56 protein-coding genes, 5 tRNA genes and 1 pseudogene (1 of these 62 only partly in view) are annotated in these 56,685 nt (G+C 69.9%); 46 read left to right on the plus strand and 16 right to left on the minus strand.

The window, feature by feature from the left end; genetic code table 11:
• The 26 genes from VMD91_04825 to VMD91_04950 form a co-directional block, all read left to right on the plus strand.
• A partial coding sequence (locus tag VMD91_04825; GenBank protein ID HTW83381.1) for a CTP synthase occupies positions 1-1,447 on the plus strand: 1,447 nt, incomplete at its 5' end.
• On the plus strand, positions 1,378-2,193 hold the full coding sequence (locus VMD91_04830; GenBank protein ID HTW83382.1) for a glycosyltransferase family 2 protein: 816 nt from the start codon (positions 1,378-1,380) through the stop codon (positions 2,191-2,193). The genes VMD91_04825 and VMD91_04830, both read left to right, overlap by 70 nt.
• Entirely contained in the window at positions 2,190-3,194 is a 1,005-nt protein-coding gene (locus VMD91_04835; GenBank protein HTW83383.1) for a glycosyltransferase, read from the plus strand. Before VMD91_04830 ends, VMD91_04835 begins: the two co-directional genes overlap by 4 nt.
• Positions 3,191-4,168: a glycosyltransferase gene (locus VMD91_04840; GenBank protein HTW83384.1), complete on the plus strand. Its 978-nt coding sequence runs from the start codon at positions 3,191-3,193 to the stop codon at positions 4,166-4,168. Before VMD91_04835 ends, VMD91_04840 begins: the two co-directional genes overlap by 4 nt.
• A 2-nt stretch (positions 4,169-4,170) precedes the next feature.
• The gene (locus VMD91_04845; GenBank protein HTW83385.1) at positions 4,171-5,700 is read left to right on the plus strand and encodes a hypothetical protein; all 1,530 of its coding nucleotides are present in this window, start codon (positions 4,171-4,173) and stop codon (positions 5,698-5,700) included.
• A gap of 38 nt (positions 5,701-5,738) precedes the next feature.
• Complete coding sequence (locus tag VMD91_04850) at positions 5,739-7,295, plus strand: copper amine oxidase N-terminal domain-containing protein (GenBank protein ID HTW83386.1); 1,557 nt, start codon at positions 5,739-5,741, stop codon at positions 7,293-7,295.
• 11 nt (positions 7,296-7,306) lie between these two features.
• Entirely contained in the window at positions 7,307-7,657 is a 351-nt protein-coding gene (locus tag VMD91_04855; protein ID HTW83387.1) for a histidine triad nucleotide-binding protein, read from the plus strand.
• Between the two features lie 103 nt (positions 7,658-7,760).
• Positions 7,761-7,931 (plus strand): 30S ribosomal protein S21, encoded by a 171-nt coding sequence (gene rpsU, locus VMD91_04860; protein HTW83388.1) that lies wholly within the window; start codon positions 7,761-7,763, stop codon positions 7,929-7,931.
• Positions 7,932-8,026: 95 nt separating this feature from the next.
• On the plus strand, positions 8,027-8,884 hold the full coding sequence (locus VMD91_04865) for a phytanoyl-CoA dioxygenase family protein (GenBank protein ID HTW83389.1): 858 nt from the start codon (positions 8,027-8,029) through the stop codon (positions 8,882-8,884).
• Between the two features lie 132 nt (positions 8,885-9,016).
• Entirely contained in the window at positions 9,017-11,743 is a 2,727-nt protein-coding gene (locus tag VMD91_04870) for a TonB-dependent receptor (protein ID HTW83390.1), read from the plus strand.
• A gap of 66 nt (positions 11,744-11,809) precedes the next feature.
• Positions 11,810-12,256, plus strand: a complete 447-nt coding sequence (locus tag VMD91_04875; protein HTW83391.1) for a GatB/YqeY domain-containing protein — start codon at positions 11,810-11,812, stop codon at positions 12,254-12,256.
• A gap of 30 nt (positions 12,257-12,286) precedes the next feature.
• Positions 12,287-13,576 (plus strand): NfeD family protein, encoded by a 1,290-nt coding sequence (locus VMD91_04880; GenBank protein ID HTW83392.1) that lies wholly within the window; start codon positions 12,287-12,289, stop codon positions 13,574-13,576.
• A gap of 12 nt (positions 13,577-13,588) precedes the next feature.
• Positions 13,589-14,602, plus strand: a complete 1,014-nt coding sequence (floA, locus tag VMD91_04885; protein ID HTW83393.1) for a flotillin-like protein FloA — start codon at positions 13,589-13,591, stop codon at positions 14,600-14,602.
• Positions 14,599-14,967, plus strand: coding sequence for a hypothetical protein (locus VMD91_04890; protein ID HTW83394.1), 369 nt, complete (start codon positions 14,599-14,601; stop codon positions 14,965-14,967). Before floA ends, VMD91_04890 begins: the two co-directional genes overlap by 4 nt.
• Before the next feature lie 35 nt (positions 14,968-15,002).
• Positions 15,003-15,974, plus strand: a complete 972-nt coding sequence (locus VMD91_04895; protein ID HTW83395.1) for a PhoH family protein — start codon at positions 15,003-15,005, stop codon at positions 15,972-15,974.
• Positions 15,971-16,474: an rRNA maturation RNase YbeY gene (gene ybeY / locus VMD91_04900; GenBank protein ID HTW83396.1), complete on the plus strand. Its 504-nt coding sequence runs from the start codon at positions 15,971-15,973 to the stop codon at positions 16,472-16,474. Before VMD91_04895 ends, ybeY begins: the two co-directional genes overlap by 4 nt.
• Positions 16,471-18,027: a hypothetical protein gene (locus tag VMD91_04905; protein HTW83397.1), complete on the plus strand. Its 1,557-nt coding sequence runs from the start codon at positions 16,471-16,473 to the stop codon at positions 18,025-18,027. Before ybeY ends, VMD91_04905 begins: the two co-directional genes overlap by 4 nt.
• Positions 18,028-18,040: 13 nt before the next feature.
• The gene (locus tag VMD91_04910) at positions 18,041-18,385 is read left to right on the plus strand and encodes a diacylglycerol kinase family protein (protein ID HTW83398.1); all 345 of its coding nucleotides are present in this window, start codon (positions 18,041-18,043) and stop codon (positions 18,383-18,385) included.
• Positions 18,386-18,471: 86 nt separating this feature from the next.
• Positions 18,472-19,770 (plus strand): hemolysin family protein, encoded by a 1,299-nt coding sequence (locus VMD91_04915; GenBank protein HTW83399.1) that lies wholly within the window; start codon positions 18,472-18,474, stop codon positions 19,768-19,770.
• Complete coding sequence (locus tag VMD91_04920) at positions 19,763-20,167, plus strand: cytidine deaminase (GenBank protein ID HTW83400.1); 405 nt, start codon at positions 19,763-19,765, stop codon at positions 20,165-20,167. The genes VMD91_04915 and VMD91_04920 overlap by 8 nt, the downstream gene beginning before the upstream one ends.
• A gap of 29 nt (positions 20,168-20,196) precedes the next feature.
• Complete coding sequence (gene recO / locus VMD91_04925; GenBank protein HTW83401.1) at positions 20,197-20,898, plus strand: DNA repair protein RecO; 702 nt, start codon at positions 20,197-20,199, stop codon at positions 20,896-20,898.
• Positions 20,895-21,308, plus strand: coding sequence for a Holliday junction resolvase RuvX (ruvX, locus tag VMD91_04930; protein HTW83402.1), 414 nt, complete (start codon positions 20,895-20,897; stop codon positions 21,306-21,308). Before recO ends, ruvX begins: the two co-directional genes overlap by 4 nt.
• A complete protein-coding gene (gene mltG / locus VMD91_04935; protein ID HTW83403.1) occupies positions 21,284-22,312 on the plus strand; it encodes an endolytic transglycosylase MltG in 1,029 nt (342 codons plus the stop codon). Before ruvX ends, mltG begins: the two co-directional genes overlap by 25 nt.
• A 76-nt stretch (positions 22,313-22,388) precedes the next feature.
• Positions 22,389-22,619, plus strand: coding sequence for a hypothetical protein (locus tag VMD91_04940; GenBank protein HTW83404.1), 231 nt, complete (start codon positions 22,389-22,391; stop codon positions 22,617-22,619).
• 67 nt (positions 22,620-22,686) lie between these two features.
• A tRNA-Ser gene (locus tag VMD91_04945) sits at positions 22,687-22,775 on the plus strand.
• Positions 22,776-22,842: 67 nt separating this feature from the next.
• Positions 22,843-22,916: transfer RNA gene (locus VMD91_04950), tRNA-Arg, on the plus strand.
• Between the two features lie 51 nt (positions 22,917-22,967).
• Here VMD91_04950 and VMD91_04955 read toward each other — a convergent pair.
• Positions 22,968-24,491, minus strand: coding sequence for an aspartyl protease family protein (locus tag VMD91_04955; GenBank protein ID HTW83405.1), 1,524 nt, complete (start codon positions 24,489-24,491; stop codon positions 22,968-22,970).
• Positions 24,492-24,682: 191 nt separating this feature from the next.
• On the opposite strand from VMD91_04955, the gene VMD91_04960 reads away from it, so the two are divergent.
• From VMD91_04960 to VMD91_04980, 5 genes are all read left to right on the plus strand, one after another.
• Positions 24,683-24,754 (plus strand) — tRNA-Met (locus tag VMD91_04960).
• 180 nt (positions 24,755-24,934) lie between these two features.
• Positions 24,935-25,183, plus strand: a complete 249-nt coding sequence (locus VMD91_04965) for a hypothetical protein (protein ID HTW83406.1) — start codon at positions 24,935-24,937, stop codon at positions 25,181-25,183.
• Positions 25,184-25,281: 98 nt separating this feature from the next.
• A tRNA-Arg gene (locus VMD91_04970) sits at positions 25,282-25,355 on the plus strand.
• A gap of 1 nt (position 25,356) precedes the next feature.
• Entirely contained in the window at positions 25,357-25,818 is a 462-nt protein-coding gene (tadA, locus tag VMD91_04975) for a tRNA adenosine(34) deaminase TadA (protein ID HTW83407.1), read from the plus strand.
• A 4-nt stretch (positions 25,819-25,822) separates the two neighbouring features.
• Positions 25,823-25,913: transfer RNA gene (locus tag VMD91_04980), tRNA-Ser, on the plus strand.
• A 238-nt stretch (positions 25,914-26,151) separates the two neighbouring features.
• Here VMD91_04980 and VMD91_04985 read toward each other — a convergent pair.
• A complete protein-coding gene (locus VMD91_04985; protein HTW83408.1) occupies positions 26,152-26,895 on the minus strand; it encodes a hypothetical protein in 744 nt (247 codons plus the stop codon).
• 15 nt (positions 26,896-26,910) lie between these two features.
• On the opposite strand from VMD91_04985, the gene VMD91_04990 reads away from it, so the two are divergent.
• The 5 genes and pseudogenes from VMD91_04990 (at position 26,911) to VMD91_05010 (ending at position 29,654) form a co-directional block, all read left to right on the plus strand.
• Positions 26,911-27,366 (plus strand): heme-binding protein, encoded by a 456-nt coding sequence (locus VMD91_04990; GenBank protein ID HTW83409.1) that lies wholly within the window; start codon positions 26,911-26,913, stop codon positions 27,364-27,366.
• A 46-nt stretch (positions 27,367-27,412) separates the two neighbouring features.
• Positions 27,413-27,790: pseudogene (locus VMD91_04995) on the plus strand (MaoC family dehydratase).
• Positions 27,787-28,356 carry a hypothetical protein gene (locus VMD91_05000; GenBank protein HTW83410.1) on the plus strand — a complete coding sequence of 190 codons (570 nt, stop codon included), beginning with the start codon at positions 27,787-27,789 and terminating at the stop codon, positions 28,354-28,356. The pseudogene VMD91_04995 and the gene VMD91_05000 overlap by 4 nt, the downstream one beginning before the upstream one ends.
• A 26-nt stretch (positions 28,357-28,382) precedes the next feature.
• The gene (locus VMD91_05005; protein ID HTW83411.1) at positions 28,383-29,060 is read left to right on the plus strand and encodes a class I SAM-dependent methyltransferase; all 678 of its coding nucleotides are present in this window, start codon (positions 28,383-28,385) and stop codon (positions 29,058-29,060) included.
• A gap of 12 nt (positions 29,061-29,072) precedes the next feature.
• Complete coding sequence (locus VMD91_05010; protein HTW83412.1) at positions 29,073-29,654, plus strand: DUF488 domain-containing protein; 582 nt, start codon at positions 29,073-29,075, stop codon at positions 29,652-29,654.
• Here the strand turns inward: VMD91_05010 and VMD91_05015 are convergent.
• Positions 29,600-30,592, minus strand: coding sequence for a LysR substrate-binding domain-containing protein (locus tag VMD91_05015; GenBank protein HTW83413.1), 993 nt, complete (start codon positions 30,590-30,592; stop codon positions 29,600-29,602). The two genes, VMD91_05010 and VMD91_05015, sit on opposite strands and share 55 nt — an antisense overlap.
• Before the next feature lie 106 nt (positions 30,593-30,698).
• On the opposite strand from VMD91_05015, the gene VMD91_05020 reads away from it, so the two are divergent.
• Positions 30,699-32,540 (plus strand): hypothetical protein, encoded by a 1,842-nt coding sequence (locus VMD91_05020; protein ID HTW83414.1) that lies wholly within the window; start codon positions 30,699-30,701, stop codon positions 32,538-32,540.
• 9 nt (positions 32,541-32,549) lie between these two features.
• Here the strand turns inward: VMD91_05020 and VMD91_05025 are convergent, their stop codons facing one another.
• The gene (locus tag VMD91_05025; GenBank protein ID HTW83415.1) at positions 32,550-33,230 is read right to left on the minus strand and encodes an SOS response-associated peptidase; all 681 of its coding nucleotides are present in this window, start codon (positions 33,228-33,230) and stop codon (positions 32,550-32,552) included.
• Between the two features lie 53 nt (positions 33,231-33,283).
• Between VMD91_05025 and VMD91_05030 the strand changes: the two genes are divergently transcribed.
• From VMD91_05030 to VMD91_05040, 3 genes are read left to right on the plus strand one after another with little or no spacing between them, the layout of a single operon-like run.
• Complete coding sequence (locus tag VMD91_05030) at positions 33,284-33,973, plus strand: response regulator transcription factor (protein HTW83416.1); 690 nt, start codon at positions 33,284-33,286, stop codon at positions 33,971-33,973.
• Positions 33,966-35,183, plus strand: a complete 1,218-nt coding sequence (locus tag VMD91_05035; protein ID HTW83417.1) for a HAMP domain-containing sensor histidine kinase — start codon at positions 33,966-33,968, stop codon at positions 35,181-35,183. The genes VMD91_05030 and VMD91_05035 overlap by 8 nt, the downstream gene beginning before the upstream one ends.
• Complete coding sequence (locus tag VMD91_05040) at positions 35,107-35,934, plus strand: class I SAM-dependent methyltransferase (GenBank protein HTW83418.1); 828 nt, start codon at positions 35,107-35,109, stop codon at positions 35,932-35,934. Before VMD91_05035 ends, VMD91_05040 begins: the two co-directional genes overlap by 77 nt.
• A 14-nt stretch (positions 35,935-35,948) precedes the next feature.
• Here VMD91_05040 and VMD91_05045 read toward each other — a convergent pair whose 3' ends face one another.
• From VMD91_05045 to VMD91_05085, 9 genes are all read right to left on the minus strand, one after another.
• On the minus strand, positions 35,949-37,301 hold the full coding sequence (locus VMD91_05045) for a secretin N-terminal domain-containing protein (protein HTW83419.1): 1,353 nt from the start codon (positions 37,299-37,301) through the stop codon (positions 35,949-35,951).
• Positions 37,298-37,819, minus strand: coding sequence for a hypothetical protein (locus VMD91_05050; protein HTW83420.1), 522 nt, complete (start codon positions 37,817-37,819; stop codon positions 37,298-37,300). Before VMD91_05050 ends, VMD91_05045 begins: the two co-directional genes overlap by 4 nt.
• Positions 37,797-38,291 carry a hypothetical protein gene (locus VMD91_05055; GenBank protein HTW83421.1) on the minus strand — a complete coding sequence of 165 codons (495 nt, stop codon included), beginning with the start codon at positions 38,289-38,291 and terminating at the stop codon, positions 37,797-37,799. Before VMD91_05055 ends, VMD91_05050 begins: the two co-directional genes overlap by 23 nt.
• Before the next feature lie 73 nt (positions 38,292-38,364).
• Complete coding sequence (locus tag VMD91_05060; protein HTW83422.1) at positions 38,365-38,907, minus strand: hypothetical protein; 543 nt, start codon at positions 38,905-38,907, stop codon at positions 38,365-38,367.
• Positions 38,904-39,830, minus strand: coding sequence for a pilus assembly protein PilM (pilM, locus tag VMD91_05065; protein HTW83423.1), 927 nt, complete (start codon positions 39,828-39,830; stop codon positions 38,904-38,906). The genes VMD91_05060 and pilM overlap by 4 nt, the downstream gene beginning before the upstream one ends.
• Entirely contained in the window at positions 39,827-40,261 is a 435-nt protein-coding gene (locus VMD91_05070; GenBank protein ID HTW83424.1) for an A24 family peptidase, read from the minus strand. Before VMD91_05070 ends, pilM begins: the two co-directional genes overlap by 4 nt.
• A complete protein-coding gene (locus VMD91_05075; GenBank protein ID HTW83425.1) occupies positions 40,258-40,794 on the minus strand; it encodes a hypothetical protein in 537 nt (178 codons plus the stop codon). Before VMD91_05075 ends, VMD91_05070 begins: the two co-directional genes overlap by 4 nt.
• Positions 40,791-41,441, minus strand: a complete 651-nt coding sequence (locus VMD91_05080; protein HTW83426.1) for a cytochrome c biogenesis protein CcdA — start codon at positions 41,439-41,441, stop codon at positions 40,791-40,793. Before VMD91_05080 ends, VMD91_05075 begins: the two co-directional genes overlap by 4 nt.
• Positions 41,438-41,947 carry a prepilin-type N-terminal cleavage/methylation domain-containing protein gene (locus tag VMD91_05085; protein HTW83427.1) on the minus strand — a complete coding sequence of 170 codons (510 nt, stop codon included), beginning with the start codon at positions 41,945-41,947 and terminating at the stop codon, positions 41,438-41,440. Before VMD91_05085 ends, VMD91_05080 begins: the two co-directional genes overlap by 4 nt.
• A 98-nt stretch (positions 41,948-42,045) precedes the next feature.
• On the opposite strand from VMD91_05085, the gene VMD91_05090 reads away from it, so the two are divergent.
• The 3 genes from VMD91_05090 (at position 42,046) to VMD91_05100 (ending at position 44,500) form a co-directional block, all read left to right on the plus strand.
• Positions 42,046-42,600, plus strand: a complete 555-nt coding sequence (locus VMD91_05090) for a glutathione peroxidase (GenBank protein HTW83428.1) — start codon at positions 42,046-42,048, stop codon at positions 42,598-42,600.
• Positions 42,601-42,678: 78 nt separating this feature from the next.
• Entirely contained in the window at positions 42,679-44,223 is a 1,545-nt protein-coding gene (locus VMD91_05095) for a hypothetical protein (GenBank protein ID HTW83429.1), read from the plus strand.
• Positions 44,224-44,287: 64 nt separating this feature from the next.
• Positions 44,288-44,500 (plus strand): hypothetical protein, encoded by a 213-nt coding sequence (locus tag VMD91_05100; protein ID HTW83430.1) that lies wholly within the window; start codon positions 44,288-44,290, stop codon positions 44,498-44,500.
• Here VMD91_05100 and VMD91_05105 read toward each other — a convergent pair.
• On the minus strand, positions 44,497-46,116 hold the full coding sequence (locus VMD91_05105; protein HTW83431.1) for a hypothetical protein: 1,620 nt from the start codon (positions 46,114-46,116) through the stop codon (positions 44,497-44,499). The genes VMD91_05100 and VMD91_05105 overlap by 4 nt on opposite strands.
• Positions 46,117-46,237: 121 nt before the next feature.
• Here VMD91_05105 and trpS point away from each other — a divergent pair, with 121 nt between their 5' ends.
• Positions 46,238-47,257, plus strand: coding sequence for a tryptophan--tRNA ligase (trpS, locus tag VMD91_05110; GenBank protein HTW83432.1), 1,020 nt, complete (start codon positions 46,238-46,240; stop codon positions 47,255-47,257).
• Positions 47,258-47,259: 2 nt separating this feature from the next.
• A complete protein-coding gene (locus tag VMD91_05115) occupies positions 47,260-49,626 on the plus strand; it encodes a prolyl oligopeptidase family serine peptidase (GenBank protein ID HTW83433.1) in 2,367 nt (788 codons plus the stop codon).
• Between the two features lie 7 nt (positions 49,627-49,633).
• Here VMD91_05115 and VMD91_05120 read toward each other — a convergent pair whose 3' ends face one another.
• Positions 49,634-50,131, minus strand: coding sequence for a GNAT family N-acetyltransferase (locus tag VMD91_05120; GenBank protein ID HTW83434.1), 498 nt, complete (start codon positions 50,129-50,131; stop codon positions 49,634-49,636).
• 177 nt (positions 50,132-50,308) lie between these two features.
• Here VMD91_05120 and VMD91_05125 point away from each other — a divergent pair, with 177 nt between their 5' ends.
• Complete coding sequence (locus tag VMD91_05125; protein HTW83435.1) at positions 50,309-52,138, plus strand: PDZ domain-containing protein; 1,830 nt, start codon at positions 50,309-50,311, stop codon at positions 52,136-52,138.
• 177 nt (positions 52,139-52,315) lie between these two features.
• Here the strand turns inward: VMD91_05125 and VMD91_05130 are convergent, their stop codons facing one another.
• On the minus strand, positions 52,316-56,685 hold the 3' portion of the coding sequence (locus tag VMD91_05130) for an LAGLIDADG family homing endonuclease (protein HTW83436.1). The gene runs 277 nt beyond the window's last position; the window shows 4,370 of its 4,647 coding nt (coding positions 278-4,647); its start codon lies off the right edge, out of view; its stop codon occupies positions 52,316-52,318.

Consider the following 56,685-nt stretch of genomic DNA (forward strand, 5'->3'; position numbering starts at 1 on the left):
TCTCGACCTCGGTCATTACGAGCGCTTCATCGACGAGGCGCTCACGCGCGACAACAACGTCACGACCGGGCAGATCTACAAGTCGGTGATCGAAAAAGAGCGGCGCGGCGACTATCTCGGCGCGACCGTGCAGGTGATCCCGCACATCACCAACGAGATCAAGGCGCACGTCACCCGCGTCGCCGAGCGCAGCGGCGCGGAAGTCTGCATCGTCGAGGTCGGCGGTACCGTCGGCGACATCGAGTCGCTGCCGTTCCTCGAAGCGATCCGTCAGGTCAAGCAGATGGTGGGCGAGGAGAACGTCATGTTCGTCCACCTCACGCTGCTGCCGCACCTGGGCGCCGCCGACGAGCTCAAGACCAAGCCGACGCAGCACTCGGTGCGCGAGCTGCGCGCGATCGGGATCACGCCCGACGCGATCGTGTTGCGGACGGGCTCGTCGGCGCCGGTCGGGATGGACCTCAAGGAAAAGATCGCGCTGTTCTGCGACGTGCAGCCCGAGAGCGTGGTCCAGAACGGCGACGCCTCGACGATCTATCAGGTCCCGCTCAACCTCGAGGCCGAAGGCCTGGCTGACATCGCGATCCGCAAGCTACGCCTGCAGACCAAGCCCCCGGAGCTCGAGTCGTGGAGCGCGATCGTCGAGCGCATCCAGAACCCGGCCAGCCGCGTGCGCGTCGCGCTGGTCGGCAAATACGTCGAGCTCAAGGACGCCTACATCTCGATCTCCGAGGCGATCGCGCACGCCGGCATCTATCACGACGCGGTGGTCGACGTCGTGCGGGTCGATTCCGAGCGGATCGAGTCCGAAGGTCTGGGCGCGCTCGACGACGTCGACGGCGTGCTGGTCGCGCCGGGCTTCGGTGCGCGCGGCGTCAAGGGCAAGCTGCTGGCGATCCAGCGCGTGCGCGAGCAGAAGATCCCGTTCTTGGGGATCTGCTTCGGGATGCAGCTGGCATGCGTCGAGTTCGCGCGCAACGTCTGCGGTTTGTCGGAAGCGATGACGACCGAGGTCGAGGAGACGACGCCCGATCCGGTCATCGACTTCATCCCCGAGCAGCGCAACCTCGATCTCAAGGGCGGCACGATGCGGCTGGGCGCCTACGCCTGCGAGCTCGAGCCGGGTTCGCTGGCGGCGCAGGCCTACGACGCGACGCAGATCAGCGAGCGCCACCGCCACCGGTACGAGTTCAACAACAAGTACAAGGCGCTCTTCGAGGAGCACGGGATGACGTTCAGCGGACACCATCCGCTCGGGCGGACCTCGCTGGTCGAGCTGGTCGAGCTGCCGCCGAACGTGCACCCGTGGTTCGTGGGCACCCAAGCGCATCCCGAGTACAAGAGCCGGCCCAACCGCCCCTCGCCGCTGTACCGCGAGTGGATCGGCGCCGCGCTCGTCCACGCGAGGGAGCGCGCGAGCGCGAACGGCGCGCTCGTGCGCCGCTGAACCCCGCCGACCTGACCGTCGTTCTGCTCACGCAGGACGAGGCGGCGCGGCTGCCGGGAACCCTGGACGCGTTGCCCGCGGGCGTGCGCGTCTTCGTGCTCGACGCGGGCTCGTCGGACCAGACGGTGCAGTTGGCCGGCGCGTGCGGCGCGTACGTCGAGCGGCGGCCGTGGTCGGGCTTCGTCGAGGCGCGCCGGTACGCGCTGGGCCGCGTCATGACGCCCTGGACGCTGATGCTCGACGCCGATGAGCGGCTCGACGCGACGCTGCGCGACGCGATCCTGGCCGCCGACGGTACGCACGTGGCCGGCTATCGGCTGCAACGGGTGACGCTGCTGTGCGGCGCGCCGATCCGCGCCGCGGGCTGGTCGAACGAACGGCTGGTGCGCCTGTTTCGCACCGACCGCGCGCGGCTGGTGCCGCACGAGAGCGGCGGCGACGTGCACGAGCGCTGGGTCGTCGACGGTTCGATCGGGGACCTGCCCGGCACGATCGTGCACGACTCGTACCCGACGCTCGACTCGTATCGCGCGAAGTTCGACCGCTACACCAGCCTCGAAGCCGGCGCGCTGACGCCCTCGCGCGGGGCGTACCTGCGCGCGCTGGTGACGTTCCCGCTGCGGTTCCTGTGGCTGCTCCTGCGCGAGGGGGGCTGGCGCGACGGCTGGCGGGGGGCATTCGTCGCTTGGCAGAGCGCGCGCTATCGCGTCGTCGTGCGCGCCAAGGCGCTGCGTCGCGCGGCGTGACCGCGCGCGCGGACGTCGCACTCGATACCCGGGAGACCTCGCATCTCTCGGTCGGCGTGCTCGCCTACGTGCGTGCGCTGCGCGGGCTGCTGCCGCGCGTCGCGCCCGACCTGCGCACCGCGTTCGTGGGGCGCGGCGACAACTTCGACCTGGCCGAGCAAGTCGGGCTCCCGCTCGCGCTGGCACGGCTGCGGCCGCGGCTGGCCCACTTTCCCGCGCCGTTCGTTCCGCGTTGGATTCCGGTGCCGTACCTGGTCACCGTCCACGACGTGATCGACCTCGAGTTCCCGCAGTACGGCAAGAAGAAAGTCGGCCCGTACTGGCGGCACCTGGTCGCGCCGGTGCTGCGCGGCGCGCGCGCCGTCATCGTCGACGACGAGCGGACCGTCGGCCCGCTGGTGCGCTACACCGGCGTCGACGCGGCGCGCGTGCGCGTCATCCCGCTCGGCGTCGACGAGCCCGAGCCGCTGCCGGGACCGGCGCTGCGCGCGCGGCGGTACGTGTTCTACGCCGGCAATCAGCGCCCGCACAAGGACTTGCCGACGCTGGTGCGCGCGTGGAGCGCGCTGCCGCCCGCGTTCGCGGTCGACCTCGTCGTCACCGGTCCCGAGAACGCGGCCCTGCGGGCGCTCGCGCACGGACCCGGCGAGCTGGTGTTCGCCGGCGAGCTCGACGCCGGCGCATTGTGGGCACACCATCGCGGCGCGGCCGCCTACGTGCACCCGGCGCTGCGTGAGGGCTTCGGGTTGCCGCTGCTCGAGGCGTTGCGGGTCGGTACGCCGGTGATCGCCGCCGACGCCGCGGTCCCGCGGGTGCTGGCCGGTGAGGTCGCGACGTTCCCGGCCGGCGACGTCGACGCGTTGACGGCCCTGCTGCGGCGCACCCTCGCCTCGTCGGCGGCACGGGCGCAGGCGTCCGCGGCGCGCGCGCGCACCGCGCACCTGACCTGGACGCGCACGGTCGAAGCGACGGCCGCCCTGTATCGCGAGCTGCTGCGATGATCCGCGTCGCGGTCGCGACGCGCGCGACGCCACGCACGTCGGCCGGGATGCGCGCGTACGCGCGCGCGCTCCTCGAACGCATCCCCGCCGTCGCGCCCGACGTCACGCTGGTCCCGGTCGGCGCACCGCCGGCCGCGCTGCCGTTCGCCTTGCGCGCCGCGCACGCGCGGCTGGCGCACCTGCCGTATTTGGAAGCGGCGCCGTTCCTCCCGCGGCCGTACGTCGCGATGGTCCACGATCTCTTGCACCTGCGCTTTCCGGCGCTCTTCTCGGCGGCGACCGCGCTGTATTGGCGCACCGTCGCCATTCCGATGTATCGCGGCGCCGCACGCCTGTTGGTGAGCGACCCGCGCGTCGCCGACGACTGCGTCCGGCTGCTGGGCGTCGCGCGCGAGCGCATTCGCGTCGTCCCGCTCGGCTACGACCCGGCCATCCTCGCCGCGCCCCCGTGGCCGGCGGCCCGGCCGTATCTCTTCTACGCCGGCAACCACCGGCCGCACAAGGATCTGGCGACGCTCTACGCCGCCTGGGCGGCGCTGCCCGACGACGTCGCGCTCGATCTCGTGCTGACCGGGCCGGACGAGCCCACCGTGCGCGCACGCTTCCATCGCGCGCGGGGAGGGATCGCGTTCGTCGGCGATCTCGACGAGGGGACGCTGGCACAGCGCTACCGCGGCGCGCTGGCCTACGTGCAGCCCTCGCTCGGCGAAGGCTTCGGGATCCCGATGCTCGAGGCGGCGGTGCTCGGCACGCCGGTCGTCGCGTCGACGGCCGCCGTCCCCGCCCCGGTCGCGCCCTACGCGCAGCGGTTCGCCGCGGGCGACGTCGCCGCGCTGACGGCCCGACTGACCGCGCTCGCGCGCGATCCCGAGGCTGCGCGCGCGCGTGCCGCCGCCGGCGCACAGGTCTTGCGAGCGTTCACCTGGGATCGATTCGCATGCGAGACGGCAGCCGTGTATCGGGAGTTCGCGTGACGGTGACGACGATCCGAGCGTTCGCGTTGGCCGCGCTGGTGGCGCTCGGCCTGGCCGCGAGTCCCCCGCTCTCGCCGACGGACCGCGCCGCGGCCTACTTCACCGCCGCCGCGAAGGACCCGGACCCGACGCGCTTCGAGACGTTCATCGCCCAGATGCCCAAGGGCGGCGACCTGCACCACCATCTGACCGGCGCCGTGTATGCCGAAAGCTACATCCGCTACGCGGTCCACGACGGCGACTGCTTCGATGCCGGCTACGCGATCGTCGCGCCGCCGTGCGATCCGGCCACGGGCCTCTCGCCCGCCTCGCGCGCGCTGACCGACTACGACTTTCGCATCCGCGTCATCGACGCGCTCTCGGTGCGCAACTACGTGCCCAGTCCGAGCGACCCGAGCATCCTAGGCCATTTCTTCGATACGTTCTACAAATTCGACCGCGTGACGAACGGCCACTGGGGTGAGATGCTGGCCGAGGTGGTGCATCGCGCCGCGATCCAGCACGTCATCTACCTCGAGACGATGCTCACGCCCGATCAGGGCGAGGCCGACGCGCTGGGCCGCAGCGTCGCGTGGACCGACGACCTGCCGACCATGCGCGCGCGGCTCGACGCGGCCGGGATGGCGCACGTCGTCGCCGACGCGCGGCGCCACCTCGACGACGCCGAACGAACGATGCGCGCGGTGCTGCGCTGCGGCACCGCGCATCCCGATCCGGGCTGCGGCGTGACCCTGCGCTACCAGAACCAGGTCCTGCGGGCGATGCCGCGGCGCGACGTGTTCGCGCAGATGCTGGCGGGGTTCGAGCTCGCCGCCGTCGACCCGCGCGTCGTCGCGCTCAACCCGGTGCAGTCGCAGGACGACGCGCGCGCGATGAGCGACTTCGAACCACAGCTGCGGATGTTCGCGTACCTGCACGCGCTCTATCCGCAGGTGCACCTCTCGATGCACGCCGGCGAGCTCGTCCCGGGGCTGGTGCCGCCGGAGTCGATGCTCGATCCCTCGCACATCCGCGACTCGATCGAGATCGGTCATGCCGAGCGGATCGGTCACGGGCTGGACGTGCTGCACGAACGCAATCCGCGCCGGCTGCTCGCCGAGATGGCGCGCCGGCACATCCTGGTCGAGGATCCGCTCTACAGCCACGAGCTGGTCAAGCCCGGCCGGCCGGGCTCGGACGTGATCCTCATCTACCTGCACGCGCACGTTCCGGTCGCGCTCGCGACCGACGACGAAGGCGTGATCCGCTCCGATCTCACCCAGAGCTTCGAGCGGGCCGTCAAGGGCTACGGACTCGACTACCGCACGCTCAAGACGCTCGTGCGCGACAGCCTCGAACACGCCTTCGTCCCCGGCACGGATCTGTGGGCGGCGCCGGAGCGGTTCACCGCGATGAACCCCGCGTGCGCGGGCACGCCGCTGCTCGACGTCCCGCCGGCGCCCCGTTGCCGCGCGCTGCTGGCTTCGAGCGAGAAAGCGCGGCTCGAGTGGCGCGAAGAAGTCGCCTTCGCGCGCTTCGAGCGGCGGTTCTGACCCAGGGACGGCGCCGCGGGTCGCGCGAACACCGGGCCATGCGCGTTTGCACGGTTCCGGTCGCCGGCCTGCTCGCCGCCGTCTTGGCAAGCGGGCCGGTTGCCGCCTTCGCCGCGCCCGCGCCGCCGCCGAAGAACGAAGAAGTCCCCGTTCGCGTGATCGCGATCGCGGTCAACGGTGAGGATCTCTCGACCGATCCCGCCCCGCGCATCGTCAACGGCCGGCTGCTCGTTCCGGTGGTGCGCATCTACGGCGCGCTCGGCATCACCGTCTCGCGCGACGGACGCACGCTGATCGCCTCGGCACCGGGAAAGCGCATCACGCTGCGCAGCGGATCGCGCGTCGCGAGCATCGACGCGCAGACGATCACGATGGATTCGCCGGCACTCGAGATCGACGGCACGACCTACGTCCCGCTGCGGTTCGTCGCCGACTCGCTGGGCGCGCAGGTGTCCTACGATCCCAAAGCCGAGCGGGTCGAGGTCGTCTCGTCGATCGTCGGCCGCACGCCGGGACTCGAGCAGCACGTCGCGGGCGGTTCGACGCAGGTGGTCGGTACCGTCAGCGCCGTCGACTTGAACTCCGCGCCGGAGTCGATCACGCTCACGCGCGGCCCGAGCGAACGCACGATCGCGGTCACCTCCGACGCGCAGATCGCGATCCAGGACGTCTCGGCGCGCACCGCGATGCCGGGCACGCTGGCCGACGTGCACGTCGGCGACGCCGCCAGCGTCATCGTGCGCAAGGACGGCCGCGTCGCGCAAGTCGTGGTGCGGTACGCCTCGCGGCAGGGCGTGATCGCCGCCGTCTCGCCCAGCGCGTTCGTGCTGCAGAGCGGGTACGTCGTCACCCCCGATACCTCGACGGTGATCACCCTCAACGGGCAGCCGGCGACGCTGGCGGCGCTCAAGGTCGGCGACAGCGTGACGGTCCGGTTGAACCCCGACACGCAGGAGAAGCGCGAGATCTTGGTCGCGCGCGCGATCCCCTCGACGCCGGGGCCGGCCGGAGCCGCGCAGATCGCCTCGTTCGACGTCGACGCCCCCGGGCCGCTGCGCGCCGGCGAGAGCTTCGGCGTGACGATGCACGGCACGCCCGGCGGCAGGGCGACGTTCGACGTCGGCTCGTACTTGACCGGGATCGCGCTCCCCGAGACCTCGCCCGGGCTCTACACGACGACGTACACGCTGCCGCCCGGTGCGAACTTCGGTCGTACCTCGGTGTACGGCCATCTGACGGTCGACGGGGTGGCGGCGCCGCGCGCCGAGGCGGCGACGCTGGTGTCGGTGACGGGGACGCCGCCGCAGATCATCGACATCGCGCCGACGTTCGGCCAAACGGTCAACAACGACCATCCATCGATCTACGCGACGTACCGTTCGCCGACGGACGTCGGCATCAACCCGTCGAGCGCGCGCATCGAGATCAACGGCCTCGACGTGACGCCCTCGTCGACCCGTACCGACCAGTTCATCATCTACAGCCCGAGCGTCGCACTCAACGGGACCGTCAACGTGAAGGTCTCCGTCGCCGACAATGCCGGCAACGTCAGCAGCCGCACCTGGACCTTCACCGTCCACACCAACACCAAGTAGCACCGAGGACCATGCCGACCGCCGAGAACTGCCTGTTCTGCAAGATCGTGCGCAAAGAGATCCCGGCGCGCGAGGAGTACCGCGACGAGCACGTCGTCGCGTTCCACGACGTGAACCCGCAAGCGCCGGTTCACGTCCTAGTGGTCCCGACCGACCACGCCGAGCACCTGAGCGCCTTCACCGGAGCGGCGGCTGACGGCACGGCCGCTCGTTTGCTCTACACCGCCTCCGAGATCGGCCGGCGGCTCGGCCCCGGCGGTTACCGGGTCGTGATCAACGAGGGGCCGGACGCGGGACAGTCGGTCTTTCACCTGCACGCGCACGTCCTGGCGGGGCGCCCACTGGGGTGGCCGCCCGGCTGAAGCGGTGGACGCCGGACCGCCCGCCGTGGTATTCTTCGTCGTCGGGCCCGCTAGACGGGCCACGAACCGGCATGTGCCGGGCGGAAGGAGGTGTTCACGTAGTATGGAGATTCGAGTCGCACCGGGCGAGACGATCGAGAGCGCTCTGCGTCGCTTCAAGAAGGCGACCCAGAAGGCCGGCGTCCTTGCCGAGGCGCGGAAGCACGAGCACTACGAGAAGCCGAGCGTCCGCCGCAAGAAGAAGAGTGCCGCCGCGCGCAAGCGCCGCAGCTGAGTGGCTTCGGCCTTGGGCCGAAGCTCACGCGTTCGGGCTTCGCCCGATCCGCAGCGCCGGCGAGAGTTCGCGGGCACGATAGCGAAGAGCGGGTCATGCAGGCCCGCTCTTCTGTTTTGCGTGACCGGTTCGAAGCCGACGGCTTCCTGGTCATCCCGAACTTCAAGTCGCCCGGCGAGGTCGCGGCGCTGCGCGCGCGGGCCGAGGAGATCGTCGAAGGCTTCGACGCGGCCGGGACGCGCGCGATCTTCACCACGCGCGACGAGAGCAAGACCAAACAGGACGAGTACTTCCTGACCTCGGGGACGACCGTGCGCTGCTTCTTCGAAGAAGAAGCGTTCGGCGCGGACGGCGAGCTGCGCCAGCCCAAGTCGCTCTCGATCAACAAGATCGGGCACGCGATGCACGACCTCGATCCGGTCTTCGCGGCGTTCTCGCACGGGCCGCGGCTCGACGCGCTGGTGCGCGAGCTGGGCGTCACGCAGCCGCAGGTCTATCAGTCGATGTACATCTTCAAGCAGCCGCACATCGGCGGCGAAGTGCGCTGGCACCAAGACGCGACGTACTTCGCCAGCGAGCCGATCACGGTGACGACGCTGTGGTTCGCGCTGGAACGCGCCGATCGCGGCAACGGCTGCTTGTGGGTCCAGCGCGGCGGCCACCACACCCCGCTGCGCGAGCAGTTCGTCGTCGACGCGAACGGCAGCCGGATGCTGCAGCTCGACCAGACGCCGTGGCCCACGCAGGACGAGGCCGAGCCGGTCGAGGTCGAGGCGGGGACGCTGGTCGTCTTCCACGGCCTGTTGCCGCACTACAGCGCGCCCAACCGCTCGTCGGTCTCGCGCCACGCCTACACCCTGCACGTCGTCGACGGCGCAGCGCGGTATTCGTCACAGAATTGGATTCAGCGGAACGCGGCGTTTCCGGTGCGGGGACTCCTTTCGACGAATTGACCGCCGGTGGCACGGGACACGCGTTGACCCCGTAGCAGGCATTCGGTACGTTTCCGCACCATTATCGATTTCTTAACATAGGCGTCGAGGGTCCACCTCGGTGTCGGGCTCGCTATTTCCGGGAGAATCTTCGTGCTACACCGCTGCCTCGCTTTTGTCGCGGCGTGCGCCATTGCCGTCGGTCTGGTAACGCAGACGGCGCTCGCGCAGCCCACGACCGCGACGCTCACCGGGACCGTCCGCTCCTCGGGCGGGGACCCGATTCCGGGCGTCACGGTCCGCCTGAGCGGCCCGGCGACCGCGTCGACGGAAACCGACGCGACGGGTTCGTTCTCGCTAACGGTTCCGCCGGGACTCTACCGGATCGACGTCAGCAAGCCGGGCTATGTCCCCTCGTCGACCGACAGTCTGCCGCTCGCGCCGGGCCCGAACGCCGCGCTCACGGTGAGCCTGGGTCAGGTATCACTGCAATCGCTGCGCACCATCGGGTCGACCTCGACCATCAGTCGCGGCAGCGGGATCGCGCTCAACACGACGGCGGCGCAGCAAGAGTTCGTCTCGGCGCAGCAGTTCGAGAATCTGGGCAACCCGCAGATCAACGACGCGCTGCAGCAATCGCCCGACGTGACGATTCAGCACATGGGCAGCCAGCCCGACACGACGATCATCGTCGGCGGCGTGCAGCCCTACGAGACGCAGGTGCTGATCGACGGCCACCCGCTGGCGCTCGGTCAGTACGGCGTGTTCGGCAGCCAATATTTCCCGTCGTGGCTCCTCGGCGGCGTCGAAGTGCAGTCCGGTCCCGGCAACACCACCCCCTTCGCGAACCTCGCGGTGGGCGGCACGGCGAACTTGCTGACGACCGGCTTCACGCAGAAGACGACGGCCTCGCTCGAACAAGGCATCGACAACTACGGCGCGCTGTTCACGCACCTGCTCGCCAGCGGTTCGTTCGACAAGCTGCAATACGTCGTCGGCGTCGGCGTCGACGGATACAACGGGCCGTACTTCCACACCCAGCAGTGCGACGTGACGCCCGCCAACGGGGGCGCCGGCGACAACATGTCCGGCAACACCGGCACCATCCAGTTCTGCGGCGACGCCAGCGGCTCGTTCTACCAGAAGGGCGAGTTGCTCAAGCTCAAATACAACTTCTCGCCGGCGACCTCGTTCGAGGTGGGCTTCATCGGCGCATGGGCCGGCTATCATCCGCAGGGCACCGTCTGGGGAACCGACCTCGGTCCGACGACGATCCAGCCGTGCATCGGCGCGGTCTGCAGCAACCCCAACTTCTCGCAGTACTTCGGTCAGACGATCAACGCGCTGGCATGGTACCCGGGCTCGGACGTGTGGAACAACCAGACGCTGTTCGACGCCGAGCTGCGCACGCAGATCGGGAGCAACGACACGCTGCTGGTCCGCCCGTACATAGGGAACCTAGCGCCGGAGATCATCAACGGGCTCGGCGAGACGCAGTACCCGATCATGTACTCGACGCCCGGCGGCGGCGCGAGCGCCGGCTTCCTGACGGCCTGCGGCAACGCATACGGCAGCACGACGAACCCCGCCGGCGGGACGACGGTCGTCAACGGCCAGACGGCATGCTACGGCAGCGAATACTCGACGTACGAGATCGACAAGCTCTACGGCACGACGTTCTCGTACCTTCACCCGTTCGGCGACAGCCTGCTCAACTTGACCTACGACTTCCACGGCCAGAGCACGTACGCATACATCAACAACCCGGCCGGCGTCTCGGTCCCGTTCTCGTCGGACCGCTATTCGACGCTCTCGCTGACGGGCAACTTGAACTTCGTGCGCAACCTGGGCCTGGATGTCGGGCTCTACGACACGCGCTACACGGTCATCGGCGTCCAACCGTTCTCGACCACCGACGCGACGCTGGTCGGCCTCGACCGCACGATCACGCGTTTCGATCCCCACGTCGCGTTGACGTTCCGGCCCGCCGGCGACATCTCGTACCGCGGCTCGTGGGGAACCTCGACGACGTTCCCGTTCATCGGCCAGCTCAGCGGTCTAGCGACCTACGAGCAGCCGGCCGCGTCGCTGGGCCCGCCGTACGAAGTCGGCGGCACGCTCACCGAGAAGAACCCCAACCTCGAGCCGGAGGTCAGCACGGGCTACGACTTCGGCGTCGACAAACGGCTGCCGAACCGCTCGCTGCTCAGCCTGGACATTCAGCAATCGGTCGTGCACAACGTCTTCGAGCAGTCGACCACCAACATTCTCTACAACGGCGAGTGCTGCGAAGGCATCTTCTCGCCGATCAACGTCGCGCGCCTGGACTTGCAGCTGGTGACGCTGAAGTACACGCACGCGCCGACCGTCGGCTTGGGCTACAGCATTTCCGCGGCCGCGGAGCGCTCGGTCCTCAACGGCGTCCCTGCGTCGATCTACTCCGAAGGCGTGGCCAGCTTCCCGGTCAACGGCGTGCAGGTCTGCGGCAACGGCGTCGCGGCGCCCGGCATCGAGACGTGCGTCCCGTACCTCAAAGGCTACGCCGACATCAACTACCGATTCCTCGACAAGACGTACTTCCATATCGGCGTCGACTACGAAGGGAAGAACAACGCGTACTTCCAGCCGCCCTTCGCGCTGGTCGACTTCTCCGCGTCGCGGCCGATCACCAAGACCGCGACGATCCAGCTCAGCGTCGAGAACCTGCTCAACACCAACAACTACCTGACGTACCTGGCGATGCCGAACGTCGGTACGCCGCTCGTCGCCGGGTCGGTCAACGCCGCGGGTCAGGAGATCCAGACCAGCTTCGTTCCGACCGCGATCCCGGCGCTGCCGCGGATCATCCGGCTCTCGGTCAAGCTCCACACCGGGAACTGACCGCCCGTCACGGGCGCAAGCGAGGCGGGCCCAGGTGCGTACGCGCCTGGGCCCGTACCTTTCCCTGTGAGCATCAAAGACCGGATCACCGCCGACCTGAAGGAGGCGATGAAGGCGCGCGATCAGCTGCGCCTGGACACGCTGCGCAGCGTCCTCTCGGCGTTCAACTACCGCCGGATCGAAGCCGGCGCGGAGCTCTCCGCGGACGATCAGTTGGGCGTGGTGCAGAAGCTCGTCAAGCAGCGCAACGACTCGATCGACCAGTTCGCCAAAGGCGGCCGCACCGAGCTGGTCGAGAAGGAGACGCGCGAGCGCGACATCTTGGCGCAGTACCTGCCGGCGCAGAAGTCGGCCGACGAGATTCGGGCGGTCGTGCGCGCGGCGCTCGCCGATTTGCCGGCCGACGCTCGCAACCAGGGCGCGCTGATGAAGGTCGTCATGCCGCAGCTCAAGGGCGTCGCGGACGGCAACGAGGTGCGCCGGATCGCCGGCGAGGAGCTGGCCTCCGCGTAACTCGGCGCGGGCGCGGCGGTAGAAGCGAGCGTGCTACTGCGGCGGTTGTTCGCCCTGACCTGCCTGCTCGCCGGAGCGCTGGCCGCTTGGGTGCCGGCCGCCTTGGCCGCGCCGCGGGGTGAGGTCGTGGTCGTCCCCGTCGAGGGGACGATCGACGAGGGGATGGCGCATCTGGTGCAGCGCGCCGTCGCGCAGGCCCAGGACGAGGGCGCCAGCGCGATCGTGCTCGACGTGAACACCTTCGGCGGTCTGGTCGCCGCGGCGACCGAGATACGCGACGCGCTCCTGTCGAGCCGGGTGCCGGTCGACGCGTACGTCGAACGCGCCTGGTCGGCCGGCGCATTGATCACCTTGTCGGCTTCGCGCATCACGATGGCGCCGGGCTCGTCGATCGGCGCGGCGCAGCCGATCCCCAAGACGGTCAAGACCGTCTCGGCGCTGCGCGCCGAGTTCGAGTCGACCGCGGCGCGCTGGCACCGCGATCCCAAGCTCGCGGCGGCGATGGTCGACGCGCAGGTCGCCGAACCGATGTACAAGCAGCCCGATGCGATCTTGACGTTGACGGCCGACGAGGCGCGCGGCGCAGGCTACTCGGAGGCGACGCTGCCGACGCTCGCCAGCGCCCTGACGCGCTTCGGGCTCGCCGGCGCGCCGCGGGTCGACGCGCACTATTCGTTCGGTGAAGAGGTCGCGCGCATCGCCACCAACCCCGACGTCAGCGGCATCCTGCTCGCGATCGGTTTCCTGGGGCTGCTCGTCGAGCTGCAGACGCTGCACGGGATCGCCGGAGCGGTGGGCGTCGCCGCGTTGGCGCTGTTTTTCGGCACGCACGTCTACGCCGGGTTCTCGAACTCGCTGGTGCTGGGGTTGGCGCTGGTCGGCATCCTGCTGATCCTCTTCGAGCTGCACGTCTTGCCGGGCCACGGCTTGGCGGGGTCGGCGGGCGCGCTCGCGCTCGTCGCGGCGATCTTGCTCGCCTTCGGGTTGCCGTTCTTCTTCGGAGCGGTGCAGGCGCTGGCCGTCGCGGTCGTCTTGAGCGTGGTGGCCTTCGTCCTCTTGCAGCGCGTGCTGCCGGAGAACGCGTTCGTGAAGCGGCTGACGTTCGGCGCGCTGCAAGGCCCGGACTACGTCGCGAGCGAGGATCACCGTGCCTTGCTGGGCAAGACCGGCGTCGCCAACTCGTTCCTGCGCCCCGCCGGCGTCGCGACCTTCGACCAGACCCGCGTCGACGTCTTGACCGACGGCGACTTCGTCCCGGCCGGCACGCCCGTCCAAGTCACCCGCGTCGAGGGCGCACGGATTTTCGTCAAAGCCGTTTAGAACGGAGTCTCCATGGTCGCGGTCTTCTCGGTCGTCATCATCGTCGCGATCTTCGCCGGGATCGTGCTGTTCCTGTACTACTTCCCGCTGGCGCTGTGGATTCGCACGATCGCCGCCGGGGTGCCGCTCTCGATCGGGTCGCTGATTCGGATGCGGGTGATCGGCGTGCCGGCGGGGCTGATCGTCGCGAACTTGGTGCGGGCGCGCAAGGCGGGGCTGAACCTCACCGTCGACCAGCTGCAATCGCACGTGCTGGCCGGCGGCAACGTCGAGAAGGTGACGCTGGCGATGATCGCGGCGCAGCGCGCGCAGATTCCGCTGGAATGGCAGCGCGCGGCCGCAATAGACTTGGCCGGCCGCGACGTGCTCGAGGCGCTCCAGACGTCGGTCAACCCGAAGGTCATCGAGACGCCGATCTTCCAAGGCGTCGCGCAAAACGGCATCCAGCTCAACGTCAAAGCCCGCATCACGGTGCGCTCGAACCTCGACCGGTACGTCGGCGGCGCCGGCGAGCCGACGATCGTCGCGCGCGTCGGCGAGGGCGTCGTCAGCGCGGTCGGCGCCGCGGTCGATCACAAGGAAGTTCTCGAGTACCCCGACCGTATCTCGAAGGCGGTGCTCTCGAAGGGACTGGACGCCGGCACCGCGTTCGAGATCGTCTCGATCGACATCGCCGACGTCGACGTCGGGAAGAACATCGGCGCGGACCTGCAGACCTCGCAAGCCGAAGCCGATCGTCGCATCGCGCAGGCGAAGGCCTCGGAACGGCAATACGCCGCGATGGCCGCCGAGCAGGAGCAGAAGGCCGAGACGCAGCGCATGCGCGCGAAGGTCGTCGAGGCCGAAGCGCAGATCCCCGAAGCGATCGCCGAAGCGTTTCGTTCGGGCCACCTGGGCGTGATGGACTACTACAAGCTCAACAACGTCAAGGCCGACACCGAGATGCGCGGATCGATCGGGCAGAGCCTGGGCGGGGCCGACCCCAGCCAGCAGCCGCCGCCTGCCGGTCCGACGACCACGCTGTGAACCTGCACGACCTCGCGCAAATCGCGCCGTTCGCCATCCTGGTCTTCGCGATCGGCGGCTCGGTCTTCCGCGCGATCGGGCGGGCGGGCCGCCAGCGCGCCGGCGCGGCGCCGCCGAGTGCGCCGCGACCGGCCGCCGTCGCGCCGCCGGCCGTCGGGGCGCCGCCGCGCCCGACCACGGTGCCGCCGTCGCTGCGGGGTGCCGCGGCGCCGCCGGGGCCGCCCGTCCGGGCGGTCCTCGTCCCCGTGCAGGTCGGCCCCGCCGGCCCGTCCGGCGCCCTGGCGACCGCGCTGAGCCAACCCGACCGGATTCGGACCGCGGTGGTCCTGGCCGAGGTCCTGGGGCCGCCGTTGGCGCTGCGGTGACACCTTCCGGCCAGCCGGCGCGTTGAAAACGGGAGATGCCGTCGATCACCAGCGAGGCGACGTTCGACCTCGGCGGGCTGTCTGATCCGATCCGCTTCTGCGGGTTCCGCGACCAAAACCTCAACGCGCTCGAAGCGCTCGTCCCGGTCGTGCTGCGGCTCGACGGCGACCGCGTTCACCTCAGCGGTGACCGGGCGGCCGTCCGGCGCGCCGAAGGCGTGCTGGGCGCCATGTTGGCCGCCGCGCGCGCCGGCTCGCAGGTGACCCCCGACGACGTCGCGCTCGCGGTGCGCTCGAGCGCGGCGGCGGCCGGGAACGGCGACGGCGCGATTCCGCCGACGCTGGTCACGACTGCGCGCGGCCGGGAGATTCGCCCCAAGACGGCCGGCCAACGCGCGCTGGCCGCGGCCATCGGCGCCGACACGCTGACGTTCGCGATCGGCCCGGCCGGGACGGGCAAGACGTTCTTGGCGATCGTCATGGCGGTGCGCGCGCTGCGCAACCGTGAGGTTTCGCGCATCGTGCTCAGCCGGCCGGCGGTCGAAGCCGGCGAGAAGCTCGGGTTCTTGCCGGGCGATCTCAAGGAGAAGGTCGACCCGTACCTGCGGCCGCTCTACGATGCACTCTCCGAGCTGCTCGACGACGCGACGACGCAAAAGTATCTCGAGCGCGGCACGATCGAGGTCGCACCGATCGCGTACATGCGCGGGCGCACGCTCGCCGACGCGTTCGTCATCCTCGACGAAGCGCAGAACGCCACCGCCGAGCAGCTCAAGATGTTCCTCACGCGCCTGGGGCAGAACTCGAAGATGGTCGTCAACGGCGACGATACGCAGATCGACCTGCCGCGCGGCCAGCGCAGCGGGCTGCTCGACGTCGAGCGCATCTTCGCGGGCATGGAGGACGTCGGGATCGTCCGGCTCGACGAAACCGACGTCGTGCGGCACCCGCTGGTCGGACGCATCGTCGCGGCGTACGCGCAGCTCTCGCGCGAACGCGGCGAGTGATCTATCTCGACAACCAGACGCGCGGCAGCGGCCTGGACGCGCGTGCCGCCGCGCGCGTCCTCGAACGGCTGCTGGCCGAGATCGGCGAGGCCGATTCCAGCGTTTCGCTGACGTTCGTGCGAGACGCGGCGATGCGCGAGCTCAACCGCGAGCATCGCGGCAAGGACGCGTCGACCGACGTGCTGAGCTTCCCGCTGCACCCGCCGGAGGCGTTCGACCGCAGCGGGCGCACGCGCGCCCTGCGCGCGGACGACGAAGACGGCGCGGAGCGCATGCTGGGCGACGTCGTCGTCAGCGTCGACACCGCCGCCCGGCAAGCGGCCGACTACGACGCGCCGCTCGCGCGCGAAGTCGAGCGGCTGCTGATCCACGCCGTGCTGCACTTGGCCGGCCACGACCACATGGAACCCGGCGAGCGAGCGGTGATGGAGGCGGAGGAGCGGCGGCTCGCCGCGGCGATCGGGATGCCGTGGCCCTACCTCGAATCGACGCTTCGATGATCCGTTCGCTCGTCGCCGCGCTGGCGCTGGCGTTGCTCGGCGTCGCGCCGACGCCGCTGCCGACCGCCGCGCCGCCCGCCCCGGTGCCGCCCGCGGCGACGCCGGCGCCCGCTGCGCCAACGCCGGTCGGTGCGCCGACGATCGCGCCACAGCCGGCGACCGCGCAGGAGGCGCACGCACACTGGCCCGTCGAGGGCGCCTCGGTCGCGGTGCAAGCGCTGCTCGATCGCGGCGTGCTGATGCTGTACGCGTTCGACGTCGGCGAGGCGCGCGTCGCGTTCGGCAAGGCGATCGCGCTCGATCCGCACCTCGCGCTGGCGTACTGGGGCGAAGCCGAAGCCGACACGATCGACATCAACGCGCCGCAGAGCAGCGAGGGCGATCTGCGCGGTGCGGAGGCCGTGGCGGCCGGGCGCCGCCACCTCGCGCACGCCAGCCCGGTCGAGAAGATGCTGATCGACGCGATCGCGCTGCGCTACGGGCACGGCAGCAAGGAGCAGCGCTTCGCGCGCTATGCCGACGCGCTCGACGCGTGGACGCGCACGCACCGCGACGACGCGAACGTGCTGACGGTCGCGGCGTACGCGCGCTGGAACGCCGAGGACACGCTCTCCGTGCACGGCGCACCGACCGAGAAGGCGCGGGCCATGCTGGCTGATCTCGACGACGCGCTCGAGCTCGAGCCGACCAATCTGGGCGCCCACCACCTGCGCATCCACCTGCTCGAAGAGACGCACCGTGCGCGCGAGGCGATTCCCGACGCGATCGCGCTCGGTTCGTACGCGTATCCGCCCGGCACCTCGCACCTGATCCACATGCCCGGCCACATCTGGGACCGGGTCGGCAACTACGCGCAGCTGGTCGACGACAACGAGCGCGCCGTGGCCAACGATCAGGCCTGGTTCTCGCAAGGTGACGGGCCGGGCCAAGCGTACATGCGCAACTATCACGACCACGACGTCGACTTCGTCCTGTACGGGTTGACGACGGTCGGCCGCGACGCCGACGCGCTGGCGTTCGCGCGGCACGAGGACGCCGCGATGCAGACCAGGCTCGCGATTCGGCTGCACGACGACGCCACGGCGGAACGCGAGGCACCGGCCGAAGCGCTGCTGCCGCGCGGCATCGCGGCCGCGCGTCTGGGCGAGCGGGCCCAGGCGCAGCGCTTTCGCGCTCGGCTCGCGGACGACGCGGTCGCGCAAGAGCTGATCGACGCGGCCCTGGCGCAGCACGCCGGCGACCTCGCCGCGCGGGTCGCGGCCTACGCGAAGGCCTACGTGGCGACCAAGAACGACGACCCCGGCGATCCGAAGACCTATTGGGCGACCCCGGTCGGCGAAGGCTACGGGGCCGCGCTGTTGGCCGACCACCAGCCTGCCCAGGCCGAGGCGGTGTTCGCGGCCGAGCTGATGCGCTTCCCGGACGATCCGCACTTGGAGTGGGGCTTGGCGGAGGCGCGCACGGCGCAGGGGAAGGACGACCCCGGAGCGCGCGCCGCCTATCGCGCGCACTGGAAGGGGAGCCGCGATCTCACGCTCGCCGACCTCGGATGACCGCGACCACGGCCTGGCGGCCGCCTTCGGCTACGCGCTCGAGGGGCTGGCGGCGGCGTGGCGCGGCCAGCGCAACGTCCGCATCCACGCCGGGATCGTCGCGGTGGTCGTCGTCGGCGGGGTCGTCATCCGGCTGCCGTTGCTGGGTTGGGCGGTCGTCGCGCTGGCGGTCGGCCTGGTGCTGGGCGCCGAGCTGCTCAACACCGCTCTCGAGGCCGTCGTCGACTTGGTCTCGCCCCAGGACCACCCGTTGGCCAAGCTGGCCAAGGACTGTGCTGCCGCGGCCGTCCTGGTCGCCGCCCTGGCGGCGGCGGCCGCCGGTCTGCTGATCGGGGCATGGAGCATCCTGCGACCGTGACCGGTGGAGGCGGTGTGTTATAATGGGCCCCGCTTGAATACCGACCCTTCCCCTGCGGGCAGTAGCGGCCGCGGCCCCTCGCGCCGATGACGCCGCAATGGCCCGCGATCGTGGGCCTCGTCCTCTTGGTCGCAGCGGCGGCCTTTTTCGCAGCCTCCGAGGCGGCCATCGTCTCGACCAACCGCATCCGCGCCCGCGCGCTCGCCGAGAAGGGCGTCGGCGGCGCGCGCCGGCTGGAGCACCTGGTCGAGAACCGTAACCGAACGCTGACCTCGGTGCTGATCGGCAGTACCTTCGTGCTGCTGGCGGCCGATTCGCTGGCGACCGCGCTGTTCATCGCGGCGCGGATCCCGCACGCGGCGATCTGGTCGACGGTGACCATGACCATCCTGATCTTGATCCTGGGCGAGATCCTCCCCAAGACGGTGGCGGTGGGCGCCGGTGACCGCACCGCGCTGCGCCTGGCGCCCGCGCTGGGTCTGGTCACGCGCGTCCTCTCGCCGCTGACCGCGACGCTGCTGTGGATCACCGACGGGTTGGTACGGCTGTTCGGCGGCAAGCCGCACGTCGGCCCGTACGTCACCGAAGAGGACATCAAGACGCTCGTCAACGTCGGCGTCGAGCAGAACGTGCTCGAGGAAGGCGAACGGGAGCTGATCCATTCGGTCATCGAGTTCGGCGACACGATCGTGCGCGAGGTGATGACGCCGCGCACCGACATGGTGACCGTCGCGGTCACCAGCTCGCCGCGCCGCGCGCTCGATCTGGTCATCGCCGAAGGGTACTCGAAGCTGCCGGTCTACGAGGAGACGATCGACAACGTCGTCGGCGTCGTTCACGACCGCGAGCTGTTGATCGCGCTGGCCAACGGTACGATCGCGACCAACAGCGTGCGCGCGCTCATGCGTCCGGTCGTCCACGTGCCGGAGAACAAGCGCATCTCCGAGCTGCTGCGCGAGATGCAGCGCGGCAAGTTCTCGCTGGCCATCGTGCTCGACGAGTACGGCGGCACCGCGGGGCTGGTCACGATGGAGGACTTGCTCGAGGAGATCGTCGGCGAGATCCGCGACGAGCACGACGAAGGCGAAGAAGAGCCGATCCGCGAGATCGGCCCCGGCGAGACCGCGGTCGAGGCCGGCACGAACATCGAGGACGTCAACGCCGCGCTCGGGATCGCGCTCCCGCACGAAGAGTTCGAGACGATCGGCGGCTACACGGTCGGCCTGTTCGGCCGCCTCCCGCGTGAGGGCGAGGAGATCGACGCGGTCGACGGGGTGCGGCTGCGGGTCGACCGTACCCGCGGACGGCGCATCATCAGCGTGCGCGTCCTGACCGACCAGGCCGACGGCACGCCGGAGGCCGAACACGCCACCGTCCGTGAGTGATCCCGCCACCTTGCTGGCCGCGGCGCAGAGCGCGCGCGCCGGCAGCTATTCGCCGTACTCGCAGTTCGCCGTCGGCGCCGCGCTGCTCGACGAGGACGGTCGCGTATGGACCGGCGCCAACGTCGAGAACGCCTCGTACGGCCTCTCGATGTGCGCGGAGCGCACGGCGATCTTCCACGCCGTCGCGTCCGGCGTGAAGCGCTTCGTCGCGTGCGCGGTCGCCGGTCCGCCGGGCGTGACGACGACGCCGTGCGGCGCGTGCCGTCAGGTCCTCAACGAATTCGGCCCGCGCATGCCGGTCTACTACGAGGACGCGGGCCGGCTCGTCACGACCTCGGTCGACGCGCTGCTGCCCGGCGCGTTCGGTCCGGCCCAACTGGACGAGGCGCGGCGCTGACCGCCCGCAGCTCCGTCACCGACGCGATCGTGCTGCGCGCGCGTCCGATCGGTGAGGCGGATCGCGTCTACACGCTGCTGACGCGCGAGCGCGGCAAGGTCGACGCCGTCGCCAAGGGCGCGCGCCGGCCGCGCAGCTCCGTCGGCGGGCGGCTCGAGCTCCTGGCCGAGGTGCGCATCTCGCTGCACAAGGGACGCTCGCTCGACGTCGTGGTCGAAGTGCGCGAGCTGCGCAGCCACTGGGAGGGACTGGTGCGCCCGGACACCTTCGCCGCGGCCTCGCTGGTCGCCGAGACGGTCGATCTGTTCTGCGAGCCCGATCTCGCGCTGCCGGAGATTTACACGCTGGTCGGCGGCGTCACCGCGGCGATGGCCGTCAGCGACGCGCCGGCGGTGCTGCTGCCGCGTTTCCAGCTGCGGCTGCTGCACGCGCTGGGATTGGCGCCGGCCGACGACGCGTGCGTGCGCTGCGGCAACGCGCTCGACGCCGGGGCCTGGCTCGATCTCGACGCCGGCGGTCTGGGCTGCCCGGATTGCTACGGCGCGCGCGGCGACGCGCACGCGCTCGACGCCGGCGACGTCGCCAACTTCCGCGCGCTGGGCGCCGAGCGCGGTGCCGGCGCGGCGCTGTTGGCGACGCCGAAGGTCGCGCGTGCGGCCGACGACCTGATCTCGTGGCACCTCGGGCGCCGGCCGAAGGCGCGCGCGCTCGTGCACGAGCTCTCGTCATGACCGAAACGGTGATCGGGCTCGACGTCGGCAGCAAACGCATCGGCGTCGCCGTCGGCGAAGGCAGCTTCGCCTTTCCGCACGCGACGCTCGAACGCACCAATGTGCGCGACGACGTCGCCAAGATCGTCGCGATCGCCCGCGAGCGCGGCGCGCGCACCATCGTGGTCGGCGATCCGCTGACGATGGCCGGTGAACGCGCGCTGGCCAGCGAGAAGATCGACGCGTTCGTCGCGCACCTGGCCCGGGCGTGGGACGGCGCGATCGAACGGATCGACGAGCGGCTGACGACGGCCGCCGCGCAGAAGGCGCTGATCGGCGCCGACGTGTCGCGCGCGAAGCGCAAGCAGGTCGTCGACCAACTCGCCGCCGTCGGCATCTTGGAGACATGGCTAGCCCGCAGACGTCGGTGAACCGCGCCCGCGCCGCCCTCATCGGCGTCGCGCTCGCGGTGCTGGTCAGCGCGGGGACGATCGTGTTGGCGGCCTCGCTGTGGTTCCAGCACGCCGTCTACGGGGATCGTGCGCTGCCGGCCGTCCAGACCGACGTCGTCGTGCCGCGCGGGTCGACGTTCGGCCAGGTCGTCACGCTGCTCGACACGCATCGCGTCCTCGCACACCCGCTCGCGTTCCGGCTGCTGGCGCGCTTGCGGTCGGTCGAGGCCGACGTCCAGGCCGGCGAGTACCGCTTTCCGGCGCACCAGTCCAGCGACGAAGTGCTCGAACGGCTGGTGCGCGGCGAGCAGTATGCGGTCTGGGTCACGATTCCCGAGGGCTTCACCGCGCGCGAGATCGCCACGACGCTCGCCGCGCGCGGGTTGAAGCCGGCCGACGACTTCGAGCGCGTGTTCTTGCACGAGCCGCTGACCGTCGACGGCACGCGGGCGCCCGACCTCGAGGGCTATCTCTTTCCGAGTACCTATCTCTTGCCGGTCGACGACTCACCCGAGGCGATCGCCGACGTGCTGGTCGGACAGTTCTTCCAGGAGCTGCCGCCCCACGCCGCCGCGCGCGCGCGCGCGCTGCACGTCACCGTCCCGCAGGCGGTGACGGTTGCCTCGCTGGTCGAGCGCGAAGGCAAGGTCGACGACGAGCGGCCGTTGATCGCATCGGTCATCTACAACCGCTTGCGGCGCAAGATGCCGCTCGAGATCGACGCCTCGCTCGAGTACGCGTTTCCGACCCATCACGACGTCATCACCGCGCGCGATCTGCACGTCGACTCGCCGTACAACACCTACCGGCACGTGGGCCTGCCCCCGACGCCGATCGCCAATCCGGGCAAGCCCAGCCTCGATGCCGCGTTCGCACCCGCGACGACGGACTATCTGTACTACGTCGCGAAAGGGGACGGTCGCCACGCGTTCGCGCGCACGTACGCCGAGCACCAGGCGAACGTCGCCCGCTACCTCAAGTAAGGAGAACGCCATCGATACCAACGGCAGCCCCGGCGCAAACGGCGACGGCGAGAAGCGAGCGCTCGACCTCAAGGACGTGCTCGAGCTCCACACCGACGACGGCAACGAGCTCCACTTCGAGGTCGTCGGCCTGGTCGAGGACGAGGAGAACAACGCCTACGCGGTCTGCTACAACGAGGCCGGCGACGAGTTCATCGTCACCGACAAGTTCGGGGAGCTGTTGGACGACGAGGAGCTGGCGCAGGAGATCCTCGACGACTTCTTCGTCTTGGCCGAGGAGTCGGGCGGAGCCGAAGAACCGGGTTAACGCCAGCGACCGGCCCGGCCGACGAAAGGGAGGGGGCCCTGGGCGTCCGAACCTGGGGACCCGGCGCGGAGAGATGGCCGAGCGGCTGAAGGCGGCGGTTTGCTAAACCGTTATACGAGTAACATCGTATCGAGGGTTCGAATCCCTCTCTCTCCGAAGTCGACGCGGCAGGAACCGTCATCTCCGCCGCGTATTCGTTCGGGTCGCCGCGCAGGCGACGCACGCGGTCGTAGCTCAATTGGATAGAGCAACAGGCTACGAACTTGTAGGTTGGGGGTTCGAGTCCCTCCGACCGCGTATTCGAACGAAACGGCCCGCACGAACAGATCGCGCGGGCCGTTTTTCGTACTAGCGCTTGCGCAGCACGAGATAGCCGTCGGGGTAGTCGAACGTGATGTTGAACGCGCGCAAGAACTCGAGCCCGACCAGCACGTCGCTGTGCCCCATCGACGGTGACGCACAGGCCGGCACCGGTTGATAGACGATGGGCCCGAGCTGCAGGCTTTGGAGCTTCCCGCATTTGTCGAGCTCACGCCCGTTGACGCCGACGATGTACGCTTCTTGCATGAGCGAGGTCGGGTCGACGATGAACGCGACGTGGTCGCGGCTCTGCAGCTCCGTGCTGAAGAGCACCAGCGCGGGGCTGCCGCTGTCGAGCGTGGCCAGTACCGGGACACGGCCGCCCGCCCGCATCGGTACTCGCGGCTGACCGCTGGTCAGATCGACGGGCACGACGAACCCAACGCTCTTGTCGGGCTCGAAACGGGTCGGGTCGAGGATGCGCAGCGTCTGCTGATCGAGGTTCAGGTCGACGATCGCTCCCGCGAAGAGGTCGAAGCCGATCACGCCATCGAAGCCGCGCCACGCGTCGGCCTCCTCGTCGATGCCCGTGTACGCGGCGACGTTGCGCAAGGTACTGTTTCCGAACGCGATCGTGTCGAGCTGGTAGACGTTGCTGGCCACGCCGCCGCCGATGCCCACGATGCGCGACTCCGTGATGCGGTGCGCGTTCGCGCGCCGCGCGAAGGTGTCGGTGAGGACGATCGAGCTCGCACCGGTGTCGAGGAAGAAGTGCCCTTTGACGCCGTTCACGACGGCGTCGACGGTGATCCGCTCCTCGGTGAGCTCGACCGGCACCGTTCCCATCGCGGGATCGAACGACCAGGTCGCACGCGGCGCGGGTGGGTGCAGCTCGGCGTCGCTGACGGGCGCATTCGCGGTGACCGACGTGTAGGCGTAGATCGGGCGCGTGCCGCGATAGCGCCAACTGCTGATCACGCGCTTCCCCCCGCCGACGTCGGTGTAGCCGAGAATGTCGAGCGCCGTCTCGTAGTCGCCGCCCGGATCGAGCACGACGTGTTTGAACGCGCCCGTCGACGGATCGATCGCGACGTCGACGGGGACGCCGACCGCCGGTGCGAGGTGAACCCACGTGACCGCCGTCCCGTCGAGCGTCTCGGCGCGCAACACGGTCGCCGGCGCGTCGCCCAGCCCTTCGCCGAACAAGCTCGCGTCGGTCGCGGCGTAGCGAGCCGGCTCGCCGACGCTCTGCACCGTGAACCCGTTCTCGTTGGACGTCCAGAGCACGCGTCCGGTGAAGCCGTTCTGGAAGACTTGCTGCCGCCGCTCGTACACGTTGCGATAGGCGATGCCGCGCCGGAAGTGCGTGAGGCGGGCGACGACGGTGTCACCGCGCGTCTCCGTGCCGCTCTCGCGCAGCGAGGTGATGCTGCCGTCGCCGTCTTGCCAGCCGACGTACGCGCGGTGCTTGGCGAGCAGCGCGGCCGCGTCGTCGGCGGCGACGGGCGTGCCGCTCATGCCGAACAGCGCCAGCGCGATCAGAGCGATGGTCCCGACCATCCGTGCGACCATGGATTCCCCTCGGACGGCGCCTGCGCGCGAAAGACGATCTGGCTGAAGAGTGCCAGGCCGACCGAGCACTTGGCGGCGGATGGCGTGTGCGTCCTGCTGCGGTTTGAGACGAAAACCGGCGGGTGCAGCCCGGCAGGGTCCCGGCGGGTTCTGCCTAATCGGCGCACGTTCGAGACGTCGGAGCCCTGCGCGGCTCGGTAGCTCAGCGGTAGAGCGGGGGACTCATAAGCCCTAGGTCGTAGGTTCGAATCCTACCCGAGTCAGTGTGTCGACGCCCGCCCGGATGCGAGTCCGCGGCGGGCGTTGCGTTTGTCGCTCCGACGCGGGGGCGGAGGCGCGTCGCGGCCGGGGCCCGAAACCGCGTTACGAACGGACGGGTCTTGAACCCGAGCCAGGGCGCGTTACCCAGACACGTCCTGCTCGTTCCTGAGGTACAGTACACCATGTCGACGATCCCCTGCGATTTCTGCCCGCACCCGGTTGACCGGGCGCAAATGGAAGAGATCGAGATCAGCCATTATGTGCCGGACAGTTCGGGGGATGATCTGGCGTACGCCCGGACCTATTTCTTCGGTCACCCGGACTGCGTTCGCAAGTTCTACCGCGGGCTGGTCGAACACAAGCTCGACCTGTTCAAGCACATTCCGACCCAAGGCCCCACCGGCCCCACCGCCACCGAAGGCAATCGCTAGCGCGCTCGCTCCGCGACCGCGCCGCGCCGTAGGAAGGCTGACCCGCGTCGAACGCGGGTCATGCCGACCCGTTCGGCGAGCAAAGCGAGCCGAACGCTGCTCCCGTAGCTCAATTGGATAGAGTGTCGCCCTCCGAAGGCGAAGGTTGCCCGTTCGAGCCGGGCCGGGAGCGAATTTCCCTCGCCGCCGCGAGCGCGTCGGACGAGGCGTACCTGCGGCGCGCGATGGCGCTTGCCGACCAGGCCGCCGCGGCCGGCGACGTGCCGATCGGCGCCGTGCTGGTCGTCGACGACCGCGTCTTCGAGGCCCGCAACGAGAAGGAGCTGCGACCGGATCCGACCGCGCACGCGGAGCTGCTGGTCATCCGGGCGGCGGCGCAGGCGCTCGGCCGCTGGCGGATCGGCGGTTCGCTCTACGTCACCAAAGAGCCGTGCCCGATGTGTGCGGGCGCCTTGGCCGGCGCGCGAATCGAACGGTTGATTTACGGTTGTCGCGATCCGAAGGGAGGGGCGGCGGGGTCCGTCATCGATATACTCGGTTCGGCCGCCGTGAACCATCGCGTCGAGGTCATCGACGGGGTGCTCGCGGACGAGACTGCCGCCCAGCTGCGCGAGTTCTTCGCCCGGCGGCGGTGACCACGGAGAGGTGGTCGAGTGGTTGAAGGCACCCGCCTCGAAAGCGGGCAGACGTTGATAGCGTCTCGAGAGTTCGAATCTCTCCCTCTCCGCCATAAAGAAAAAGACGAGCTGTTAGCTCGTCTTTTTCTTCTGGCGGATCGGGGGTTGAAAGGCGCTCCGCCCCTGGCTGCGCGCCCCCCACGCCCTAGGGGCGTGGGGCCCCCCGGGCGTGCAAGCCCGGGGGCGTTGCGGTGGGGCGGGATTCCCCGAGGGGGCTTGCAATGGGCCGTTGTGGTTAGGGGGTGGGATTGTCCGGGGCGGGGCTGGGCGCGGTGGGGGCGCGCGGTGGTGCTAGCGCTTTGGCGTGGGGGTGGGTTGGGGTGGGGCGGCGAGTTTGGGGTCGGTTGGGGTGGTGGGGAAGGTGAAGTCTTCGTTGGTGGCTTCGGCGTGGGCGCTGATGCGGCCGAGGTGGAGCACGGCGTAGAAGGTGGCGTTGTAGACGGCGTGGCGGACGAGCCAGTGGCCGTCGACGGTGGTGTAGTCGACCGTCATCTGTTGGGTCGGGCCGGTGTAGGTCACGCTCGTCGGCAGGTTCGTCGCCGTGTCGACGTAGACGTCGTGCAGGTAGAAGGTCGAGTTGTTGCCCGTCGTGAGGGAGGGGAGCGGGTCCATCACGATGTGGGCGATTTTGTCGTTCGAGTCGGGGGCGTAGTCGGCGTGGTAGTAGCGCAGCGCCGTGACGATCACGTCGGCGTGCGCGGGCTCCTTGAACGTGATGGGTTCGACCTGTTGGACGTACGCCAGCGCGTTACGGTGCAGGGCGCTGTAGACGAAATTGAAGTACGAGAGCGCGTCGAAGGTCGGCGGCATCGGGAAGCTGTGCCCGTACTGATGCTGGCCGCGGGGAAGGTCCTGCAGGGACGCAAAGTCGTCGGCGGTGCGCGTCTCGACGGCGCGCGCGATCGACTCGTGGCGGTTCAGGGACGGCACGTCGACGGTCACCGTCGTGCGGTACGCGAGGTAGGGCGGTGCTTGCGCGTAGGCGGCGGCGGCAGCGTTGCACGCCAGGCGGAAGGCGACGTCGGCGGGGATCACAAAGGCGGCCTCATCGTGTCGGACTCTTCGCGAACAACGTACGTCGGCACCGCCCCGTTCCTGAGCGCGGCCGGGGCAAGGACCATCCTGGCGGCCGCGCTGGCCGAGGCCGATGCGATCGGCGTTGCGCAGTGCGTCGCGGTGGTCGACGCGGGCGGACATTTGCTGGCCTTCGGGCGCTCGGACGGCGCCCGCATCGGCTCGATCTCGATCGCGCAGACCAAGGCGATGTCGGCCGCCACCCGCAAGCGCCCCTCGGGTGAGGAAGGGGGCGGCGACCAACTGGTGCAGATTCGGTTGGCGCTGGCCGCCGACCGCGTCACCGGGATCGCCGGCGGCCTGCCGATCGTCGCCGAGGGCAGCGTGATCGGCGGGGTCGGCGTGAGCAGCGGGACCAGCGAGCAGGACGCGCAGTGCGCACGGGCCGGCATCGCCGCGATCGGTCTCGACCCGGACGCGCGGGCGCGATGACCGGCTACGGCACCAAAGCCTACGAAGCGTTCGCGGTCGGGATCGCGCCGAGTTCGCGAAGACGATCACGGAGGCGGACGTCTTGCTGTTCGCGGGCGTGAGCGGCGATCAATATCCGTTGCACGTCGATGCCGAGTACGCGCGCGGGACGCGCTTCGGTCAGCGCGCGGCGCACGGCATGCTCTCGGCGAGCCTGCTCTCGACCGTCAACGGGCTGCTGCTGCAAAAGCCCGGCGGCATCTACGTCGAGCAGACGCTGCATTTCCGCAAACCCGTGTTCCTCGGCGACACGCTGACCGCCAGCGCCGAGGTCGTCGAGCTGATCCCCGAGCGCCGCCGCTTTCGCGCGCGCACGCAGGTCGTCAACCAGCGCGGCGACGTCGTGGTCGAGGGGATCGCCGTGCTGCAGAAGGACGAACGGTGAGCCCCGCGACGATGCTGCCCCTCTCGGACCCGGCCTGGGACCACTACCCGGACGCCTACGGTTCCGGACTCCCGGTCGCATCGCGTCTGCGCGCGCTGGCACAGTCGCCGTTCGAACCGAGCGAAGCGGTCGAGGGCAACACGTGGTTCCATCTCTGGTCGGGGCTGGCGCATCAGGGTGACATCTACCCCGCTTCGTATGCGGCTTTGCCGCATCTGGTGACGATCGGCTCCTCGATCGTCGCCGACGACGCACACGACGTCCCGCTGGACTTCCTGCACCTCCCCGCGTGGATCGAGATCGTGCGCTTGACGCGCGAGGACGCGCCCGAGATCCCCGAACGGCTCGCCGAGGCGTATCATGCCGCGATCCGCAGCTTGGACGATCTCGCGATCGGATACGCGCTGCGCTCGTCGGACCCCGACGTCGGGCGAGTCGTCGCCGCCGCGCTGCTCGTCTCGCGCGGAGAGGGCGCGCGCGCCGAGGTCGTGCTCGACTGGGACGACGACGACATCGCGCAGGCGCAGCAGTATCTCGTCGACGGCCCGGCCTTCGGTGTAAACTGAAGAACCCGCTCTACGACGATCCGGCCTTGGCTGCGGCGTACGCCCGCGTCACGACCGGCAACGTCTGCAACGCCGCCTACGAGCGGCCCGCGCTGCGCGCGGCACTCGGCGACGTCGAGGAGCTCGCGGTGCTCGACGCCGGCTGCGCGGCCGGTGAGAACGCGGCCTGGCTGGTCGAGCACGGCGCGCACGTCGTCGCGCTCGACGCGAGCGCCGCGATGATCGACCTCGCGCGCGCACGGCTGGGCGCGGCGGCGCAGCTCGTGCGCGCCGACCTCGAGCAGCGCTTGCCGTTCGGCGACCGTTCGTTCGACCTGGTCGTTTCCTCGCTCACCCTGCACTACGTGCGCGATTGGGCGCCGGTCCTGCGTGAGTTCGCGCGGGTTTTGCGCCGCCCGGGCTGGCTCGTCCTGACGACGCACCATCCGCTGCTCACCGCCGACCAAGTCGACGATTATTTCGGCGTGACGCTGGTGCGCGAGCAGTGGACCGACTTCGGCGCGCAGCCGGTGCCGGTGCAGTTCTACCATCGCCCGCTGCAGCGGATCACCGACGATCTGCACGGCGCCGGCTTTCGCATCCGCCGCCTCGAGGAGATTCGGCCGACCGCCGACGCCGCCGCGCGCAACCCACAGCTGGCGGCGCGGTTGCGCACGCGGCCGGGGTTTCTGCTCGTCGACGCGGTGCCGTCGGCGGACCGCTGACGCGCCGGCGCGATGGCCGGCAGCGAGCCGATTCGGCTCATCACCCTCGGGCACGGAACCGCCGGTCAGGACGAGCTGGCGGCGCTGCTGCGCGAGGCCGAGCTGGACGCGCTCGTCGACGTGCGCACCGTTCCGAAGAGCCGGCGCCATCCGCACGTCTGGCGCGAGGAGCTCGAGCGGTGGGTCCCCGCGCTGACCGGCGTCGCCTATCGCTGGGAGCCGCGCTTGGGCGGGTTCCGCAAGCCGGATCCCAACAGCAGCAACGTCGCGTTGCGGCATCCCGCCTTTCGCGCCTACGCCGACGCGATGGAGAAGCCGCCGTTTCAGCTCGCACTCGACGAGCTGCTGGCGCAGGCGGCGGCGTCGCGGACGGCGATCATGTGCTCGGAGTCGCTGTGGTGGCGTTGTCACCGGCGGCTGATCGCCGACGCGGCGCAGTTGCTGCACGGCACGCAGGTCGAGCACCTCATGCACGACGGCACGTACCGTCCGCACGTCCCGACCGCGGGCGTCCGCGTCACCGACGAGGGGACGCTGCGTTACGACGTGCTGTTCGCCGGCGACGAGGCGGGGGATCCGGCCGCGAGCACCTGACGAGCCCGGACTGAACGACGTGCGCGCGGGGCGGCGACGGCCAACAGCGCGCCGAGCGCGTCGTTGCGCGTCGCCTCGCGCGGATAAGCCAGGGCGACGGCGCGGATGAGCGGGATCGCCATCGCGATCGGGAGGTGCGCGACGAGCGGATGCGGGCGCTGGATCGCGCTGCGCGGCACCAGCGCGACGCCGAGCCCGGCCGCGACGGCTCCCTCGATCGTGCAGAAATCGTCGGCTTCGAGGGCGATGCGTGGCCGAAAGCCGGCTCGCCCGCAGAGGCGGATGACGGCCGCTTGATTGATCGAGTTCTCGCCGAGCGTGATGAAGTTGCGATCGCGAAACGCGGCGATGTCGATCCGGGCGCTCTGCGCGAGCGGATCGTCGATCGGCAGCGCGAGCAAGATCGGCTCGTGAAAGAGCGGCACGACGTGCAGCTCCGGCTCGTCGGGCGTTCCGGAAACGAGCGCGGCGTCGAGCTCGCCCGCGAGGAGCGCGGCGATCAGCTCCTTCGTCGAGCCTTGGTGCAGCTGGACGTGCGTGCGCGGCGCGCGCCGCAGCAGCTTTTCGACGTAGCGCGGCACGACCACGAAGCCGAGCGACGAGGTGTGGCCGAGGCGCAGCGTCTGGCGCGTGCCGGAGGAAGCGGCGAGCGCCGCGCGCACCGCGTCCGTTCTCGAGCGCAGAATCTGCGTCGCGTGCTCGGCGAGAACCTGACCGGCCGGCAGCAACCGCAGGCGCCGGCCGTCGCGCACGACCAGCGGGATCCCGAGTTCCAGCTCGAGCGCGCGAACCGTTCGTTGAATCGACGGGATGCTCACGCCGAGCGCTTCGGCCGCGCGACCCATGTGCTCGGTCTGCGCGAAGGCGAAGAAGACCTCGAGTTCGCGCAAGCCCAGCCGGTGCTCCGTATCGTGCTGCCGGTGATCGTTACGCCTCATGCAACGAATTGAGCGCCTGTGCGGACTGTTTCCTCCTCTTGTCAACGGCTATCGTTACAGACGAGGGTGTGCACAACGTACTTTTCGCGCAATGGGAGCCAGGCTCATGAAAAGTCTCGCGTCGGCCGCGCTCGTCGCCGCTTTGTCCGCCACGCTGCTGAGCGGGTGCAGCTCGAGCGGTTCCGCGCCCGCACCGCGCGCGCCGCACATGCCGGCGGCTGATATGTGCTACACGCCGCAAACGACCTACGGCGCGAAGACGTGGTACGTCAGCGCGGCCGCGACCACGAGCGGAAACGGTACGCTCGTATCACCGTTCAATAGTCTCGCGGCCGTTCAGGCTGCGTCGCATCCCGGCGACACGATCGCGATTCTGGCTTCACCGGCCGGCACGGCGCCGCTCAACGGCGGGATCGTGCTGCAGTCGGGTCAGCAGCTCGTCGGCGCGGGACCGGCCGTGCTCGCGCAAGGCGCGCCGGCGATGACGGGAAGCTTACCCTTGGTCGGTTCGAGCGGCGCCTCGTCGCTGCCCGAGATCACCAACACGACGACCGCCAACAACGGCGACGCCGTCGAGCTGGCGAACTACACCTCGGTCTACAACGTGGTGGTGGCCGGCGCGTCGCGCGGCGGCATTTACGGAAGCAACGTCACCGGCGTGTGCGTTCAGGGCAACGACGTCTCCGGCACGAACACCTCGCAGACGGTCGGGTTCGTGGTGCTCCCGTTCTATCTCGAGTCCTACACCGCAGGCGCGGCGACGCACGCGTCGCTGAACGCCGGCTGGGCCGCGATCATGGTCGACGAGAGCAGCGGTACCGCCGCGGTCGCGATCGACGGCAACTACGTGCACAACGGGTCCTGCAGCGACGGCATCGACCTGCGCTCGATGGGCACGGCGATCGAGACGGCACAGGTGAACGGGAACTTCGTCTCGGCGATGCCGCAGTGCAGCGCGGTGCGGACGATCGAGGGCATCGGCGCCCAGGCCAACGTCAACGGCGCGCTCACGATCAGCCTCTTCGGCAACACCGAAGAGAACAACGGCAGCTCGGGCGCCAACGCGGACAGCGTCTTCGTCAACGAAGGCGGCTCGGGCCAGCTCAACGAGACGATCGCGTACAACTACTACAACACCGGCATCGGCGGCGCGTCGACCAATGGAATGGAGTTCATCGTGGGCGACGGCACCAACGAAGTCGGCAACGTCACGATCTCGAACAGCACCTTCATCAACGATCCGGGCGACATGCTCGAAGAGTACAATCGCGGCACCGGCTCGCAGACGACCCTCACGCTCGACAACGTGACCGTGCAAGGCACGACGATCAGCGGCGGGCTGCCGTCGTACGCCGATCCGGCCGGCACCGCGACGACGCCCGACAACACCGGCGAGTGCCTCGGCGTCGCCTCGGTGGGCGCCGGCAACCAGACGATCCTCAAGCTCGACAACACGGTGCTGCAGAACTGCGGCAACAACGGGATCGAAGTCACCAACAATCATCCGACCGCGCAGGGCGCGGGTTCGCCGGCCCTGTTCTCGCTGGACCTCGAGAACAGCGCGATCATCAACACCAAGTACTACGGCGTGTGGATGAACACGGTGACGCCGCTGCAGACGCTGCAGATCAAGGCCGCCAACACGCTGTTCATGACCTCGACCAACGGCGTGCTGCTGGGCTTCGACAATCAGCCGACGGGTGGGACCACGACCTCGGCGGTCGACTTGGGCGGCGGCAGCCTCGGCAGCGGCGGGAACAACTGCATCCTCAACGGCTCGATCTACGGCCTGGAGGCGACCAGCTACGACGTCTCCGCCAACTCCGACTGGTGGGGCTCGCCGGCCGGACCGGCCCCGGGAACCGTCTCGGTCACCCCGAGCGGCTACAGCGCCTCGACCGCGTCGCCGCTCGCCACGGAACCGGCGTTCTGCACGAACCCGATCTGAGCGCTCGGCTCAGTCGAACAGACGCAGAGCCGGCGACGGGGTCGCCGGCTCGATGCACGAGGGATCCTCGAACGTCGCCCGGTTGACCGCCGGGCCGACGGCGACCACGCGCAGCCGCGCGGAATCGAACGGCGCGGCGACGGCCAACGCATCGGCCGCCTCGCCGTGCAGCCACGCGTCGAGCGCGTCGTCGTCGGCGATGATCGCCGGCATGCGATCGTGCAACGGCGCGATGCGCTCGTTCGCCGGACAAGTGACGATGGTGCAGGTCTCCAGGCTCTGATCGCCGCGCCGCCAGCGCTCCCACAGCCCCGCGAAGGCGAACGGCGCGCCGTCGTCGATCGTGATCCGATGCGGTTGGCGGTGGCCCCTGGCGCCCGACCACTCGTAGAAGCCGTCGGCCAGGATCGCGCACCGGCGCCGCTCGAACGCGGAGCGGTAGAGCGGCGTCTGGGCCACCGTCTCCACGCGCGCGTTGATGCGTTTCTGCGCGCCGGTCGGGTCGGACGCCCAGGCCGGGACCAAGCCCCAGCGCAGCGTGACCAGCTCGCGGTCACCGCGCAGGGCGGGGACGTCCTGGGTCGGCGCGACGTTGAAGCGGGGCGGCCATTGCGGCCGACCGTGCTTGCCCGCGCTGGGCCAGCGGTCGAGGATGGGACCGGGCTCCGCGAGCGTGTAGCGAGCGCACATCCTCCACTTCAACCTCCGACTGGGCCGGCCGGGTTCCGGGCACCGCTGCGGGCATGGGGCTCAGCCGCATCGTCGTCGCCGAGGACGACGCCGCGATCCGTGAGCTGCTCGCCCACCATCTGCGGCGCGAGGGGTTTCTGTGCGACGAGGTCGCCGACGGGCCGGCGGCGCTTCGCTTGGCGCGCGGCGGAGCCGACCTGCTGGTGCTCGACCTCGGCTTGCCGGCGGTCGACGGCTTCGACGTCGTGCGCGCCTTGCGCCGCGAAGGACACGCGCTGCCGATCTTGGTGCTGACCGCGCGCGGCGACGAAGTCGATCGCGTCGTGGGGCTCGAGCTCGGCGCGGACGACTACGTCACCAAGCCGTTTTCGCCGCGCGAGGTCGTCGCGCGGGTGCGCGCCATCGTGCGTCGCGCTGGGCTGGCACGAGCGACGAACGCGCGCCTGTTCGTGTTCGACCGGCTCGAGATCGACGAGGCGGCGCGCGAAGCGCGCGTCGACGGCGCCGACGTCGGGCTCAAGCCGCGCGAGTTCGCGCTGCTGCTCGAGTTGGCGGCGAACGCCGGCGTCGCGCTCTCGCGCTCGGCGCTGCTCGAGCACGTTTGGGGCTACGACTACGACGGCGACGAGCGCACCGTCGACGTCCACGTACGTCGCTTGCGGCTGGTCCTCGAAGAACGAGCGGCGCTCGGACCGTTGGTGCACACCGTGCACGGCTTCGGCTACAAGTTCGGCCGTGCCTGAGCGGCGTTGGCCGTTGGCCGGCGGCGCCGCGTTCCTCGCCCGCCTGCAACGGGTCGACGCGGTTGACGCCGTCCCCGTGCTCGCGATCCGGCTGCCGGAGCTCGAGCGCGTGGCGTGGCGCCGCGGCGTGCGCGCGGCGCGGCTGCTCGAACGGCGCGCGGTCGCCGCGTTCGGCACGGCGGTGGCGCGGGTGCTGCGCGCGGAGGATCTGGTCGCGCACGAGCGCGGCAGCGACGTGTTCGTCTGCGCGCTCGCAGCACCGATGCGGGGCGAGACGGGCGCGCCGTCCGATGCGCGCGCGGCGTTGGCCCGCATCGCCGCCGCGATGGAAGCGGCGCTGCGCGTACGGGCCGAAGCCGGCTGGACGAGCGTCGAGCCACGGCAAGCCTTGCCGCCGCTCGAGACGCTGATCGAGCGCGCCTTGGCGCGGGGCGCGCAGGAGCGCGAGCGATTCGGATTCTTCTCCGCCCTGGGCCACGAGCTGCGCACGCCGCTGGCGGCGATTCGCGGCTACCTGGAGACCGTGCTCGACGAGGCGGTCGAGGGCGAGCAGCGTCGCCGCTTCGTGCGGATTGCCTATCACGAGACGGTGCGCATGAGCCGGCTGGTCGAGGGGATGTTCGAGATCTCGCTGCTCGATCTGCACGGCGGCGCACCGGCGCGAGCCGGCGGGTCGCTCGATGCGGCGCTCGACGCCACGCGCGATGCCGTCGAGACGACCGCGTCGCGGCGCGGCACGACGCTCGTCTTTCCCGCCCCGACGGCGCTGCACGTCGCGCTCGACGCGGACCGCTTGACGTTGCTGCTGCGCAACCTGGTCGAGAACGCGATCGCGCACGGCCGGCCCGCCGGCCGGGTCGAGCTGCGCGCCGACGCGAGCGCGCGGACGGTCCGCCTCGTCGTCGAGGACGATGGGCCGGGCGTGCCGCCCGGCGAGCGCGAGCGGATCTTCGCGCTCGGCGAGCGCGGGACGACCCACGCCGGCGGCAGCGGGATCGGGCTCGCGCTGGTGCGGCTGATGGTCGAGCGGGCGGGCGGACGCGTTTCCGTCGGCGAGGCGTCGCTGGGCGGCGCGCGCTTCACCCTGACGCTGCCGAGGAGCCTGCCCGCGGCCGCGCCAATGGCGACCGGCGATGGACGAGCGTACGCCGAGCCGGACGGCGCTCTCGGTCGCGGCGCTGCGCGCGGCGCACCAGCTGTTCGACGCTGAGCCGAAGGTGCTCGACGACCCGGTCGCGGCGCGGCTGTTGGATCCGCGCTGGGCGGCGTCCCTGCGGACCGACTCCGAGCGCTGGCGCACGCCGGAGCGCACGCGACTGCGCACGCACGTCGTCGTGCGCAGCCGCTTCGCCGAAGACCGGTTGGCGGCAGCGGTCGCGCGCGGCGTCCGGCAAGCCGTGATCCTGGGCGCCGGCTACGACACCTTCGCGTTTCGCCAACCGGCGTGGGCCCAGGCGCTGCACATCGTCGAGATCGATCAGCCGGCGACCCAGGCCGACAAACGTGCGCGACTCTCCCGCGCCGGCATCGCGATCCCGCCCAACGTCACGTTCCACGCCGTCGACTTCGAGCGCACGCCGCTCGCGGCGGCGCTGCCGGCGGCGATCGACGTCACGCGGCCGGCGTTCTTCTCGTGGCTGGGCGTCATCCCGTACCTGGGGACGAGCGCGATCGAGGCGGTGTTCCGCGCCGTCGCCGCGCTGCCGCGCGAGAGCGAGATCGCGTTCAGCTTCGCTGGCCCGCGCACGGGTGAAGATGCGATCGAAACCGCCGCCGAGGCGGTCGGCGAGCCGTGGCGCACGCGCCTGGCACCCGAGGAGCTCGACACGATGCTGCGCGCGCTGGGCTATCGCGAGGTGCGCTTTCTCTCGCCCGCCGACGTCGCCGACCGGTACTTGAGCGGGCGCGGCGACGACCTGCAGCCCGCGAACCAGACGACCATCGGAACGGCGCTCGTCTGACGCGCCGGGCCCGCTCAGAGCACGTGCGGGATGATGAAGAAGACGACCTCGTCCTTGGTGTGCGAGGATTGGCGGTTGCGAAAGAACGCGCCCAGGATCGGCAGGTCGCCGAGCAGCGGGAACTTGGTGATCGTCTCGGAGTCGACGTCTTGGAACAATCCGCCCAGCACGATCGTCTCGCCGTCGCGAACGCGGATCGTCGCGTCGACCTTGCGGTTCGCGATGATCGGGAAGCTGGCGTTGAAGCCGATGATCTGCGAGAACTCCGGATGCAGCTCGGCCGTGATCGTGCCGTCGCCGCCGATCGTCGGCGTCAGGCGCAGGCGCACGCCGACGTCGATCGTCTGCACGCTGGGAAAGCCGGTCTGTTGGTTGACGGTGACGACGGGATACTGCTCGCCGACCAGCAGCGAGGCTTCGTGGTTGTTCAAGGTGGCGATCTTCGGCTGCGCGAGGATCGAGGCACGGCCGTGCTGGATCAGGGTGTCGATCTGCGCGTTGACGGCCAGCGCGCTCTTGGTCAGCGTGTACGGAATCGTGCCGAGCGCCCCGCTGCCGAAGCCGCTGCCGCCGAACTCGACGCCGACGTTGCTGTTGTCGTTGATCGGCTCGACGTCGGCGACCTTGACCTCGAACATCACCTGGCGACCGGGCGCGTCGAGCCCGGCCAGCAAGGCGCGCACGCGCGCGCGCAGCTCGAGGTTACCGCTCACGACCACGACGTTCTGGCGGTCGTCGGCGAACAGCGCGCCGTCGGGCGTCGCGCCCTTGAGGAGCTTGAGGGCGTCGCCGGCGCGCAGGTTGTGGAGCTGCACGGCTTCGGTGGCGGCGGGACTGCCGGCCCCGTCGGCCGGCGCGTCAAGCGCGTCGACCAGGCCGCGCGCGCGGGCCAGCGTCGCCGGCGCACCGGTCACCAGCACCGCGGCCGTCCGCTTGTCGGACACGACGACGGTCCCCGGCGCCAGCGCCGCCTGCAGCGCCGCGGCCACGTCCTCGGGGTGCGCGTGCGCGAGGACGAAGGTGCGCGTGCGGGTGCCGCCGGGACCCGCGTCGTCGGGAAAGCGCCGGCTCATCGAGCTCGCGTCGCCGACGATGACGACGGTGCCTTCGCGGTGCGTCTGCAGCGCGTACGAGGCCGCGAGCGCGGCCAGTGCTTCGTCGAAGGTGACGTCGGCGAGCCGCACGGTGACGCGCTGCGGCTTGACGGAACCGTCGGCGACGACGTTGCGGTTGGCGCGCGCGCCGAGCAGGCGGATGACGTCGGCCAGCTGCACGTCGCGCGCGTCGATCGTGAACCGCTCCGTCTGTGCGCTCGCGGGGAGCGTCAGCAGGGCGAGCAGCGCGAGCGCGCAGAGCGCACGTCTCATTGGCGGTCGCCTCCGCCCAGGCCGGCGTCCAGCGAGAAGCGACGGCCGTCGGCGAGCCGCACGCCGGTCGCGCCGATGGCCGCCACGCTGCTGCCGTCGAGCCGATCGCCGACGGTCACGATCCGTGGACCGCGCGGGTCGTCGACGAGCGCGAACGGACGCGCTCCGGTGACGATCGCGGCCAGCCGCGGCGGAGCGACGTCCGGCGGCGCCGCCCCGCCGGCGCCCGGATTCGGCGGCAGGACGGGCACGGCGGCGGACAGCGAGGGGACGAGCGCGAGCGCGGCGCTGGGCGCCGGTGCCGGCGTGCCCTCGGGACCCGCGAACGGGTCGCGATTCGGCCGCACCGCGAGGACTCGGGGCGGCGCGGGCGTCGTCAGCGCGAACGCCGCCGACGCGAACCGATCGCCGGCGACGCCGCCGCGCGCGACGAGCGGCGAGGTGACGAACGCTCCGGCCACGCACAGGGCGCCGCTCGCGGCCAGTGCCGTGCGGCTACGGGGTCCGAGCGCGATCATCGGCCGGTAGCGTCACGCGTGGCAACGCGACGCGCAGCGAGGCGGTCAGCGACGGGTCGGAGCCGGCGGTACGCGCGCGCGTGAGCGCGACGACGTCGACGCCGGCCGGAACGCCCATGCGCGAGAGATCCGCCACGGCGCCCAGCAGATCGCCGTAGCGACCGGACAGATCGACCGTGAGCGCGAGCGGCGTCGTCGGGTGGCGCGTGCCGCGCGGCGGTTGGTCGGCGCTGACCGCGAGCACGAGCGCGTTGTGGCGCCGCGCGACCGCATCGGCGCCGCGCAGGAAGCGCGCCAGCGAGCGCGCCGCGTCCGTGCCGAGGTCCAGCCCGCGCAGGCGGCCCTGGAGCCGACGCCGCTCACCGTCGACGGCCGGCGCGCGCACCAGCTCCCGCGCCAACGCGTCGGCATGCGCGGCGGCACGCGCGTTCTCGTCGAGCTGCTCGGCGATGCGGCGTTGATCGCCGCGCACGAGGACGTAGCGAGCAGCACGACCGTCAAGGCGGCCAGCGCGAGGCCGCGTTCCAACGGGCCGGTGCGAACGGTCACCATGGCGCCTCCAGCGCGACCGCGTAGAGGTACTCGTTGCGTGCGGCGTCGCGACGCACGCTGACCAGCCGCGCCGCGCCATAACCGGGCACGCGACGCAGCGACGCCAACGCGTCGCCGACGTCGCGCAACGCGGCCCCGTGCCCCTCGAGCGCGACCGCCGGCCCGTCGAGGCGCACGGTGGTCAGCCAGGCGTCGTGCGCGAGACGGTTGCCCAAGAGGGCGACGTGGCTCGCGCTGCGGGTACCGGACGTGGCCAGCTCGTCGACGTGACGCGACAACGCGCGCAGCCGGTCGACGTCGGCCGCGGCGGCGCGCATCGCGTCGAGCGCGGCGTGCGCGCTGCCCAGCCGCGCGGCCGCCCGTGCACCGGCCGCGCGCGCGGCGTGCAAGCGCAGATCGTCGACGAAGCACAGCGCCGCGACGGCGAGCAGGGCCGCGGCCAGCGACGCGAGCGGGACGCGCGTTCGTCGGTCGAGCCGACGCGCGAGCGCCGCGAACACGTCCCGGCGCGGCCGCAGATAGTTGACGCGGGTCATGTCGCGTGCTCCCACAGCGCCAAGCCGTACGCCAGACCCCAGTCGGGCGCGGCGACGCGCACCACGTCGGCCGGCAGCGTGACGCAGGCGTCGGGTGCGAAGGTGCCCAGTCGCGTCGGGACGCCCAAGGCACGCTCGAGCGCGGCCGCCAGACCCTGCAGCCGCGCGCCGTTTCCGGTCAGCACCGCGCCGGCCGGCTCCCGCGGCGCGGCGGCGCGCAGCTCGACGAACGCGCTCGCGATCTGCTCGACCAACGCCGCGCGCGCCGACTCGCCGGCCCCGGCCATGCCGACGCCGCGCTTGCGCAGCTCGGCGGTCGTTTCGTCGACGCCCAGGCCGGCGACGATGGCGTCGGTCAGCGCGCGCCCGCCCAGCGGAACGATCCGCGTCAGGGGCAACGCTTCGCCGCGCACGATCACGGTGCAGGCGGTCAGGCCGACGTCGACGACGGCGTCGGCGGCAAAGGCGCGCAAAAGCGCGAGGGCGCCGTCGTCGACCGCGACGGCGTGCAGCCCGGCGACCCGCGCGATCTCGACGGCGCGCTCGACCGCCGAACGACGCGCGACCGCGACGACCGTCCGCCCCGGGGTGAGCGGAACGAACCGAAGGACGCCGTCGTGCAGGGCGTGCGGTGCGAAGCGCGCGGCTTCGAAGCCGGCGGCGCGCTCGCGTTCGCGGCGGCGCAGCGGCGGCAACGCGATCTCGCGCACGTGCGAGTCGGGGGCGCGCAGCGCCAGCACGCAGCGGCGTTCGCGCGTCGAGAGCTCCGTCCGGGCGCCGGCGATCGCGGCCGACGGATCGTCGCCGGTCGTGCGCGATGCGGCCGCCACCAAGCGCGGCGTTCCGCCCGCATCGAGCTCGGCCAGCGCCACGCACGTGCGCGCGCTGCCGACGTCGATGCCGAGCGGCAACGAACGGGTCATGCTGCCCACGGCTGCAGCACGGCACCGGCGAGCGTGCCGAGCGCGAGGAACGGTGCGAACGGCAGCGCGGAGCGTCGCGTCGCACGGCGGGCGAGAAGCAACGCGATGCCGGCCAGCGCGCCGAACGTGAACGCCGCACCCAGCGCGACGAACGCCGCCGCCGGCCCGAGCGCCGCGCCGATCGCCGCGCCTAGCTTGACGTCGCCCAACCCCAGCCCGCGCCCGCCCGTGGCGGCGTGGAGGAGCCACAGCGCGCCGCCCGCCGCCACGCTGCCGGCGAGCGCCGTCGGCAGGGTGCCGTTCAAGGCCGCCGCGGCAAGCGCGACCAGCGCGGTCGTGCCGGAGATCGGGTCGGGGATCAGCCCGGTGCGCAGATCGATCGCGGCGGCGATCAGCGTGCCTGCGATCGCCGTGGCCGGCGCGGCGGTCATCGCGTCAGCTCGCGCAGCGCGGCGCGCGCGGGGGCGAAGTCGGGCGCGAGGGCGAGCGCGACGGCGAAGTCGTGCCGGGCCACCGTCGGCTCGTGCGCGCGCTGCGCCATCCGGCCGGCCAGCTGCGCGTAGCGCGGGTCGCGCGCGCCGAGCGCGGCGGCCGCGAAGGCGCGTTCCGCTTCGCGTATGCGGCCGAGGCGCTGAGCGGCGAAGCCGCGATCGGCCAACAAGAGCGGATCGTTCGGCACGGCGCGCAGCGCGCGCACGGCCACGGCGAGCGCGAGCGCGGCGTCGCCGCGTCCGCGGCGGACGAGCAAGAAGAAGGCCAGCCGATCGGCCGCCACGGCCGAGCGTGCGTCGATCGCCGTCGCTCGCGCATACGCGTTCACGGCGCGATCGACGTCACCGCCGCGCAGCGCGTCGTCGCCGCGCGTCACCAGCGCCGTCGCCACCTCGCCGCGGAAGAGCAGGGCCGCGCACGCCAGCGCGACGGCGGCCAGCGCGAAGCGACGAGGCCGTGCGAGCGCGCTCACGCCAGCACTCCGTAGTACGAGGCCAAGGCCAGCATCAGCGTGCCGCCGACGGTCGCAGGCGCATGCGAGCCGGCCATTCGCGCGAAGCCGCGCGCGAGCCGCGTCCCCAGCACGCCCACGCCCACCAATGGCAGCGCGTGCCCCAGCGCGTACGCGGTCAGCACCGCCGTCGCGCTCGCGGTCGTGCCGCCGCCCAACGTCAACCCCGCGATCGCGGCCAGCACCGGCGTGCAACACGGCGAGACGACCAGCGCACCGGACGCACCGAGCAGCGCGACGCCGCCGAGGCCGACCGGTGCCGTCCGCCGTGCGGCGTGCGCCGCGCCGCCGCGCGCGAGCACCACGATGCCGGCGACGGCCAAGGCGCCGGCGAGCAGCGCGTCGGTCACGCTCGCGGCGCCGCGCACGGACGCCAACGCGTCGACCGCGAGGCCGAGCAGCACCATCGCACCGACCAAGCCGACGACGTACGCGCAGACGAGCGCCCATGGCCGCGCGCCGGTTTGCATGACGGCCGCCAGCGCCAAGTAGCGCGGGGCGACGCAGGGCCCGGCGCTCGTCACGACGCCGGCGGCGAAGGCCAGCGGCAGCGCGCGCCCCTGCTGCGAGGCGGCCGCCTGGAGGGTGCTGACGACGAGGTCGCTCACGGCGAGACCTGCAGCCCTTGGCCAGCGACGTAAAGGATCTTCGTCGCCGTGCAGCCCGTGCCGCAGACCGAACCGCTGGTGCCGCCGGTAAGCGGAATCTTCGCCAGCGTCGAACCGACGTGCACGCCCGGACAGGTGATCGTGTAGCCGGCGGGGCTTCCGCCCGAGGCTTGCGTCGTCGTCAGCGAGTACGTCGCGGTCGCCGTTTGCGCGGCCGGGTCCTTGGGCGTGTTGTCGAGGTACGGAACGCCGTTGGCGGTGAGCAGCGAGGGCTGCACGCTCGCGGCCGATGCGGTCGGATAGACCTGGTTGTCGGTGTAGTACAGCTCGAGCGAGGTCGCGATCGAGCGCAGGTTCGACTCGCAGGCGGCCGTCTGCGCCTGTGCGCGCGCGTTGACGAAGTTGGGGATCAAGATTCCGGCGAGGATGGCGATGATCGCGACGACGACCATCAGCTCGATCAGCGTGAAACCGCGTTCTCCGGAACGCGAACGGCTCGGGTGCACGGCGTTCTCCCTTTGCGGATGTACGGCGGAGGGTGCCCGGCGCCGGGTCGACCTATGCGGCGTGAGGAGGCCGCCGCGTCCCGGCGAAAGAGCACCCCATGAGCGAGCTGCAAACTATCCCGCTTCGGCGGATCGACGGTTCCGAGACGCGCCTGGCCGATTTCGCCGGCGACGTCCTGTTGGTGGTCAACGTCGCCTCGCAGTGCGGTCTCACGCCGCAGTACGCGGGGCTGCAGAGCCTCTACGAGCGCTACGGCGACCGCGGCTTCGCGGTGCTGGGCTTTCCGGCCAACGAGTTCGCCGCGCAAGAGCCGGGTTCGAACGCGGACATCGCGCAGTTCTGCGAGACGCAGTTCTCGGTGACGTTCCCGATGTTCGAGAAGATCGTCGTCAAGGGAGACGGCCGCCACCCGCTCTACGACAAACTGGTCGGCGCGCAGCCGCAGGCGCGCACCAAACCCGACGGTCAGCTCGCCGCCCGGCTCGAATCGAAGGGACTCTTAGCCGGACGCAAGCCCGACGACGTCATGTGGAACTTCGAGAAGTTCGTGGTCGGCCGCAACGGCGAGGTCGTGGCCCGCTTCGCGCCCGACGTCGCGCCCGACGATCCGATGCTGATCGAGACGATCGAGGCGGAACTGGCCAAGGGCTGAGGGATGTGATATCGTGGCCGCAACGCACGGCTCGCTTTGTCGAGCCGTGCCGCCAGTTTGCGTCTTCAGGGGGTGGGCATGCAACAGGTGCGAACGGCCGCATTGGCATTCGTCGCGATCACCGTGCTGATCGTGAGCGGCTCGCAGTTCGGGACGTCGGTGGGAGCCGCCGCGCCGAGCGCGAGCTTCCGCCCCGGCGAGGGCTCCAAACCGTCCTCGTGCGACAAGAAGTACACCGGCGTCATCGTGCCCGTCATTCTCCCCTTGCAGCTCGGTGGCAAGGTGGACGGCCAGTTCGAGGCCAGCTGCAACGCGTATCAAGAGTTCACCTACCTCAACTGGCGTAGCGCCGGTCACGGCATCCCCGACCCCACCGTCAAGGGCAGCGCCTTCGGCGCACCGGTCGACGGCGCGCACACCTACGCGACGGTGTGGGAGACGTACACCAATCCGGACGTCCTGTTCGCGACGCCGACCGGCCTGCGAAACGTGAAGTTGAGCTCGAACGGGCTGCGGACGCTCTCCGCGATTTCGAAGGGCGACGGCGACGACGTGCATTTCAGCGGCTTCCAGCAAGCCGGCAGCTTCGGCTGGCTGACGACGCGCGGCGGCGATCTGACGTTCTACGAAGAGCGGATCGACAACGACGAGGCGCAGTACATCACCAGCAACGGGCTCACCTCGGCGGCCAAGCAGCGCACCTGCGCGCAGAGCAAGTACGGCTTGAATCTGCCGGCCGGCGCGTCGGTCGATCCGGCCAAGCCCTGGACCGATCACAGCTGCACCGGCGCCGCGGTCACGTACGGCCAAAACATCGGCGCGATCGAGCTCAAGGCGGCATGGATCGAGCTGCACGATCCCGCGCTGTACCGGAAGTACTTGATCTCGCGCGCGAACCTGCTCTACCCGGACGGGACGGAGCGCAAGAACGTCGTGATCGGTTTGGTCGGGCTGCACATCATTCACAAGTCGCCGACCACCCAGCAGTTCTTGTGGGCCACCTTCGAGCACGTCGACAACGTGCCGGACGCGACGCCGTACCCCGAGGTTCCCTCGACCGAGGCGCCCGCGACGCCGACGGCAACGCCGCAGTGGACGTACTACAACCCGAACTGCGCCGGCCCGTTCTGCGCGGTCAACAAGCTGCCTTCACCGTGTCCGGCGCCGCCGATTCCCGGCTGCCAAGGGTATCACGTGCCGACCCGTACGATGCGCGTCGTTCCACGTTCGTCGTTCGCCGAGGCCGAGAACACAACGTTCGACGAAGCGCTGACGACTGCCGGCGCGGTGAATTCGGTGTTCCGGTACTATCGGCTGGTCGACGTGCAGTGGCCGACGCAAGGCACGCTCGTCAACCCGCCGGGAGCACCGATCCCGCTCAGCGACGGCGTGGCGCTGCCGCGCTGGATCGTGGCGAACGCGACCATGGAGACCTACTTCCAGAACGTCTTGGCGTGCCAAAGCTGCCACACCGGCGCCGCGGTCTCCGAAGGCCGGCCGGGCGGGCGCGTGCACATCAACCTGGTCAACCCGGTCCTGCTGCGAAAACTCATGCACGCGAAATCGGGTGAGCCGACGGAATACGCGTCGGACTACTCGTTCATCTTCGGCAAGGCGAAGTAGGCTTGCCCAAGCGAGCGTCCGGCGTGGGTTTGCCGGACGCTCGTCGGGGCGCTATGATCGGCGCATGAAGAAGCAGGGCCCGCGGGCCGAGCTCAAGCTCGGCGATCACGTTCGCATCCCGGCCGACGACGTGGTCGGCACCGTCACCGACGTGCACCCGCACGAAGTGACCGTTAAGGTGACCATCGACGGTGAGACGGCGCACCGCAAGTACGCGTACGAGTCCGTCGAGCGCGTGGGCACGCTCGACGAAGTCTCGCACTACGTGGATCACTAGCTGCCGGAATACGGCGTGCAGGTCGCGAGCACGCTCTGGAACGTGCTCGAGAGGGTCGAGAGGACGGCGCTGTCGGTGACGTCCATGCCCCAGTCGATCTGATACGCCGCGCCGGCGGTCGCGTTCGACGAGCCGAACCAGCCCGTGCCCGAGCCGATCAGGGTCATCTTTTCGGCGCCCGAGGCGGGATTGAGCTCGACGTCGGCGCCGGCGCTCTGCAGCTGGCTCAAGACCGTCTCCTCGCCCGAGTCGAGGTCGCTCTTGAGCACGATGACGTGGACGCTCTGGCCGCCCTGCGCGGCGGCCAGCAGCGCGCTCGCGACGTTGCCGGGCCCGAACGACTCGGTCATGAAGTCGACCGTTCCGCTGGTGTGCGCCTGGATGTAAGCGGTCTCCATCGACAGCGAGTCCTGCTTGATCGTGTCGAGGCGCGTCCCGTCACCGGGATTCAGCGCCAGCGCGTTGCCGATCGTCGTCAGGTCGTTCGCGTTCGTGTCGCGCAGAATGACGTCGCCGCTGTCCCAGTTGCGGCCGTCGAGGAAGCCGACGCCATCGACGATCGCGAGCTTGGCGTGCAGCGGCTCGGGATTCGGTGACTGCGTGCCCGCGTCCCAAACGACGCTGCCGCCGGCCGCCTCGAGCGTCGCCGCGGACTGCTCGTCGGTGCTGTAGACACCGATGCTCTGCGCGTACGAATCGGACGGGAGATCGACGGTCACGCTCGCGCCGGCCTTGGCCGCCGCCACGAGCGCGTTGAGCAGACCGCTGCTCGGCTCGAGGGTGTACGTGCTCAACTGGACTTTCTTGCCGGCTTGAATCGTCGAGAGGACCGTCGCCTGGCTCACCACGGTCAGACCGGAGCCCGAGCTCGGCGTCGGGCTGGGTGTGGGCGTCGGCGTCGGCGTGGTGGTGGGCTTCGGCGTCGCCGTCGGCTTGGGCGTGGCGGTCGGCGTCGCGGTCGTCGTCGGTATCGGCGTCGGGGTCGCGGTCGGGCCCGCGGTGGGCGTCGCGGTCGGTGCGCTCGTCGACGTGCCGGTGAGGCTGACGTCGTCGACGTACTGCACGATGTGGTAGCTGCCGTCGGGGTCGCCTTTGACGCCGAAGTAGATCTCGACCGTCTGGCCGGCGTACGCGCTCAGGTCGTACGAGCGCTGCACCCAACCGCTGGTGGTGTTGGCTTCGGAGTAGATGGTGCTCAGGATCGTGCCGCTCGTGTTGCGGACGTCGGCTTCCTGGTCGGCGTACTTCGTCGAGGTCTCGTTGGTCGATTCTTCGATCCAGAACGTCAGCGTCGCGCCGGCGGGCACGGTGACGGTCTGGTAGAGACCCGACGTGCCGTTGGGTTCGGTCGTCGTGTCACCCATCTTCGCGGCGTAGGAGCCGCTGTGCACGACGCTGGTCTGGATGGAGGCACTCACCGTACCGCCCTGTTTCCAGTACGTGTACGAGTCGGACTCGAAGCCGGGGTCTTGCATGACGTTCGTCGCGGCTTGCGCGACGGCGCTCGCGGTGCGCGAGCCGCCGGTCAGGTGCTGCTCGTTGGTGGGGACCGTGCCGTCGCGGCCACCGGAGCACGCGGCGATCGTGGCGACGAGCAAGACGCTCGCGCAAATCATCGTCGGTCGTTGCAAGGGCCTCTCCCGTCAGTACGCGTTGCAACCAGGGGTCGCCGAGCGTTGCGGTGGGCGTTCTCGCGCTTCCTGCTTATGGCAAGTTAAAGAACGAACGGAATGCGCGGTGGCCGCAGCGAAACGGCTGGCTCATATGCGCTCGAAGGTCATTTTTTCTGGTATACAACCGACGGGTGCGATTCACATCGGCAACTTTTTCGGTGCCATCAAGCAGTGGGTCGCGGGTCAAGACGAAGCCGAGAACATCTTTTGCCTGGTCGACATGCACGCGCTCACGGTCCCGCAAGAACCGGCCGCGCTGCGCGCGCAGATCGTCGAAACGGCGACGGTCCTGCTGGCGGCCGGGATCGACCCCCAGAAGTCGCGCCTGTACGTGCAGAGCGACGTGCGCGAGCACGGCGAGCTGACCTGGTACCTCTCGTGCGTCGGGTCGATGGGACAGTTGAACCGAATGACGCAGTTCAAGGAGAAGTCCGAGCAGCAGAAGGGGGAGGTGCGGGTCGGCCTGTTCATCTACCCGCTGCTGATGGCATCGGACATCCTGCTCTACCGCACGACGCACGTCCCGGTCGGCGAGGACCAGAAGCAGCACATCGAGCTGACGCGCGACCTCGCGCAGCGCTTCAACGCGACCTACGGCGAGACGTTCGTGCTGCCGGAGGCGACCGTCCCGGCGGCCGGCGCGCGCATCATGGGGCTCGACGACCCGACCAAGAAGATGTCCAAGAGCGCGCCGGGCTCGTACCATGCGGTGCGCGTGCTCGACACGCCCGATCAGATCCGCAAGACGGTGATGTCGGCGCAGACGGACAGCGGGCGCGACATCAAGCTCGACCCGCAGCGGCCCGGGGTGAGCAATCTGCTCGGCATCTACATGGCCGCGACCGGCCAGACGCCGGCGCAGGCCGAAGCGCATTTCGCCAACGCGCGCGGCTACGGCGATCTCAAGAAAGAGATCGCCGAGCTGCTGGTCGAGACGCTGCGCCCGATCCGCGAGCGCTACGAGGACCTCTCGCGCGACCCGAGCGTCGTGCGCGAGATCCTGCAGCGCTGCGCCGACGAGCTGCGCCCGACGGCGCGCGCGACGACCGATGCGGTCAAACGGGCGATGGGCGCCGGCAGCTGACCGTGACGGCCCTGCGCGCTCGGCTTCGCTCGATCGCGCTGCGCCGTGGCGGGTCGCCGCTGCCGACGGGCTATCCGTTCAACGTGCGCGCGATCCGTGAACGGCAAGAGGCATCGCGACGGGTTCTTCCTGCGTGCGCGCAGATTCTCTCGTTCGACGGCGGCGGCGTCCATGAAGTCGCTTATCACGAGACGGACGCGTACGTCGTTACACGGCGGTTCCTGGCCGACCCCGAGCGAAGCTGCGCGGCGGTGCGGTCGTTGGCGGCGGCGAAGGTGCGGCCCATGCGGATCGCGGGACTGGTCCTGATGGTGGTGGCGCTGGGTGTCGCGTACCCGGCAACGCCCAGAGACGACGTGCGGGAGACCTTCTTCGGAACGACGGTCGCCGACCCGTATCGGTGGCTCGAGGCAGTGCACGCCCCGCGCGTGCGTGCTTGGGTCGCGCGGCAGGATGCGCTGACCGAAGCGACGCTCGCGAGCGTACCGCTGCGCGACACGCTCCGCGCGACGACACGACGCCTGTTCTCGATGCCCAGCCGGAGCTTGCCGCAGCGGGGCGGTCCGATCGCGGTCGTCGCGCGAACCGACGGCAGCGGGCGACGAGCCGTGCTCGTCGCGACCGGAGCGCACGGCGATCGGGTCGTGCTCGATCCGAACGTCGGCTGGGATCCGGCCGTCACGCTGGCCGACTGGAAGCTCGCGCCGGACGGAACGCACGTCGCCTACGCGACGAAGCGCGCCGGCCTGGGGTTGGTGCGCTGGCACGTCCGCTCGCTCGCGACCGGACGCGACTTGGCGGATCTGGTCGTCGGAACGCCCGATTGGGCCCCGATCGGGTGGAGCACGGATGGTCGCGGGTTCTATTACGGCGGCTACGCGAGCGAGGCGGCACGGGCGCCCGGCGAGCCGATCGGCCGGGGCTACACCGTGCGCTTCCACCGGCTCGGTGGCGATCAGCGCGACGACCGCGTCGTGTACGCGTTGCCGCAGCGCCCGACGTGGCTCCCCTACGCGCAGGAGAGCGACGACGGGCGCTATGTGATCCTCGGGGCGATCGACGGCGGCGGCGGGAATCTCGTCGCCGTGCGCGACGCGCACGACCCGCGTGGTGCGATCCGCACGATCCGGCAGCTGTCCCCGTCGGTGTACTCATATGTCACGAGCGACGGACCGATCGCGTATTTCTTCACTAATGCGGGCGCACCGCGCGGCAAGCTCGTCGCGATCGATCTTCGCCAACCCGCGCATCAGTGGGACGTGATCCCCCAGAGCTCGCGAACGCTGGAAGACGTTAGCGCCGCCGGCGACCAGTTCCTCGCACGGTACCTGCACGACGTGCGCTCCGAGATCATCGCCTTCGACCGTCACGGCGCGCGGCTGCGCGCGTTACCGACGCCCGGCATCGGAACGGTCGCGAACGTCGCCGCGGACCCGTCGCACGCGAGCGCGTACTACGACTTCTCGAGCCCGACGACCCCGCCCAGCGTCTTCGCGTACGACAGCCGGGACGGCCGCACGCATTTGGTCGGCCGGCAGCGCGCCGTGTTCGATGCCGCGCAGTTCGTCACGGAGGAGCTCTTCGCACGCTCCGCCGACGGGACGCGCGTTCCCGTCTTCGTCGCGCACCGGCGCGGTCTGCGGCTCGACGGCTCACATCCGACGATGCTGACCGGCTACGGCGGTTTCGGCGACAGCTACCGGCCGGAGTGGTGGACGCCGAACGAAGCGTGGATCGCCGCCGGCGGCACGCTCGCCATCGCGTGCGTGCGCGGCGGCGGCGAGTACGGGCAGGCCTGGCACCGCGCGGGGATGCTCGGCAACAAGCAGCACGCCTTCGACGATCTCGCCGCGGCGGCGCGCCTCCTGGTCGCGCGCGGCTACGCCACGCGGAAAACTTTGGGCTTGTACGGCTACTCCGGCGGTGGCTTGCTGGTCGGCGTCACCGAAGTGCAGCATCCCGACCTGTTCGGGGCCGTCGTCGAGGCGGCCGGGCCGGTCGACGTCCTGCGCGGCGAGACGTACGGCAGCGAAGCGATCTGGACGACCGAGGTCGGCTCGCCGACCAAGAGCGCGCGCGAGTTCGCGTGGCTCTACCGGTACGCGCCGCTCGTCGCCATTCGTCAAGGAACGCGCTACCCGGCGACGCTCGTGATGACCTCGGAGAACGACGAGCGCGTATCACCTGCGCATGCCTACAAGTTCGCGGCGACGTTGCAACGGGCGCAAGGCGGCGACGCACCGATCCTCCTGGACGCCGTGCGCGGAACCGGTCACGTCGGCGGCGGCACGCTGGCCGCGCAGATCGCGCCGATCGTCGACGCCGACACGTTCCTCCTCGCGCACCTCCGAACGTCGGCGGCGGATTGACGGACCGCTAGAGCGGATAGCGGTACAGCAGCGTCTCGGGATCGTCCGGGTTCGGTCCGACGAGCTGAAAGCCCGACTTCTCGAGCACGCGGCGCGAGGCGAGGTTCGACTCGAGCACGACCGCGCGGATCGCGGTCGGCCGCGAGGCGGCGACGGCCTGCGCGACGGCGGCGCAGAGTTCACTCGCGTAGCCGCGTCCCCAGTACTCGGGCCGCAGCGCGTAGCCGACGTTGACGGCGCCGGGTTCGGCCGCGGCCGGGAACACGCCGGCGCACCCGACGAACTCGCCGCTGGGCAACCGAACCACGTAGTCGCCGCAACCATGGACGTTCCACGTCTCGACGCGCCGCGCGACCCGAGCGCGCGTCTCTTCCAGCGCAAACGTGTGCCCGAAGATCGTCGCCTGCACGCGCTCGTCGGTATCGAGGATCGCCAGCTCGGGGACGTGCTCGTCGGTGAACCGCTCGCACCGCAGCCGTGGGGTGATCAAGGGATCCGGAAGCATCGAAGCAGCTTTCGGCGGCTACGCGGACGGCACATCGAGGGCCATCGAACGCTCCGGACGGGTATTACATGCTCGCTCAGAGGTTGTCCCTGCCTTCGTGCAAGAAACCGGGCGCATGCCTTGGGAAGCCTTTAGCGCGGGTCCGTCGTCGGCGATTCTCGCAGAACGTCTCGAACGGTGAAACCCGCGACGTGGCGCGCGATGCTTTTGACGCTCTGCGCGGTTGGGATACTCCTCGCCGTTGGGGCCTTGGTGGACCAGACGGGGATGCGCGGCTTGCCGGCGCGATACGGCGTCTGGGGCGCCTACTTCGATGGATCGGCGGCGCCATACCATATGACGCTTCGCGGCGTCGATCCGGGCGGACCGGCCGATCGCAGCGGGCTGCACGAGGGCGACCTCATCGACCTGCGCGCCTCCTCGCTGCTCGAGCGCCTTTCGCTGATGGGGCAGCCGCAAGCCGATCGACCGGTGACGTTGCGGGTAGAGCGCGGGTCGGCACGCTCGGACGTGGTTATCGTTCCGAAATCGCTCGTCTTATCGCGGTTTTGGAATTTGGCCATCTGGGAGGTCGCCAGCCTCTGGCTGCTGTTCTTTGCGGCGTTGATCGCTTGGCGGCGACCGTACGTCGACAGCAATCTCTTACTCTCGGCTGTCTTGGCATGTACGGGGATCGGCGTTAGCGCACGACCGCTATTTTTCGGATTTCCGTGGGCTTCGGCCTACGTCGCGCTCAGCATCGCAGGTCAAGCTCTCCCGTTGTCGATCGCCCTGTGGGCCGCGCTCGCAAGCCGATTCGCGCGTCCCCTCTCGCCGGCCAGGCGCGGTGCGCTCGCCCTCTGCTACGCGCTGGTCGCCGTCGCCGTCGTTACCGGCGACGGCACACCCGATCTGAGCAGCGGGATCGCTCCGCTGATTGCCACGCTCACGCTATGGTTCGATCCGACGCTGTTTCTTGGACCGCTTTGGATCATCCCCATGGAGGCAGCCGTCCTGATGGCACTGCTGGGCAGCGCCATGGCGATCGCGGCCGGACGGGGCGTCGATCGCCAACGCGCGGTGTGGCTGCTGGCCCCCCTTGCGGTCTTGGACGGCGTTCGCGGGGTGAGCACGCTGTCGTTTCACTTCCTGTCGTATTCGGCGCTGCTCGTCACGGGAGAGTTCTACAGCATCGTCGCGGTCGTCACGCCGCTCGTGCTCACCTACGTTGCGCTGAATCGGCGACTCATCGATCTCGGATTCGTCGTCAACCGCACGGTCGTTTTCGCCATCATTTCGACGATCGTGGTCGGCGCATTCGTGCTGGTGGAATGGGCCGTCGGCGCATGGCTCGTCAACGCGAGCCACACGACGAGCGCCGTGGTCGCCATGGTCGTTGCGTTAGCGCTCGGGTTTTCGCTGCGCTCGATCCACAAGTACGTCGATCGCGTCGTCGACACCGTGCTCTTTCGCAAGCGTCACGACGATGAATTGGCGCTGCGTCGGTTCGCACACGAGTCGGCATACATTACCGACGCTGGGATTCTGCTGGAACGCGCGCTAGAGACGGTGCGCGAGCGCACCGCCGCCGACGTTGTCGAGATTTTCGTTCGCAGCGGATCGGCGCGGTACGTCTCGACCGCCAAGGGCGACGGTCTCGACGTCAGCGAGAATGACCCCGTTCTCATCGCCTTGGCCGCATGGAACAAGCCGGTCGCTCTGCACGGGATCGCCGGGTCCGCGCTGTGCGGTGAGTTGGCGTTTCCGATGATTTCGCGCGGCCGGCTCGTGGGCGCGCTCATCTGCGGAGCCAAGCGCGACGGCGATGTCTATGCGCCGGATGAATCCGATGCGTTACTCGCGCTCGCGCATGGCGTCGCCGATGCGCTCGACGTGCTGGATGCGAAGGGCGCCCGCTTCGCCGACCCGGAACTCGTGGAGATTCGTCAGTCGATACGCGCGCTGTCCGAGGCGACGTCGGCCTTGCCTGATGCCATCGCCGCGCGGGTGCGTGCGGGAAGCGCGTAGAGCATAGAGCGAGACAAGCGATCGGCGACACTGATTGCGACGGTTTTTCTTCGCTTACGTTGGTATCGGCCATGGTGAATGCCGGCGACGGACACAATAACGGGCGCCGTTTATGCGGCGCCCGTTATCATCCTTGGGCTGTACAGAGTTGCGTAGAGCGGTACTATCGCACGTTTTTTACGAGCACCCGCTCGTGGTGCCGCAGCTGTCGCATTTGAGGCACGTGCCGTTGCGGACGAGGGTGAACTGGCCGCACTGCGTGCACGCGTCGCCGCTGTAGCCCTTGGCAATCGCTTCGCGCGCCTTTTCGGCGACGATCTGGCCCTTTGCGGGACCACTCGTCGTCGTGCGGACCGCCGAGACGGCGCCGACGGGCTCCGGCACGCGGCTGACCAACGCGGGCGGCGGTCCGGTACGGGTCGGCGTGGAGGCAGTCGGCGCGAGGTAGTGGACTTCGCCTTCCTCTTCGCCGACGTACTCGGGCTCCGGTCCCATCGCGTCCATCTGCGTCGACGGCTGCACCTGAGCGAGATCGTAGCGGCCGAGATAGCTCACCGCCAGCTCGCGGAAGATGTAGTCGAGGATCGACGTCGCCATCTTGATGTTCTCGTGACCGATGACGGGCCCGTTGGGCTCGAAGCGCGTGAAGGTGAATGCGTCGACGTACTCCTCGAGCGGGACGCCGTGCTGCAAGCCCAGCGAGACCGCGATCGCGAAGTTGTTCATCAGCGAGCGGAAGGCCGCGCCTTCCTTGTGCATGTCGATGAAGATCTCGCCGAGGGTGCCGTCGTCGTATTGACCGGTCCGCAAGTAGACTTTGTGGCCGCCGACGATCGCCTTCTGCGTGTAGCCGCCGCGGCGATCCGGCATGCGCCGGCGCTTGGCGATGTAGCGGTACACGATCTTCTCGGCGATCTGGACCGGCGTGTCGTAGGCGGCTTGCGGAGCCTCCTCCTCGTCGCCGGCACCGACGTCGTAGCTGGCCGCCAGCGGCTGCGAGAGCTTCGAGCCGTCGCGATAGAGCGCGACCGCCTTGACCATCTTCTCCCAGGAGTAGCGGTAGGCGTCCTTGACGTCTTGCACGCTCGCCGTTTGCGGGAGGTTGATCGTCTTCGAGATCGCGCCGGAGATGAACGGCTGCGCGGCCGCCATCATGTCGACGTGCGCCAGCGGACGGATGTAGCGCGAGCCGTGCTTCCCGCACGGGGTGGCGCAGTCGAAGACCGCCAGGTGCTCGTCCTTGAGGAACGGCGCGCCTTCGAGCGTCATCCGCCCGCAGATCACGTCGGAGGCTTCCTCGATCTGCGCTTGGGTGAAGCCCAGCGCGTCGCGCAGGATCGAATAGTTCCAATCCGCCAGCTGCGCGTCGGTCATCCCGAGCTTCTCTTTGCAGAACCGCTCGCCCAGCACGTGCTGGTTGAACGCGAACCCGATCTCGAACGCGCCGGGTAGACCGGCTTCGATCTTGGCCAGGGCCTCGTCGTCGAAGCCCTTCGCCTTGAGCGTCGCGCGGTTGATGTGCGGCGTGCCCTCGAGCGTGTTGGTGCCCTTGGCGAACGTCTCGATGGCCGCGATCTGCTCGCTGTTGTAGCCGAGACGGCGCAGGGCCGGCTCGACCGACTGGTTGACGATCTTGAAGTAGCCGCCGCCGGCGAGCTTCTTGAACTTGACCAGCGCGAAGTCGGGCTCGATCCCGGTGGTATCGCAATCCATCACCAGGCCGATGGTGCCGGTCGGCGCGATGCAGGTGACCTGCGCGTTGCGGTAGCCGGCGACCTCGCCGATCGCCAGCGCGTTGTCCCAGGTCGTGCGTGCCAGCTGCCACGTCTCTTGCGTGAAGAGCGTGGGCTGATGCGTGACCGGAACGACGGTCAGGCCTTCGTAGTCCTCGGCCCGCGCCGCGTATGCCGCCTGGCGGTGGTTGCGCAGCACGCGGCCCATGTCCTCAGCGTTGCGCTCGTAGGAGGGAAACGGTCCCAGCTCGCGCGCCATCTCGGCCGAGGCTTTGTAGGCGGCGCCCGTCATCAGCGCGCTGATCGCCGCGCACCAGCCGAAGCCTTCCTCCGAGTCGTACGGCAAACCCAGCCGCATGAGCAGCGTGCCGAGATTGGCGTAGCCCAGGCCGAGCGTGCGGTACTCGTACGAGCGGCGCGCGATCTCGCGGCTGGGGAACTGCGCCATCAGCACGCTGACTTCGAGCGTGAACGTCCAAATGCGGCACGCCTCGGCGAACTTCTTGGCGTCGAATTGCCCACGATCGTCGAGGAACGTCACGAGATTGAGGCTTGCAAGATTACAGCTCGTGTCATCGAGGAACATGTATTCGGAGCAGTTGTGAACGACGACGCCATTGCCAATGAAGTGAGACGTGTCGGGCTCGGTCAGATCATAGACCGGCTCTTCGCCTTCATACCGGACGAATGTGACCTCATCCGTCATGTGATCCCGATACGTCGTCACACTTGCGTTGAGGCGTCGAAGCGCGAGCGCCTTATCGGAAGCAGCGATGAACCCGATCTGCTGTTCGAACGCGATGCGCGATGAGCGCGTGATGCGAAGCGAGTGCATCTCACGAACTGGGTATGACGCGGTGCCCCCGCGGCCGTCCGGCAGCATTGCCGCGTCCGTACCGGCTCGGCGGTCACGATAGAGCTTTGCCTTTACACCGAAGGACAGGAGCGTCAACTGCACCTGCTGCAGGAGGGCCAGCGAGGTCGAATCGAGCGAGACGTACTGGGTCTTCTCACCTATATCGACGACGCAGCCGTCTGCGGTGAAGAGTCCGCGCAACATTGCAGCCGTCGACGTACGGTCGAGCCCGAAGAAGGCTGAGCGGAAGCGCTTCTCGTGGCTTCCTTTGTCGAGCACAGCGAATTCTTCGAACGCCGAAACGACGCTCGACGCGTTCGTTTGAACGCGAGCAGTCGTCTGTGGCGTGCGCACGGCGACTCGACGAGCCGTGCGCCCGTCGGTGGCGCCGACTTTGAGGTCATTGATGGCGGCCGCTACGCCTTCCACGACGTCGGCTTCCGAAGGCGCCATCGTCACGGCGAGGTAGCGCGTGCCATTCGGATCGCTCGTTACGCAGCCATCGCCGACGGAAAGGCCAATCGCCTCCGCCAGCGTCGTGTCGATCGCCCGACCGCCGAATCCGGACCCGCTGAGCATGACGCGCTCACCCGCGATGAGATCTTTGGCTGCGACGTCACCGCGCTCTTCGGTCAGGACCTTGTGGTCCGCCGTAAGGCGCAGCTCGAAGCCCGAGCGCGTGCGCAGTCGGTAGACAGGCTTCGTCCCGGTCGGGAAGATGCGGTTGACGAAGTGCGGCTTTCCGTCGGAGCCGATGACGAACGCCGCCTTACCGACGAGCTCGTCGATGCGGTGCAGGCCATCGGCCGTGGCAACCATCGTGTCGCCGGTAACGCATGGATTGCTGGCGTTGATCTTGCCGTCGGCGATGCAGGTGTGCCACTCGTTGATGGTCGTGTCGTACTGCACGCCGGGATCGGCACATTGCCACGCCGCGACGGCGATCTTCTCCCAGAGATCCTCGGCCGGCACGGATTTTGCGACGCCGGCGTTCTTGCGCCAGGTCAGGTCCCAAGTTTGCCCAGCGTCGAGCCGGGCGAAGAACTCGTTCGAGATGCGAACCGAGTTGTTCGAATTCTGACCGGAGACGGTGCCGTAGGCCTTTGAATCCCAATTGGTGTCATAGGTCTCGATCTGCAGCTCGCGATAGCCTTGGCGCGCGAAGTCGAGCGCGTACTGGACGTTCGCCTGCGGGATTCCCATCGTGAGCGCGCTACGAATCGCCGAGCGCAGTTTGGGATTGAGCGCGGGGTCGAGTCGCGCCGATTCCGGCAACGTTTCGTCGTGCGCCGCGGCGAGGATCGCGTTGAGGTGCTTTTCGCAGACGATCGAGCCGGCGACCAGGTCGGAGACTTTCTGCTCCTCGGTCACCTTCCAGCTGATGAATTCCTCGATGTCGGGATGATCGAGATCGAGCGTGACCATCTTCGCTGCGCGACGCGTCGTACCGCCGGACTTGATCGCGCCTGCCGCGCGATCGCCGACCTTGAGGAACGACATCAGACCCGACGACGTCCCGCCGCCGGAAAGCCGTTCGCCTTCGCCGCGGATCGCCGAGAAATTCGACCCCGTGCCGGAGCCGTATTTGAAGATGCGCGCCTCACGAACCCACAGGTCCATGATGCCGCCCTCGTTGACCAAATCGTCGCTTACACTCTGGATAAAGCAAGCGTGCGGGGCTGGGTGCTCGTAGGCGCTCGTCGATTGGCCGAGCACGTGCGTCTTGGGATCGACGAACCAGTGGCCTTGCGCCGGGCCGGCGATGCCGTACGCCCAGTGCAGGCCGGTGTTGAACCACTGCGGCGAGTTGGGCGCGCCGATCTGGCGGGCCAGCATCGCGCACATCTCGTCATAGTAGGCGCGCGCCTGGAACTCGTCGTCGAAGTAGCCGTGCTTGAAGGCCCAATAGGTCCAGCAGCCGGCCAGCCGGTGGAAGACCTGGCGGGCGTCCGTCTCGC

The organism is Candidatus Sulfotelmatobacter sp., from assembly GCA_035504415.1.
Lineage (GTDB): Bacteria > Vulcanimicrobiota > Vulcanimicrobiia > Vulcanimicrobiales > Vulcanimicrobiaceae > Vulcanimicrobium.

Bases quoted from the DNA above. Each gene is read 5' to 3' on its own strand.
- VMD91_05095 (HTW83429.1), top strand. From the start codon at position 42,679: ATGCAACAGGTGCGAACGGCCGCATTGGCATTCGTCGCGATCACCGTG.
- VMD91_04915 (HTW83399.1), top strand. From the start codon at position 18,472: ATGACGCCGCAATGGCCCGCGATCGTGGGCCTCGTCCTCTTGGTCGCA.
- VMD91_04905 (HTW83397.1), top strand. From the start codon at position 16,471: ATGATCCGTTCGCTCGTCGCCGCGCTGGCGCTGGCGTTGCTCGGCGTC.
- VMD91_04955 (HTW83405.1), bottom strand. From the start codon at position 24,491: ATGGTCGCACGGATGGTCGGGACCATCGCTCTGATCGCGCTGGCGCTG.
- ruvX (HTW83402.1), top strand. From the start codon at position 20,895: ATGACCGAAACGGTGATCGGGCTCGACGTCGGCAGCAAACGCATCGGC.
- VMD91_05040 (HTW83418.1), top strand. From the start codon at position 35,107: ATGGACGAGCGTACGCCGAGCCGGACGGCGCTCTCGGTCGCGGCGCTG.
- floA (HTW83393.1), top strand. From the start codon at position 13,589: ATGGTCGCGGTCTTCTCGGTCGTCATCATCGTCGCGATCTTCGCCGGG.
- VMD91_05070 (HTW83424.1), bottom strand. From the start codon at position 40,261: ATGACCGCCGCGCCGGCCACGGCGATCGCAGGCACGCTGATCGCCGCC.
- VMD91_04895 (HTW83395.1), top strand. From the start codon at position 15,003: ATGCCGTCGATCACCAGCGAGGCGACGTTCGACCTCGGCGGGCTGTCT.
- VMD91_05020 (HTW83414.1), top strand. From the start codon at position 30,699: ATGAAAAGTCTCGCGTCGGCCGCGCTCGTCGCCGCTTTGTCCGCCACG.
- VMD91_05010 (HTW83412.1), top strand. From the start codon at position 29,073: ATGGCCGGCAGCGAGCCGATTCGGCTCATCACCCTCGGGCACGGAACC.
- VMD91_05100 (HTW83430.1), top strand. From the start codon at position 44,288: ATGAAGAAGCAGGGCCCGCGGGCCGAGCTCAAGCTCGGCGATCACGTT.
- rpsU (HTW83388.1), top strand. From the start codon at position 7,761: ATGGAGATTCGAGTCGCACCGGGCGAGACGATCGAGAGCGCTCTGCGT.
- VMD91_04855 (HTW83387.1), top strand. From the start codon at position 7,307: ATGCCGACCGCCGAGAACTGCCTGTTCTGCAAGATCGTGCGCAAAGAG.
- VMD91_05030 (HTW83416.1), top strand. From the start codon at position 33,284: ATGGGGCTCAGCCGCATCGTCGTCGCCGAGGACGACGCCGCGATCCGT.
- VMD91_04840 (HTW83384.1), top strand. From the start codon at position 3,191: ATGATCCGCGTCGCGGTCGCGACGCGCGCGACGCCACGCACGTCGGCC.
- pilM (HTW83423.1), bottom strand. From the start codon at position 39,830: ATGACCCGTTCGTTGCCGCTCGGCATCGACGTCGGCAGCGCGCGCACG.
- VMD91_05120 (HTW83434.1), bottom strand. From the start codon at position 50,131: ATGCTTCCGGATCCCTTGATCACCCCACGGCTGCGGTGCGAGCGGTTC.
- VMD91_04965 (HTW83406.1), top strand. From the start codon at position 24,935: ATGTCGACGATCCCCTGCGATTTCTGCCCGCACCCGGTTGACCGGGCG.
- VMD91_05050 (HTW83420.1), bottom strand. From the start codon at position 37,819: ATGATCGCGCTCGGACCCCGTAGCCGCACGGCACTGGCCGCGAGCGGC.
- VMD91_05090 (HTW83428.1), top strand. From the start codon at position 42,046: ATGAGCGAGCTGCAAACTATCCCGCTTCGGCGGATCGACGGTTCCGAG.
- VMD91_05015 (HTW83413.1), bottom strand. From the start codon at position 30,592: ATGAGGCGTAACGATCACCGGCAGCACGATACGGAGCACCGGCTGGGC.
- VMD91_04865 (HTW83389.1), top strand. From the start codon at position 8,027: ATGCAGGCCCGCTCTTCTGTTTTGCGTGACCGGTTCGAAGCCGACGGC.
- VMD91_05060 (HTW83422.1), bottom strand. From the start codon at position 38,907: ATGACCCGCGTCAACTATCTGCGGCCGCGCCGGGACGTGTTCGCGGCG.
- VMD91_04850 (HTW83386.1), top strand. From the start codon at position 5,739: ATGCGCGTTTGCACGGTTCCGGTCGCCGGCCTGCTCGCCGCCGTCTTG.
- VMD91_05025 (HTW83415.1), bottom strand. From the start codon at position 33,230: ATGTGCGCTCGCTACACGCTCGCGGAGCCCGGTCCCATCCTCGACCGC.
- VMD91_05045 (HTW83419.1), bottom strand. From the start codon at position 37,301: ATGAGACGTGCGCTCTGCGCGCTCGCGCTGCTCGCCCTGCTGACGCTC.
- mltG (HTW83403.1), top strand. From the start codon at position 21,284: ATGGCTAGCCCGCAGACGTCGGTGAACCGCGCCCGCGCCGCCCTCATC.
- VMD91_05105 (HTW83431.1), bottom strand. From the start codon at position 46,116: ATGATTTGCGCGAGCGTCTTGCTCGTCGCCACGATCGCCGCGTGCTCC.